Origin of the sequence: Baekduia sp. (genome assembly GCF_035318805.1) — a bacterium.
GTDB lineage: Bacteria > Actinomycetota > Thermoleophilia > Solirubrobacterales > Solirubrobacteraceae > Baekduia.
Genome location: NZ_DATHDY010000041.1, coordinates 1 through 54979, shown reverse-complemented (window position 1 = coordinate 54979; position 54979 = coordinate 1). Strand labels below are relative to the sequence as shown.

At 73.4% G+C, this 54979-nt stretch carries 62 protein-coding genes (1 of these 62 cut by a window edge); 41 read left to right on the top strand and 21 right to left on the bottom strand.

Annotated elements, in window-relative coordinates; translation table 11 throughout:
* The 5 genes from VK501_RS09675 to ileS form a co-directional block, all read left to right on the top strand.
* Window positions 1–118: the end of a MerR family transcriptional regulator gene (locus VK501_RS09675; protein WP_324337048.1), read on the top strand. The gene continues 791 nt to the left of window position 1, outside the view; 118 of the gene's 909 nt are visible here — the last part of the coding sequence; the start codon falls outside the window, past its left edge; the stop codon is at window positions 116–118.
* Window positions 119–136: 18 nt separating this feature from the next.
* Window positions 137–622, top strand: a complete 486-nt coding sequence (locus VK501_RS09670) for a hypothetical protein (RefSeq protein WP_324337046.1) — start codon at window positions 137–139, stop codon at window positions 620–622.
* A gap of 120 nt (window positions 623–742) precedes the next feature.
* Window positions 743–1630, top strand: coding sequence for a MerR family transcriptional regulator (locus VK501_RS09665; RefSeq protein ID WP_324337044.1), 888 nt, complete (start codon window positions 743–745; stop codon window positions 1628–1630).
* A gap of 47 nt (window positions 1631–1677) precedes the next feature.
* Entirely contained in the window at window positions 1678–2112 is a 435-nt protein-coding gene (locus tag VK501_RS09660; RefSeq protein ID WP_324337042.1) for a MarR family winged helix-turn-helix transcriptional regulator, read from the top strand.
* A gap of 44 nt (window positions 2113–2156) precedes the next feature.
* Window positions 2157–5285 carry an isoleucine--tRNA ligase gene (ileS, locus tag VK501_RS09655; protein ID WP_324337040.1) on the top strand — a complete coding sequence of 1043 codons (3129 nt, stop codon included), beginning with the start codon at window positions 2157–2159 and terminating at the stop codon, window positions 5283–5285.
* 423 nt (window positions 5286–5708) lie between these two features.
* On the opposite strand, the gene VK501_RS09650 is transcribed toward ileS, so the two are convergent.
* Window positions 5709–5906 carry a hypothetical protein gene (locus tag VK501_RS09650; protein WP_324337038.1) on the bottom strand — a complete coding sequence of 66 codons (198 nt, stop codon included), beginning with the start codon at window positions 5904–5906 and terminating at the stop codon, window positions 5709–5711.
* On the opposite strand from VK501_RS09650, the gene VK501_RS09645 reads away from it, so the two are divergent.
* Entirely contained in the window at window positions 5899–6162 is a 264-nt protein-coding gene (locus VK501_RS09645; protein ID WP_324337036.1) for a hypothetical protein, read from the top strand. The two genes, VK501_RS09650 and VK501_RS09645, sit on opposite strands and share 8 nt — an antisense overlap.
* Here the strand turns inward: VK501_RS09645 and VK501_RS09640 are convergent.
* The gene (locus VK501_RS09640) at window positions 6159–6494 is read right to left on the bottom strand and encodes a hypothetical protein (protein WP_324337034.1); all 336 of its coding nucleotides are present in this window, start codon (window positions 6492–6494) and stop codon (window positions 6159–6161) included. The genes VK501_RS09645 and VK501_RS09640 overlap by 4 nt on opposite strands.
* Before the next feature lie 137 nt (window positions 6495–6631).
* Window positions 6632–7462 carry a hypothetical protein gene (locus tag VK501_RS09635; protein WP_324337032.1) on the bottom strand — a complete coding sequence of 277 codons (831 nt, stop codon included), beginning with the start codon at window positions 7460–7462 and terminating at the stop codon, window positions 6632–6634.
* A gap of 249 nt (window positions 7463–7711) precedes the next feature.
* On the opposite strand from VK501_RS09635, the gene VK501_RS09630 reads away from it, so the two are divergent.
* Complete coding sequence (locus VK501_RS09630; RefSeq protein WP_324337031.1) at window positions 7712–8047, top strand: MGMT family protein; 336 nt, start codon at window positions 7712–7714, stop codon at window positions 8045–8047.
* On the opposite strand, the gene trxA is transcribed toward VK501_RS09630, so the two are convergent.
* From trxA to VK501_RS09615, 3 genes are all read right to left on the bottom strand, one after another.
* Window positions 8044–8373, bottom strand: coding sequence for a thioredoxin (gene trxA / locus VK501_RS09625; RefSeq protein ID WP_324337029.1), 330 nt, complete (start codon window positions 8371–8373; stop codon window positions 8044–8046). The genes VK501_RS09630 and trxA overlap by 4 nt on opposite strands.
* A gap of 105 nt (window positions 8374–8478) precedes the next feature.
* Window positions 8479–9171 (bottom strand): stage II sporulation protein M, encoded by a 693-nt coding sequence (locus VK501_RS09620; protein WP_324337028.1) that lies wholly within the window; start codon window positions 9169–9171, stop codon window positions 8479–8481.
* A gap of 63 nt (window positions 9172–9234) precedes the next feature.
* Entirely contained in the window at window positions 9235–9963 is a 729-nt protein-coding gene (locus VK501_RS09615) for a polyprenol monophosphomannose synthase (RefSeq protein WP_324337026.1), read from the bottom strand.
* Between the two features lie 38 nt (window positions 9964–10001).
* Between VK501_RS09615 and polX the strand changes: the two genes are divergently transcribed.
* Entirely contained in the window at window positions 10002–11771 is a 1770-nt protein-coding gene (gene polX, locus VK501_RS09610; RefSeq protein WP_324337024.1) for a DNA polymerase/3'-5' exonuclease PolX, read from the top strand.
* 99 nt (window positions 11772–11870) lie between these two features.
* Here the strand turns inward: polX and VK501_RS09605 are convergent, their stop codons facing one another.
* Window positions 11871–12848, bottom strand: coding sequence for a glycosyltransferase (locus VK501_RS09605; RefSeq protein ID WP_324337022.1), 978 nt, complete (start codon window positions 12846–12848; stop codon window positions 11871–11873).
* A 23-nt stretch (window positions 12849–12871) separates the two neighbouring features.
* On the opposite strand from VK501_RS09605, the gene VK501_RS09600 reads away from it, so the two are divergent.
* Window positions 12872–13579, top strand: a complete 708-nt coding sequence (locus VK501_RS09600) for a DUF554 domain-containing protein (protein WP_324337020.1) — start codon at window positions 12872–12874, stop codon at window positions 13577–13579.
* 65 nt (window positions 13580–13644) lie between these two features.
* On the opposite strand, the gene VK501_RS09595 is transcribed toward VK501_RS09600, so the two are convergent.
* Window positions 13645–14172: a hypothetical protein gene (locus VK501_RS09595; RefSeq protein WP_324337018.1), complete on the bottom strand. Its 528-nt coding sequence runs from the start codon at window positions 14170–14172 to the stop codon at window positions 13645–13647.
* On the bottom strand, window positions 14173–14985 hold the full coding sequence (gene otsB / locus VK501_RS09590; RefSeq protein WP_324337016.1) for a trehalose-phosphatase: 813 nt from the start codon (window positions 14983–14985) through the stop codon (window positions 14173–14175).
* A 17-nt stretch (window positions 14986–15002) separates the two neighbouring features.
* Between otsB and VK501_RS09585 the strand changes: the two genes are divergently transcribed.
* The 10 genes from VK501_RS09585 (at window position 15003) to VK501_RS09540 (ending at window position 24298) form a co-directional block, all read left to right on the top strand.
* A complete protein-coding gene (locus VK501_RS09585; RefSeq protein WP_324337014.1) occupies window positions 15003–15392 on the top strand; it encodes a sulfite exporter TauE/SafE family protein in 390 nt (129 codons plus the stop codon).
* Window positions 15389–15763 (top strand): sulfite exporter TauE/SafE family protein, encoded by a 375-nt coding sequence (locus VK501_RS09580; RefSeq protein WP_324337012.1) that lies wholly within the window; start codon window positions 15389–15391, stop codon window positions 15761–15763. Before VK501_RS09585 ends, VK501_RS09580 begins: the two co-directional genes overlap by 4 nt.
* Window positions 15760–17133 (top strand): sensor histidine kinase, encoded by a 1374-nt coding sequence (locus VK501_RS09575; RefSeq protein WP_324337010.1) that lies wholly within the window; start codon window positions 15760–15762, stop codon window positions 17131–17133. The genes VK501_RS09580 and VK501_RS09575 overlap by 4 nt, the downstream gene beginning before the upstream one ends.
* Window positions 17134–17147: 14 nt before the next feature.
* A complete protein-coding gene (locus tag VK501_RS09570) occupies window positions 17148–17837 on the top strand; it encodes a response regulator transcription factor (protein WP_324337009.1) in 690 nt (229 codons plus the stop codon).
* A 224-nt stretch (window positions 17838–18061) separates the two neighbouring features.
* Window positions 18062–18151: a potassium-transporting ATPase subunit F gene (locus VK501_RS09565; protein ID WP_324337007.1), complete on the top strand. Its 90-nt coding sequence runs from the start codon at window positions 18062–18064 to the stop codon at window positions 18149–18151.
* Window positions 18152–18154: 3 nt separating this feature from the next.
* Window positions 18155–19861, top strand: coding sequence for a potassium-transporting ATPase subunit KdpA (kdpA, locus tag VK501_RS09560; RefSeq protein WP_324337005.1), 1707 nt, complete (start codon window positions 18155–18157; stop codon window positions 19859–19861).
* Window positions 19862–19876: 15 nt separating this feature from the next.
* Complete coding sequence (locus VK501_RS09555; protein WP_324337003.1) at window positions 19877–20524, top strand: potassium-transporting ATPase subunit C; 648 nt, start codon at window positions 19877–19879, stop codon at window positions 20522–20524.
* A complete protein-coding gene (kdpB, locus tag VK501_RS09550) occupies window positions 20521–22581 on the top strand; it encodes a potassium-transporting ATPase subunit KdpB (protein ID WP_324337001.1) in 2061 nt (686 codons plus the stop codon). The genes VK501_RS09555 and kdpB overlap by 4 nt, the downstream gene beginning before the upstream one ends.
* Window positions 22581–23714, top strand: a complete 1134-nt coding sequence (locus VK501_RS09545) for a histidine kinase (RefSeq protein ID WP_324336999.1) — start codon at window positions 22581–22583, stop codon at window positions 23712–23714. Before kdpB ends, VK501_RS09545 begins: the two co-directional genes overlap by 1 nt.
* On the top strand, window positions 23711–24298 hold the full coding sequence (locus VK501_RS09540) for a universal stress protein (RefSeq protein WP_324336998.1): 588 nt from the start codon (window positions 23711–23713) through the stop codon (window positions 24296–24298). The genes VK501_RS09545 and VK501_RS09540 overlap by 4 nt, the downstream gene beginning before the upstream one ends.
* On the opposite strand, the gene VK501_RS09535 is transcribed toward VK501_RS09540, so the two are convergent.
* Window positions 24295–25206 carry an HDIG domain-containing metalloprotein gene (locus VK501_RS09535; RefSeq protein ID WP_324336996.1) on the bottom strand — a complete coding sequence of 304 codons (912 nt, stop codon included), beginning with the start codon at window positions 25204–25206 and terminating at the stop codon, window positions 24295–24297. The two genes, VK501_RS09540 and VK501_RS09535, sit on opposite strands and share 4 nt — an antisense overlap.
* A gap of 46 nt (window positions 25207–25252) precedes the next feature.
* Between VK501_RS09535 and VK501_RS09530 the strand changes: the two genes are divergently transcribed.
* A complete protein-coding gene (locus tag VK501_RS09530; protein WP_324336994.1) occupies window positions 25253–26146 on the top strand; it encodes a PAC2 family protein in 894 nt (297 codons plus the stop codon).
* 2 nt (window positions 26147–26148) lie between these two features.
* On the opposite strand, the gene VK501_RS09525 is transcribed toward VK501_RS09530, so the two are convergent.
* The 3 genes from VK501_RS09525 to VK501_RS09515 all read right to left on the bottom strand — a co-directional run bounded on the left by VK501_RS09525 (window position 26149) and on the right by VK501_RS09515 (window position 27869).
* Window positions 26149–26595 carry a hypothetical protein gene (locus VK501_RS09525; protein WP_324336992.1) on the bottom strand — a complete coding sequence of 149 codons (447 nt, stop codon included), beginning with the start codon at window positions 26593–26595 and terminating at the stop codon, window positions 26149–26151.
* A complete protein-coding gene (locus VK501_RS09520) occupies window positions 26592–27287 on the bottom strand; it encodes a GNAT family protein (RefSeq protein WP_324336990.1) in 696 nt (231 codons plus the stop codon). The genes VK501_RS09525 and VK501_RS09520 overlap by 4 nt, the downstream gene beginning before the upstream one ends.
* 81 nt (window positions 27288–27368) lie before the next feature.
* Window positions 27369–27869: an Lrp/AsnC family transcriptional regulator gene (locus VK501_RS09515; protein ID WP_349260992.1), complete on the bottom strand. Its 501-nt coding sequence runs from the start codon at window positions 27867–27869 to the stop codon at window positions 27369–27371.
* A gap of 99 nt (window positions 27870–27968) precedes the next feature.
* On the opposite strand from VK501_RS09515, the gene VK501_RS09510 reads away from it, so the two are divergent.
* The 4 genes from VK501_RS09510 (at window position 27969) to VK501_RS09495 (ending at window position 32269) form a co-directional block, all read left to right on the top strand.
* Entirely contained in the window at window positions 27969–29375 is a 1407-nt protein-coding gene (locus VK501_RS09510; RefSeq protein WP_324336986.1) for a cystathionine beta-synthase, read from the top strand.
* 46 nt (window positions 29376–29421) lie between these two features.
* Window positions 29422–30492 carry a PLP-dependent transferase gene (locus tag VK501_RS09505; RefSeq protein ID WP_324336984.1) on the top strand — a complete coding sequence of 357 codons (1071 nt, stop codon included), beginning with the start codon at window positions 29422–29424 and terminating at the stop codon, window positions 30490–30492.
* Window positions 30493–30554: 62 nt separating this feature from the next.
* On the top strand, window positions 30555–31217 hold the full coding sequence (locus VK501_RS09500; protein ID WP_324336982.1) for a hypothetical protein: 663 nt from the start codon (window positions 30555–30557) through the stop codon (window positions 31215–31217).
* Window positions 31214–32269, top strand: a complete 1056-nt coding sequence (locus VK501_RS09495) for a hypothetical protein (protein ID WP_324336980.1) — start codon at window positions 31214–31216, stop codon at window positions 32267–32269. The genes VK501_RS09500 and VK501_RS09495 overlap by 4 nt, the downstream gene beginning before the upstream one ends.
* Window positions 32270–32352: 83 nt before the next feature.
* On the opposite strand, the gene VK501_RS09490 is transcribed toward VK501_RS09495, so the two are convergent.
* Window positions 32353–35622: an ATP-dependent DNA helicase gene (locus tag VK501_RS09490; protein WP_324336978.1), complete on the bottom strand. Its 3270-nt coding sequence runs from the start codon at window positions 35620–35622 to the stop codon at window positions 32353–32355.
* Between the two features lie 20 nt (window positions 35623–35642).
* Between VK501_RS09490 and VK501_RS09485 the strand changes: the two genes are divergently transcribed.
* From VK501_RS09485 to VK501_RS09470, 4 genes are all read left to right on the top strand, one after another.
* Window positions 35643–36491 carry an inositol monophosphatase family protein gene (locus tag VK501_RS09485; RefSeq protein WP_324336976.1) on the top strand — a complete coding sequence of 283 codons (849 nt, stop codon included), beginning with the start codon at window positions 35643–35645 and terminating at the stop codon, window positions 36489–36491.
* Between the two features lie 3 nt (window positions 36492–36494).
* Window positions 36495–37523 carry a zinc-dependent metalloprotease gene (locus tag VK501_RS09480; RefSeq protein ID WP_324336974.1) on the top strand — a complete coding sequence of 343 codons (1029 nt, stop codon included), beginning with the start codon at window positions 36495–36497 and terminating at the stop codon, window positions 37521–37523.
* Window positions 37524–37741: 218 nt separating this feature from the next.
* Entirely contained in the window at window positions 37742–38326 is a 585-nt protein-coding gene (locus tag VK501_RS09475) for a hypothetical protein (protein ID WP_324336972.1), read from the top strand.
* A gap of 130 nt (window positions 38327–38456) precedes the next feature.
* Entirely contained in the window at window positions 38457–39617 is a 1161-nt protein-coding gene (locus tag VK501_RS09470) for an Mrp/NBP35 family ATP-binding protein (protein WP_324336969.1), read from the top strand.
* 39 nt (window positions 39618–39656) lie between these two features.
* On the opposite strand, the gene VK501_RS09465 is transcribed toward VK501_RS09470, so the two are convergent.
* Together VK501_RS09465 and VK501_RS09460 are read right to left on the bottom strand one after the other, a co-directional pair.
* Entirely contained in the window at window positions 39657–40049 is a 393-nt protein-coding gene (locus tag VK501_RS09465; RefSeq protein WP_324336967.1) for a carbonic anhydrase, read from the bottom strand.
* Between the two features lie 108 nt (window positions 40050–40157).
* On the bottom strand, window positions 40158–40424 hold the full coding sequence (locus VK501_RS09460) for a ferredoxin family protein (RefSeq protein WP_324336965.1): 267 nt from the start codon (window positions 40422–40424) through the stop codon (window positions 40158–40160).
* Window positions 40425–40648: 224 nt separating this feature from the next.
* Here VK501_RS09460 and VK501_RS09455 point away from each other — a divergent pair, with 224 nt between their 5' ends.
* From VK501_RS09455 to VK501_RS09445, 3 genes are read left to right on the top strand one after another with little or no spacing between them, the layout of a single operon-like run.
* Window positions 40649–40804 (top strand): hypothetical protein, encoded by a 156-nt coding sequence (locus tag VK501_RS09455; RefSeq protein WP_324336963.1) that lies wholly within the window; start codon window positions 40649–40651, stop codon window positions 40802–40804.
* 33 nt (window positions 40805–40837) lie between these two features.
* The gene (locus VK501_RS09450) at window positions 40838–41734 is read left to right on the top strand and encodes an NAD(P)H-binding protein (RefSeq protein ID WP_324336961.1); all 897 of its coding nucleotides are present in this window, start codon (window positions 40838–40840) and stop codon (window positions 41732–41734) included.
* A 5-nt stretch (window positions 41735–41739) separates the two neighbouring features.
* On the top strand, window positions 41740–42216 hold the full coding sequence (locus tag VK501_RS09445) for a hypothetical protein (protein ID WP_324336959.1): 477 nt from the start codon (window positions 41740–41742) through the stop codon (window positions 42214–42216).
* A 92-nt stretch (window positions 42217–42308) separates the two neighbouring features.
* Here the strand turns inward: VK501_RS09445 and VK501_RS09440 are convergent, their stop codons facing one another.
* Window positions 42309–43745 carry an amidase gene (locus tag VK501_RS09440; RefSeq protein ID WP_324336957.1) on the bottom strand — a complete coding sequence of 479 codons (1437 nt, stop codon included), beginning with the start codon at window positions 43743–43745 and terminating at the stop codon, window positions 42309–42311.
* 67 nt (window positions 43746–43812) lie between these two features.
* Here VK501_RS09440 and VK501_RS09435 point away from each other — a divergent pair, with 67 nt between their 5' ends.
* From VK501_RS09435 to VK501_RS09415, 5 genes are all read left to right on the top strand, one after another.
* Window positions 43813–44439 carry a CGNR zinc finger domain-containing protein gene (locus VK501_RS09435; protein ID WP_324336955.1) on the top strand — a complete coding sequence of 209 codons (627 nt, stop codon included), beginning with the start codon at window positions 43813–43815 and terminating at the stop codon, window positions 44437–44439.
* Window positions 44440–44455: 16 nt separating this feature from the next.
* Window positions 44456–45553 (top strand): citrate synthase 2, encoded by a 1098-nt coding sequence (locus VK501_RS09430; protein WP_324336953.1) that lies wholly within the window; start codon window positions 44456–44458, stop codon window positions 45551–45553.
* A 212-nt stretch (window positions 45554–45765) separates the two neighbouring features.
* Complete coding sequence (locus VK501_RS09425; protein WP_324336951.1) at window positions 45766–46086, top strand: winged helix-turn-helix domain-containing protein; 321 nt, start codon at window positions 45766–45768, stop codon at window positions 46084–46086.
* Between the two features lie 80 nt (window positions 46087–46166).
* Window positions 46167–47501, top strand: a complete 1335-nt coding sequence (locus VK501_RS09420; protein WP_324336949.1) for a cytochrome P450 — start codon at window positions 46167–46169, stop codon at window positions 47499–47501.
* On the top strand, window positions 47498–48121 hold the full coding sequence (locus VK501_RS09415) for a TetR/AcrR family transcriptional regulator (protein ID WP_324336947.1): 624 nt from the start codon (window positions 47498–47500) through the stop codon (window positions 48119–48121). The genes VK501_RS09420 and VK501_RS09415 overlap by 4 nt, the downstream gene beginning before the upstream one ends.
* Here the strand turns inward: VK501_RS09415 and VK501_RS09410 are convergent.
* Window positions 48081–48533, bottom strand: a complete 453-nt coding sequence (locus VK501_RS09410; protein ID WP_324336945.1) for a MarR family winged helix-turn-helix transcriptional regulator — start codon at window positions 48531–48533, stop codon at window positions 48081–48083. The two genes, VK501_RS09415 and VK501_RS09410, sit on opposite strands and share 41 nt — an antisense overlap.
* Window positions 48534–48616: 83 nt before the next feature.
* Between VK501_RS09410 and VK501_RS09405 the strand changes: the two genes are divergently transcribed.
* Genes VK501_RS09405 through VK501_RS09395 form a run of 3 tightly spaced genes read left to right on the top strand, consistent with a single transcriptional unit; the run spans window position 48617 to window position 51161 of the window.
* Window positions 48617–49612 (top strand): ATP-binding cassette domain-containing protein, encoded by a 996-nt coding sequence (locus VK501_RS09405; protein ID WP_324336943.1) that lies wholly within the window; start codon window positions 48617–48619, stop codon window positions 49610–49612.
* On the top strand, window positions 49609–50385 hold the full coding sequence (locus VK501_RS09400) for an ABC transporter permease (RefSeq protein WP_324336941.1): 777 nt from the start codon (window positions 49609–49611) through the stop codon (window positions 50383–50385). Before VK501_RS09405 ends, VK501_RS09400 begins: the two co-directional genes overlap by 4 nt.
* A complete protein-coding gene (locus VK501_RS09395) occupies window positions 50382–51161 on the top strand; it encodes an ABC transporter permease (RefSeq protein WP_324336939.1) in 780 nt (259 codons plus the stop codon). The genes VK501_RS09400 and VK501_RS09395 overlap by 4 nt, the downstream gene beginning before the upstream one ends.
* Before the next feature lie 529 nt (window positions 51162–51690).
* Here VK501_RS09395 and VK501_RS09390 read toward each other — a convergent pair.
* Window positions 51691–52410 (bottom strand): MOSC domain-containing protein, encoded by a 720-nt coding sequence (locus VK501_RS09390; protein WP_324336937.1) that lies wholly within the window; start codon window positions 52408–52410, stop codon window positions 51691–51693.
* Window positions 52411–52430: 20 nt separating this feature from the next.
* Between VK501_RS09390 and VK501_RS09385 the strand changes: the two genes are divergently transcribed.
* Complete coding sequence (locus tag VK501_RS09385) at window positions 52431–53282, top strand: SDR family oxidoreductase (protein ID WP_324336935.1); 852 nt, start codon at window positions 52431–52433, stop codon at window positions 53280–53282.
* Between the two features lie 51 nt (window positions 53283–53333).
* Window positions 53334–53783, top strand: a complete 450-nt coding sequence (locus VK501_RS09380) for a hypothetical protein (RefSeq protein WP_324336933.1) — start codon at window positions 53334–53336, stop codon at window positions 53781–53783.
* A 109-nt stretch (window positions 53784–53892) separates the two neighbouring features.
* Here VK501_RS09380 and VK501_RS09375 read toward each other — a convergent pair whose 3' ends face one another.
* Both VK501_RS09375 and VK501_RS09370 read right to left on the bottom strand, forming a co-directional pair.
* Complete coding sequence (locus VK501_RS09375; protein WP_324336931.1) at window positions 53893–54276, bottom strand: cupin domain-containing protein; 384 nt, start codon at window positions 54274–54276, stop codon at window positions 53893–53895.
* A gap of 91 nt (window positions 54277–54367) precedes the next feature.
* Window positions 54368–54979, bottom strand: a 612-nt coding sequence (locus VK501_RS09370) for a TCP-1/cpn60 chaperonin family protein (protein WP_324336930.1), incomplete at its 5' end; no start/stop codon positions are given.

Sequence of the window (54979 nt, the reverse complement as noted above, 5' to 3'; positions counted from 1 at the left end):
CGCGGGGCAGCTGGTCGACCTCGCCGAAGGCGGCGTCCGCCACGCCGCCGCAGAAGAGCCCCTGGAGTTCGACGATGCGGTCCTGCCCACGCCACGCCGGCGCCGGCTGACCGCCTGAGCCTGAGGAGGATCCCGCTTGAGCTTCGCGCGCCCATCGCTGCATCTCGTACCGGATCCGGTCGATCCCACACCGCTGGTCCGCTTCTGCGGGCACTGCGGCCAGGCGCCGCCGACGGCGATGGCCGCCCGCTCGCGGGTCTGCGCCCTCTGCGGCCTGGGCGTCGTGATCACCGCCGCGCAGGACCTCGCGCCGCGCAAGGGCGAGTCCTTCATCATCATCGACCAGCAGCTGAAGCTCTGCGGGCTGTCCCGCGGCGCCGAGCGCGTGCTCGAGGTCGACGAGCCCGACGCGGTCCACCGCCACATCTGCGACTTCCTGGAGCCGGCCGACGCCGAGGCCGGCCAGGGCGACGAGCTGCTGCAGAGCATCATCACCAGCGGGTTCGCCGAGCCGCGCACGCTCGTCGTGCGCCCGGCCGGCGAGTACGGCGTGCGCTACGCCGCCCGCGTCGGCGCCTGCGGCCCGCCCGCCGGTGCGCTGATCGTGCTTTCCACGGTCTGATCCGAGGGCCCCGCGTCGGCGCGCGCGGGGCGCCTCCTCCTGCTGCAACACGGTGCCCGTCCTGCACCGGACCTTGCGCAAGTTGCGCCAACCCTCTCAAAAGGCGAAGACTGTCTGGCAATGGGTGGCTCGATCCGGACAAATGCCGCGGCAGCGATGCTCGGCGTCAGCCCCAACACGCTGCGCTCCTGGGAGCGCCGATTCGGCTACCCCGAGCCCAAGCGCACCGCAGGAGGTCATCGCCAGTTCGACCTCGCGGAGATCGAGGCGCTGCGTGCCGCCTTCGAGGAGACGCAGAACATCTCCTCGGCGGTGTCGGTCGCCCGTGAGCGCGGCACCGGCCCGGCGTCGCCGGCCCGCCTGGAGTCCGCCTTCGGCCGGTTCGACGAGGACGGCGCCGACCGCCTGATCGAGGAGAGCCTCACGGTGCGCTCCGTGGAGCGCACGATCGAGGAGGTGCTCCTGCCGACGGTCGAGTCCCTCGCCCCGGCGCCCGGCGCGCCGCCCACGCCCGAGTACGGCTTCGCCTGGCGCTACGCCACCGGCTGGCTGGCCGCGACCCAGCGCGTCGCGCCGCCCGCGTCCCGCCCCGAGGGCGTCCTGGTCTTCGACGCGTCCCGCGCGCCCGAGGCCGAGGCGCTGCAGGCCCAGGCGCTCGAGCTGATCCTGCGCCGCGGCGGCCTGCGCACGCTGACGCTGACGGCCGACTCGGACCCCAACCGCCTCTCGCACGCCATCACCGCGCTGGACCCACGCGCGGTCGTGCTCACGGGCCGCGGCGCCTCGCTCGACGCGCTCGGCCGCCTGGTCTTCACCGCCCGCCGCGTGGCCGGCGAGGACGTCGCGATCCTCGACTACCGCGGGGCGATCCCGCACGCGGGCAGCAGCACCGTCGAGGTGCTCCCGGACGGCCCGCTGGCCGCTCGCGACGCGATCCTGGCCCGCATCGACGGGCGCGCCGGCACCGGCCGCTTCGTCCGCGGCGAGTCGCGCGCCATCGGGCTGTAGACCAAAGGTTCGGAGCCGTCCGAGCCGCGCGGCATGATGCCCGCGCGATGACGCTTCCCGAGCTTGGCGATCCCCTGGCCCACCGTGCCTTGGACTCTCTGCTGCGCGCGGAGGCGAGCGTCCGGCGCCGCCTCTCGGCCGATCTGGAGCGCGAGCACGTCTCGGCGTCCGGCTTCTCGGTCCTGGTCGTGCTGTCGACCGCAGGTGGCGAGCTGGAGCTGCGGGCCCTGCGCGCCCGGCTGCGGACGTCGAAGGCCAACGCGACCGAGGTCGTGACGACGCTGGAGACGCGCGGGATGGTCCAGCGGTTCCGGCTGGCGCACGACCGCCGTGCCGCGTCCGTGCGCCTCACCGTGCAGGGGCGCGAGCTGATCGACCGGCTGTTCCCCGAGCACACGCGGCGGGTGCAGGATGCGTTCTCGGTGCTCGACGAGGCCGAGAAGCGCATGCTGGCCGACATCTGCCGCAAGCTCGCTGCGTAGCGCTGCGCTACCTGCGGTAGCGCAAGCCATATCCTGGGCCGCTCATGGCCCGCCGTCCCGTCGACTCGAACCAGTCCTTCCCCGCCCTCGAGGAGCAGGTGCTCGCGCGGTGGCGCGAGCGCGACGTCTTCGCCGAGTCGCTGCGCCAGCGCGAGGGCGCCGACCGCTGGGTCTTCTGGGAGGGTCCGCCAACCGCCAACGGACGGCCGGGCGTCCACCACGTCCTGGCCCGCGCGTTCAAGGACATCTACCCGCGCTACAAGACGATGCGCGGGCATCTCGTCGAGCGCAAGGGCGGCTGGGACACCCACGGCCTGCCGGTCGAGATCAACGTCGAGAAGGCGCTCGGGCTCCACAACAAGCACGACATCGAGGCCTACGGGATCGCGGAGTTCAACGCGAAGTGCCGCGAGTCGGTGTTCGAGTACCTCGAGGACTGGAACCGCCTCACCGAGCGGATCGGCTTCTGGGTCGACCTCGACAACGCCTACCGCACGCTCGATCCCTCCTACATCGAGTCGGTCTGGTGGGCGCTGCGCCAGATCGCCGACAAGGACCTGCTCTACGAAGGGCACAAGGTCGTCCCGTACTGCCCGCGCTGCGGCACCGCGCTGTCGTCGCACGAGCTGGCGCTGGGCTACAAGGACGTCGTCGACCCGTCGGTCTACGTGCGCTTCCCGGTGGTCGAGGACGGCGGCCCGGTCCAGGCCGGCGACGAGCTGCTCGTCTGGACCACGACGCCGTGGACGCTGGTCTCCAACGCCGCGGTCGCCGTCGATCCCGAGCTGACCTACGTGCGCGCCAAGACCGGTGCGCTGGAGGCGCCGGTGGTGCTCGCCGAGGCGCTCGTGGCTCGGGTGCTCGACACGGATCCCGAGCATCCCGTCCAGATCCTCGCGCGCTTCCCTGGCGCCGCGCTGGACGGCGTGCGCTACGACCCGCCGTTTCACTACATCAAGGGCGACGAGTACGGCGAGCGCGGCCACACCGTGCTGCTCGGCGACTTCGTCACCGCCGACGACGGCACCGGCCTGGTGCACACCGCGATCGCCTTCGGCGAGGACGACTTCCGCCTCGGGGCGCAGTACGGCCTGAAGGTCGTGAACCCCGTGCGCCTGGACGGCACCTACGACGAGCGCATCAAGGGCTACGAGGGCCGGTTCGTCAAGGACGCCGACGCCGACCTCGTCGAGGACCTGCGCGCCCGCGGGCGCCTGCTGCGCGCGCAGGAGTACGAGCACAGCTACCCGCACTGCTGGCGCTGCGGCACGCCGCTGCTCTACTACGCCAAGCCGTCCTGGTACATCGCGACGTCGAAGCTGCGCGACCGGCTGCTGGACGCCAACGACCACGTCACCTGGCATCCCGACCACGTCAAGACCGGGCGCTTCGGCCGGTGGCTGGAGAACAACGTCGACTGGGCGCTGTCGCGCGAGCGCTACTGGGGCACGCCGCTGCCGGTGTGGCGCAGCGAGGACGGCGAGGAGACCCACGTCATCGGCTCGTTCGCCGAGCTCGAGGAGTTGTCGGGTCAGAAGCTCGAGGATCCGCACCGGCCGTTCGTCGACGAGATCACGTTCACCAGCCCGTCGTCGGGCAAGCTGATGCGGCGCGTCCCCGAGGTCATCGACGTCTGGTTCGACTCCGGCGCGATGCAGTTCGCCCAGTGGCACGCGCCCTTCGAGAACGAGGAGCGCTTCGAGCAGGCGTGGCCCGCGGACTTCGTCTGCGAGGCGCTGGACCAGACGCGCGGATGGTTCTACTCGCTGCTGGCCGTCTCGGTGCTGCTGTTCGACGAGGCGCCCTACCGCGACGTCGTCTGCCTCGGCCTGATCCTCGACGAGGACGGGCAGAAGATGTCGAAGTCCAAGGGCAACGTCGTCGATCCGTTCGAGGTCCTCGACCGCTTCGGCGCCGACGCGCTGCGCTGGTACTTCTTCTCGTCCAAGCAGCCGTGGGACGGCTACCGGTTCTCGGAGGAGACGATCGCCGAGGGCGTCCGGCTGTTCTTCAACACCTTGTGGAACACCTACGGCTTCCTCGTGCTCTACGAGAACGCCGCGGGCGAGGCGGCGACGGCGGATGCGGACGCACCCACCCCTCCGACCGACCTCGACCGCTGGGTGCTCTCGCGCCTGGGCGCGACCGTCGAGGTGGTCACCGAGCGCCTCGACGCGTTCGACGCGACGACGGCCGCGCGCGAGATCGCCGCGTTCGTGGACGACCTCTCCAACTGGTACGTGCGGCGCTCGCGCCGGCGCTTCTGGGAGGGCGATCCGCGCGCGTTCGCGACGCTGCGCGAGTCGCTGCTGACCGTCGCGCAGCTGCTGGCGCCGTTCGCGCCGTTCGTCGCCGACGAGATCTACGACAACCTGGACGGCTCGCAGGGCTCGGTGCACCTCACCGACTGGCCGGTGGCGCCGGAGCGCGACCTCGCGCTCGAGGACGCGATGGCGACCGCGCGCGAGGCCGTGGCGCTCGGCCTACGTGCCCGCGCCGGTGCGAAGGTCGGCCTGCGCCGGCCGCTGCGCGAGGCCGTGGTGGTCGCCGCGGGGCGCGAGCGCGAGTCGCTGGAGGAGCTGGGCGCGATCGTCGGGGACGAGCTCAACGTGAAGTCCCTGCGCTTCGTCGACGAGGCCGACGAGCTGGGCTCCTACGACCTCAAGCCCAACTACCGGACGCTTGGCCCGCGCTTCGGCAAGCTGATGCCGCAGGTGGCGGCGGCGATCGACGCCCTGGACGCCGATCACGTCGCGGTCGCGCTGCGCGAGGGCCGGACGGTGGGCGTCAACGTCGACGGCCACGACCACGAGCTGACCGCGGAGGACCTGTTCGTCGGGCTGCGGCCGCTGGACGGCTTCCAGGTCGAGCGCGAGGGCGGGCACGCCGTGGCGCTGGACCTCGCCATGGACGACGAGCTGCGCCGCGAGGGCTGGGCGCGCGAGGTCGTGCGGGCGATCCAGAACGCGCGCAAGGAGGCGGGCCTCGAGGTCTCGGACCGCATCGCGCTGGCGCTCGGCGGCGACGCCGAGATCCTCGAAGCGGTGCGCGAGCACGAGGAGCTCGTCGCCGGCGAGGTGCTGGCCCTCGAGGTCAGCTACGACGCCGACAGCGCCGGTGCGCAGGCGACGGTCGACGGGCACGCGCTGACGATCGCGGTCGCCAAGGTCTAGGGGTGCCGTAGGCGGCCAGCGAGGCCGAGGCCACGGCGGCCAGCCGTCGCCGCCGGAGGTGGGTCCCCAGTCGCGATAGCGACACGCCTCAGCGGACCGGCTGAGACTCAGCATCTCCCCAGCTTGCTCCAGCATCCTCGGCTCCCGGAGACAGACCAGAAGGAGATCGCAGATGCTAAGTCGGAGAATGAGCAGGCCCCTCGCCATCGGCGCCGCGGTCGTGGTGATCGCAGGCGGCGCCTTTGGGATCGTCAGCGCAACCTCAAGCGGCGGCTCGGCCGGTGCCAGCACCGGACAGACGGCGACGGCGGGATTCGCGGCGAAGGCCGGATCGAACGCGCGGTCTGGACCGGCCGCCGGAGGCGTCGTCGGCACGGTCAGCAGCGTGTCGGGGTCGAGCTTCACCCTGTCGACATCAGGGGGTCAGAAGGTGACCGTCAAGAAGGCGTCCTCCACGACATACCGGAAGGGGACGAGCTCGAGCTCGGCAAGTGCCATCACAAAGGGCGCACCTGTCCTCGTAGTCGGGACGGTCAACGGAACGACCATCACGGCAACGCAGGTCGTCGTGCAACCGGCCAGCGGCGCATCTACGACGTTCACGCCGTCGAAGGTGGTCACCTTCAAGCGCGGAGCACCGAGCACGGCGAAGCAGGACGGCCAGGTCCCGGCGAACTACACCGAGGGCTCTGGGACGATCGTCAGCGGGACGACAGCGAACAAGGCGACTGTCGCGGCGCTGGCCGCCTATCCAGGCGGCGTGGTCGACCGCGTTGTCAAGCTGAGCAACGGCGAGTACGAGGTCCACAACATCGGCGTCAACTGGCCCCACCACATCTTCGTCAACACGAGCTTCAAGGTCGTCGGCGCGAACTAGTCCCGCGCGGTGGTGCCGTCCTCGCCGACGGGGCCAAGCGAGATCGACAGCAGCCGAGCCGCCTCGCGCTCGCCGACGCGGCCGACAAGCCAGTCGCGGGTGGCCACCGACGCCGCGGCTGCGCGCCCACGCAAGTCGGCGTCGGGGTGGCGTTCGGCCGTCAGGTCCGCGCCGAGCATCAGGGCGGCGGCGATCTCGTCATCGGAGCGCCGGTCGCCGCGGGCGCGTGCGAGAGCGAGCATCGCGGACACGTCGACGGCAGCCACCTGCTGGTCGGTCGGCTGCGGCGTGGCGTGGCGCCGGGCGCCGAACACGCGAGACAGGACGCTCACGGGCGCCTCGGGCGATCAGGCGCCGACGGCGATCTGAGGGCGTGGTGCGGGCCGGTGAACATAGCGGTCAGGCTAGCCCCGCGGCGCGCGTGGCCGCGCGGCGCGGGTGGTCGCAACGACGACCGAGCCGGCCGGGCTCACCTCACGGTGATGATCCGGTACATGCCCAGGCGCTCGTGGCCGTCGATGAAGCACAACAGCCCGTAGCGGCCCTTCGTGGGGAACTTGAGCTCCTGGTCGTTGGTGGTGTCGCCCCCGCTCAGGATGTTCTGCGCCATGTACGGCGGCCCGGCGACGAGCTTGTTGAAGGCGCGCTCGCTCGTGACGGCCTTGCCGAGCTTCGCGGTCGTCGTGCCCTTCCGCAGCGGGAAGGCGAGCGCAAAGTGCGCCACGCCGTCGCGGTTCTCGAAGCGCACGGTCCCGGTCTGCTTGAAGGTCGACGCGCCGCGGAAGTGCAGCGCCTGCATGCGCACGGTGGCCGACGGCGCGGGGGCGGTGGCGCCGTTGGCGTCCGTGCCCGACGTGAAGGTCGTGATCGAACGTGTCGTGGGCGCCTTGTCGTTGGGCTGCTCGATGACGAGCACGTAGGTGAGCCCAGGCTTGACGTTGAACGTGACCGCCGCGGAGGACTGGCCCTCCGGGATCAGCGCGCTGGCCTGGATCGACACGAGCCCGATCGACGCTTCGCCCTGGGTCTGCTCCTCGGCGAGGAGCGTCTTCTGGAGCTGGTCGACCGTCACGCCGGGGACGAGCAGGGCCACGTAGGCGTCGAGCTCCTTGGTCACGCCGGCGGGGCGGACGAAGTTCATGCGCGTCGGTCCGGCCGGGACCGGGCCGGCCGGGGCGAGGGTCACCGCCGTCGGGCTGGCGTCCACGGTCACCGTCGGCACCGGTTGCTGGGCGGTGGCCAGCGCCGCCGCGCCCACCATGGCCGCGAGCGTGGCCAGCACCGTCAGATGAAGCCTCATCCCACTCCTCCTCACATCGGCCGTTGCCGGTCTGCGGACGCTATTGCTGCGCGCGCCGTACGACGAGCGCGTCGGTCAGGAGGTCGACCTCGGCGGGATCCGGGTGGCACGGGAACGGCACCGGCTCGTCGCCGAGCCAGGCGCAGTAGGTCGCGCAGGTACGAGAGGGGGTGGAACGTCCACGTCCGCCGGCGGACCGCGCCACGGCCGTACGGGGGCGAGTCTCGGCGCGGCGCGCCCTTGGTGGGCATGAGCGACGCACCTACCACGCAACGACCGACGACGATGGACGCCGAGGCGCTGCGGTCGGTCGTGGAGAGGATCCCGCCCGGGCGCTGGATGAGCTACGGCGACGTGGTGGCGGCTGCGGGTGGCGTGCCGCGCCAGGCGATCGGCGTCAACGGACGGCTGACGCGCCTGGCCTGCGAGGGAGCGCACCGCGTGCTGCGCGCCGACGGGACGGTCGCGGGGACCGCGCTGGGCGACCCTGAGCGGGTGCGCCGGCTGCTGGCCGACGAGGGCCTCGCCTTCGACGGCGGTCGCGCCGACGCGAAGGCGAGGCTGGCCCCCGGAGCGGCGGGTTAGGCCGACAGCACCGGCTCGAGCTCGGCTTCGAGCTTGCGCTTCGGGTAGGCGCCGATGACCTTCTTGGCGACCGCGCCGTTCTTGAAGAGGATCAGCGTCGGGATGCTGAGCACCTCGAAGTTGGCGGCCGTCTGCTGGTTCTCGTCGACGTTCAGCTTCACGATCGTGAGATCGGAGCGCTCGGCGGCGATCTCCTCGAGGATGGGGGCGACGACGCGGCACGGGCCGCACCAGGGCGCCCAGAAGTCGACGAGGACGGGACCGTCGGCCTCGAGGACCTCGGCCTGGAAGTTGGTGTCGGTGACTTCGGAAAGCGTGCCGGCCATGGTCAGGGCTCCTTCAGAGGGGTAAGGGGTCTCACTATACAAAGTGAAGTGCGGTCTCGGTAGCGCCGGCGGGCGTTACGCGCAGCGAGCCTACCCGGGCCGCGCTCAGCGCAGCCAGAGGATGAAGTGGGGCGAGACGTACACCTCGACGAACGCCGCGCCGACGACGAGCGGGATCGCGAGGGCTACGGTGGCGAACGTGGCGGCCAGGAGCTCCTGCCACTGCCCGCGCCGGCTGGAGATCGTCCACGCCGCGAGCGGCAGGAAGAGGCCGATCAGCTCGGGGATCGCGTGGGGCAGCAGGCCGACGATCAGCCGCTCCGACGGCATGCCGCCCTGGGCGGCCAGCGTCGCGGCGGAGTGGCCCAGGACGTAGGCCTGGGTGCACAGCGAGAACGCCGTGGCCGCGAGCACGAACGCGATCGCCAGCGGGCCCGCCTTGTCGTGGACCTTGCGCCACAGGCCGGTGTGGCGCTCGGCCTCCAGCGGCAGCGAGCTGCCGGCGATGAAGCCCGCGACGCAGGCCATCGCGTGCAGCGACAGCACGAGCGAGTTGCGAAAGAGGATGTGGCCGACGGCGTCGAGCGTCGCCGGCTCGTTGAGGCCGGGCTGCAGGAGGCCGCTCGGGTCCGGGGTGGCCAGCTGGGCGACGATCGCCACCGCGACCAGCAGGCCGGCGCACACCGCCGCCGCACCGGCGAACCACGGGCCGACGATCGCCAGCGGCCGCGCGCTCCAGCGCTCCAGCGTGCCGCGCGTGTCGCGCAGGCCTTGGACCAGGACGAGCTCGGGGGCCATCTCCCGGGAGGATCGGCCGCGGGCGGCGCGCGCTTGAACGGCCGGGCGGTCGCGCCGCGGCGCTCAGCGGTCGCGGCGGCGCAGCTGCGGCACGAGGATCATCGCCTCGAGCGCGATCCGCGCCGACATCTTCGACTCGCCGCGCAGGCGGTCGCGGAACGTGATCGGGACCTCGACGACGTCGAAGCCCCGGCGGATCGCGCGGTTGGTCAGCTCGACCTGGAAGGCGTAGCCCTGGGCGCGGATGCTCGGGAGGTCGATGCCCTCCAGCACCTCGGCGCGGAAGCACTTGAAGCCGCCGGTGAGGTCGTGGACCGGCAGCCCGAGGATGATCCGCGCGTACAGCGAGCCCCCGCGGCTCACGAGCCGTCGCACGATGCCCCAGTCGGCCACCGCGCCGCCGGCGACGTAGCGCGAGCCCAGCGCGACGTCGGCGTCGCCGTCGCGGACGGCCGTCAGCAGCCGGGCGAGGTCGGCGGGGTCATGGGAGAAGTCGGAGTCCATCTCGAACACGTAGCCAGCGCCGTGGCGCAGCGCGTGCGCGAACCCGGCGAGGTAGGCGGGCCCGAGGCCGGCGCGCTCGGTCCGGTGCAGCACCTCGACCTCGGGGTGCTCTGCGGCCAGCCGGTCGGCGATGCGGCCCGTGCCGTCCGGGGAGTCGTCGTCCACGACGAGGATGCGGAAGCCCTCCGGCGCCGCCGCGCGCAGCACGCCGAGCGCAGCCTCGACGATCAGCTCGATGTTCTCGGCTTCGTCGAAGGTGGGGAGGATGAGCCACGGGATTCCGGCCATCGAGGCCGCGTAGCCTAGGGACGTAGGCTCCATAGACGATGTCCGACCCCTCCAACGCCGAAGCATTCGCCGGTCTCCGACCCGATCCTTCGAATGCCGCCATCGCCACCGCCTTCGACGAGCTCGGCGACCTCTACGAGCTCGACGGGGCCGTCATCCACCGCGTCGTGGCCTATCGCAACGCCGCCAAGGCCGTGCGCGATGCGCCGATGTCGGTGAGCGCCCTCACCCGCGAGGGGCGCGTGACCTCGCTGCCCGGCATCGGCAAGACGCTCGAGGAGAAGCTCCGCGCGCTGCTGGACACCGGGACGATCCCCGCCGCCGAGAAGCTGCGCGCCAAGTTCCCGCCGGGGCTGGTCGACCTCACCCGCCTCCCGGGGCTCGGGCCCAAGCGCGCCCGCAAGCTCTTCGACGAGCTGGGGATCGACTCGCTCGAGTCGCTACGCGAGGCCGCCGAGCAGGAGCGCCTGCGCGGCGTCAAGGGCTTCGGGCCGAAGTTCGAGGAGTCGGTGCTCGCCGCGTTCGCGGCCGGGGTGTCGGAGAAGGCGGCGCCGCGTCTGCTGCTCAACAAGGCCCAGCAGCTCGGCGAGGCGATCGTCGAGGAGCTGCGCGCGCATCCGGCGGCGGTGCGCGTCGAGCTCGCCGGCGGCGTGCGGCGCCTGGCCGACAGCGTCAAGGACCTCGACATCGTCGCCGCCTCCGAGGATCCGCCCGCGCTGGCCGCGGCGCTCGCCGACCTCGACATCGTCGAGAGCGCGTCGTCGGCCGGCGAGAACGCGGCGCGCGCCCGGACCCACAACGGCGTGTCGATCGACCTGCGCGTCGTGGCGCCCGACCAGTTCGGCAACCTGCTGCAGCACTTCACCGGCTCCAAGCAGCACAACATGCGGATCCGCGAGCGGGCGGTGCGCAAGGGGCTGCACGTCTCCGAGTACGGGATCCTCGACGACGCGACCGGCGACACGCTGCGCTGCGCGACCGAGCACGACGTCTACGCGCGGCTCGGCCTGCCGTGGATCCCGCCGGAGCTGCGCGAGGACCGCGGCGAGCTGGAGCCCGGCTTCGTCGTGCCCGAGCTGATCGAGGTCGCCGACCTCAAGGGCGACCTCCACTGCCACACGATCGCCTCCGACGGGCGCAACACCGCCGAGGAGATGGCACGCGGCGCGCTGGACCGCGGCCTGGAGTACGTCGCGCTCACCGACCACTCGGCGACGCACGGCTTCGGCAACGACGTCAGCCCCGACCAGCTCAAGCGCCAGATCGAGCTGGTCCGCAGGCTCAACGACAAGCTCGACGGCATCGAGGTCCTGATCGGGACCGAGACCAACATCCTGCCCGACGGCTCGCCGGACTACGACGACGACCTGCTCGCGCAGCTCGACTGGGTCGTCGGCTCGGTGCACACGAGCTTCGGGATGTCGCAGGCGGAGATGACGCGGCGGATCGTCACCGCCGTCGAGCACCCCTACATCGACTGCATCGGCCACCTGACCGGGCGCAAGATCGAGTCACGGCTGCCCTACGACGTCGACGTCGACGCGGTCTTCGCCGCCGCGGCCCGCACCGGCACGATGCTCGAGATCAACTCCGCGCCCGACCGCCGCGACCTCAACGACGTCCACGCTCGCGCCGCCCGCGCGGCCGGCGTGCGCATCATCGTCGACACCGATGCCCACGGCGTCTCGACGCAGGGGAACTCCCGGTTCGGCGTGGCGACCGCCCGCCGCGCCGGCTTCACCGCGGCCGACGTGACCAACACGCTGCCCTGGGCCGAGTTCGCGCCGCTGCGCAAGCGCGCGCAGTAGCGCAAGCGGCAGGGGACAAGCGCCAGGGGACAGTCCCCCAACACGCGCCAACAGTGTTAAGCAGCGTTGGGGGACAGTCCCCTTGGCAATCGCGCGGGGTCAGGCGAGCAGGTGGGGCAGCAGCTCGGTCGCCACCACCGCGTCGACCGACGCGCGGCGAAACGGCGCGATCGCCGTCAGCGCGCGGTGGGCGTAGCCGGGGTCCTCGGCGTCCAGCGCCGCGCGCATCGCGGCGCCCAGGGTCGCGGGGTCGGGCTCGGCGACCCAGCCGAGCCCGCCGGTGCGCAGGAGCGGCAGCGCCGCGTAGGGGCCGGGCGCCGGGGTCGTCACGACGCGGCAGCCGTCGGCCAGCGCCTCGAGCTGCGCGATCCCGTAGTCCTCGCGGCGCGGCGCCGTCACATAGACGCGGGCGCGGCGCAGCAGCGCGCGGAACGCGCCGGGCGCCAGCGTTCCCGCGTAGCGCACGCCGTCGTCATCGATGCCCTCGACGCCGGCGACCACCAGCTCCTCGCCGTCGCGGCGCGCGACGCGCCAGGCGGCCAGCACGCGGTCCAGGCCCTTCTTGTAGGGGTTGGTCGCGTAGGTCACGGCGGCGAGGTCGCGCGGCTCGTCGCCGGTCGACGGCTCCACCGGGATCGGCACGACCACCGACGGCGTCGGCGGCGAGCCCGCCTCCACCAACGCGGCCGGATCCTGCGGCACGAGCAGCGGCGCCTGCACCAGCCGCCGGCGCTCGACCGGCCGCTGCCACAGGCCGTGGCGCCCGGGCCGGTTGGCGGCCGCGGGCGCGTCGAAGCGGATCGCGCCCCGCTGGGGCCACAGCAGCGCGGCCGTCGTCGTGGAGTAGACGACCGCGCCGGGCGACGACGCCACGAGCGCCTCGACGGCGGCCCGGCGCGCGGCGCGGGCCCACGCCAGGTCGGTCAGCGCGAGCGTCCGCACCTCGCGCGGCGCGACTGCCCGCGCCAGCAGGACGTCCGCGCCGGCCCGGCGCAGCGCGCCGGCCAGCTCGTCCTCGGCCGCGCGCAGCCCGTGCGTCGACCCGAGGCCGACGAGGAGGACGTCAGGCGAGGGCATCAACTGGCATTGTCCCGCGTCGCGTGACCGGAACCCTCGTCAACGTCGGCGCCATCCTGCTCGGCACCCTGATCGGGGAGCTCGTCGGCGGCCGTCTGACGACCGACCTGCAGACCCGCGTGCTGCACGGGCTCGGCCTCGTGGTGCTCGTCATCGGCATCGACAACGCCCTGGCCTGGCGCGACACGAACTCACTCTTCGTCCTCGGCGGCGTGCTGCTCGGCGGCCTGGCCGGCGAGGCCTTGCACATCGAGGACCGCCTCCAGGCCGTGGGCGACCGCGCCCAGGCACGCCTGCAGCGCGGCGGCGGCGCCGAGGACTCGACGGTCTCCGAGGGCTTCTTCACCGCCAGCCTGGTGTTCTGCGTCGGCGCGCTCGCGGTCGTGGGCCCGATCCAGGAGGGCCTGACCGGCAACCACGACACGCTGTACACCAAGGCGCTGCTGGACGGCTTCGCGTCGGTCGCGCTCGCCGCGAGCCTCGGCTGGGGCGTGGCGCTCTCGGCGATCAGCGTCTTCGTCTACCAGGGGTCGCTCACCCTGGCCGCCGGGCTGTTCGACACCATCTTGGCCGAGGGCAGCGACGCGCTGCTGGCGATGACCTCCGCCGGCGGCGTGCTCATCATCGGGCTCTCGCTGAAGCTGCTCGACATCCAGGACGTCAAGGTCGGCAACTTCCTGCCGGCCCTGCTGTTCGCCCCCGCCATCGCCGGGATAGCGTCGATCTTCTGACCGAGGCCGGTCGGCGACGGCCTCGATAGCGGGCATCGCGTCGATCTTCTGAAGCGGTGCGAGCCCTACGGCCCGACACCGTTGATCGACGGCCGCTCGCGCCGCAGGCCGGGCACGCGCACGAGCTGCATCGGGGCGACGGGTGACGATCGCTCGACGAAGAACGACACGCCGTCGCGCTCCTCGATCGCCTGCACGGCGGACTCCTGGCGCCGCCAGGCCAGCGACCAGATGATGGTGAACCCGGTCGCGATCCCCGGGATCTGCGGGCCGAGGAACGAGAGCGCGCCCGCCGCCACCACCACGAGCAGCAGCGGCCAGAGGCGGTTGGCCATCGTCGCCCCGGGTCGCACCTCGGGCATCATCGTCGCGGCCTTGGCGTCGGCCAGCAGCCTGGCGATCGGCGGGTTGACCTCGTTGCGCCGCCCGATGTACGTCCCGGTCAGCGTCGCCAGCACCCACCAGCCGACGGCGTAGGGGACGACCTGGTCGTTCTGCGTCCCGCCGGCGGCCACGATCGTGAGCACGCCGAGGGTGGTGGCGGCGCCGGCGCTGAGCAGAACGGTCGCGCGCAGGAAGTCGACGAATCGCACCTAGGCGGATCCCGCCAGCACCTCGAGCGCGGCTCGCACGCCGAGCGGTCCGTCGACGAGCACGTCGGCGGACTCCTCCAGCTCCGGCGGCGTCTCGTCGGAGCGCACCCCGACGCAGACGGCCTGGCGCAGCCGCCCGTCGGCGACGGCGCCGCGCAGCGCGCTGAAGGCGTCGAGGTCGGTGCCGTCGTCGCCGGCGAACAGCGCCACGTCGACGTCGCTCTCCTCCAGCAGCCGGTCGACGCCCTTGCCCTTGTGCAGCTCGACCGGCGGCCGGACCTCGAGGATCTTGCGCCCGAAGTGGGTGGCGAACCCGGCGGCCTCGGCGCGCTGAGCCAGCGCGCGCACGGCCAGCTCGGCGGCGTCCTCGTCCGGCGCGCCGCGCCAGTGAAAGCCGAAGATCACGTCCTTGTCCTCGCCGCGGATGCGGAGGCGATGCAGCTCGTCGTCGCGCAGCTGCTCGTCGGCGAAGCGCCGCACGCGCCGGCCCCACTCGGCGACCTCGGGGTCGACCTCGGGCGTCGTCTGGCCACCGCGCAGGATCTCCGCGCCGTGGTTGCCGACGTAGGTGATCGAGCCCAGCGAGACGATCCGGCGCGCGGTCGCGGCGCGGCGGCCGCTGATGCAGGCGACCAGGCCGTAGCGCTTGGCGATCACGATGAGCGGGGCCCGAGTCGGCTCGGGGACGTGCGCGTCGTCGGCATGGCGGACGATGGGCGCGAGCGTTCCGTCGATGTCCAGCAGCACGGCGGCGCGGGCGGGGTCGGCCAGCAGCGGTGCGAGGACGTCGGTCAGGGTCGCGGCAGGAGGCACGCACTTATCATCGCAGCATGCCGCGCCCTGACCCGACGATGGCCGTGGGCGCGCAACGGACGTTGCGCCTGGCGGTGATCGGGACCGCGGCCGGGCTGTTCAGCGGCCTCTTCGGCGTCGGCGGCGGCACGGTGATCGTGCCCCTGCTCGTGCTGTGGCTCGGGTACGGCACGCGGGAGGCGACCGGCACGTCGCTGGCCGCGATCGTCGTCATCGCCGCCGCGGCGATGCTCGCCCAGGGCGCCTACGGCAACGTGCACCTCGGCGACGGCCTGCTGGTCGGCGTCCCCGCGGTCGGCGGCGTGCTCGCCGGCACCGCGCTGCAGCAGCGGGTCGACCCGCGGACCGTGTCGCTGCTCTTCGCGGCGCTCATGGTGGCCACCGCGATCACGATCCTGGTCCCGTGATCGGCGCGATCGTCGTCGGCCTGGCTGCGGGCGTGGTCGCCGGGATGCTCGGCGTGGGGGGCGGCGTGCTGTTCGTCCCCGGCCTGGCGCTGTTCCTCGGCCTCGCACAGGTCGACGCGGAGGCGACATCGCTGCTGGCGATCATCCCGGTGGCGCTGGCCGGCGCCGCCAACCAGCAGCGGTACGGCAACCTGCGGCTGCGCGACGCCGTCGTGCTCGGCGTCCTGGCGATCCCCGCCGCCATCCTCGGCGTGGCGATCGTCAACGCGATCCCGGAGCGGACCGTCGAGGTCCTCTTCGCGCTGTTGATGCTCTTCGTCGCCGGGCAGCTCGTCCGCCGGGCGCTGCGCGCCGAGCCGGAGCGTGCATGAGGTCGGTCGCCCGCCCGCCGCTGGCCGCCGGCGTGGCCGCGTCGATCCTCGGCGTCGCGGCCGCGACCGCGCTGGTGTACGCGCTGCGTCAGCTCGCGCCGGTGCTGTCGCTCGGCGTGGTCTACGTCCTGGTCGTCCTGGTGATCTCGACCTACTGGGGCGTGGTCTTCGGGATCGCCACGGCGCTGCTCAGCGCGCTGGCCTACAACTTCTTCCACATCCCGCCCACGGGCCGCTTCGCCATCGCCGGCAGCGACAACTGGGTCGGCCTGCTGACGTTCCTGGCGGTGGCCGCAGCGGCCAGCGCGGTCGCCGAGCTGGCGCGCGAGCGTGCCGCCGAGGCCCAGCAGCGCCGAGCGGAGGCCGACCTCGCCGCCGGTGCGGCGCGTGTGCTGCTCGGCGGCACGGGCGTGGAGGACGGCCTGGCGCAGACCGCGCAGCGCATCGCCGCCTCGCTGGAGCTGCCGTCGGCCCAGCTCGTGCTCGGCGCCGTGCCGGGCGGCCCCCGGCAGGTGGCCTACCCGCTGATGCGCGACGGCGTGGTGCTGGCGACGCTGCTGGTCCCCGCGGTCCTGCCGGCGGGCACCGACGTCCGCCTGCGCGAGCGGATCGTTCCCGCCCTGGAGGTGATCCTGGCCGGGGCCATCGAGCGCGAGGCGCTGCTCGACGAGGTCGTCGAGACCGCGTCGCTGCGCCGCAGCGACGACCTCAAGACCGCGATCCTGCGCGCCGTCTCGCACGACCTGCGCTCGCCGCTGACCGCCATGATCTCCTCGGGCGAGGCCCTCGGCTCTCCGGCGCTGGACGCCGAGGACCGCGCCGAGCTGAGCCGCGCCGTCGTCGAGGAGGGCGCCCGGCTGGAGCGGCTGATCGGCAAGCTGCTGGACCTCTCGCGGCTGCAGGCCGGCGAGGCCGCTCCGCGCCTGGAGTGGACCGACGTGGGCGAGGTGCTGACCGCGGCGCGCGACGAGCTCGGGCGCCCGGACCTGGTGACCCTGCAGCTGGACCGCGACCTGCCGCCGCTGCGCGCCGACGCCGTCCAGCTCGAGCGCGCCTACGCCAACCTGATGGAGAACGCGCTGGCCCACGGCGGCGGCCAGCCGGTCTCGGTGCGGGCCCGCGCGGTCGGCCACCGCCTCGTCGTGCGCGTGGTCGATCGCGGTCCCGGCGTCCCGCTCGCCGAGCAGCCGCGGATCTTCACGCCGTTCTACCGCGGCACCGGCTCGGCGACGACCGGCTCGGGCCTGGGGCTGGCGATCGTCAAGGGGTTCGTGGAGGCCAACGGCGGCGCCGTGCGGGTCGAGTCGCTCCCCGGCCAGGGCGCGTCGTTCGTCGTCGAGTTCCCCATCGGCGACCCCGACCCCGGCTAGCCTCCCGTGCGCCCATGAGCGACCGCCGCCGCATCCTCGTCTGCGACGACGAGCCGCAGATCCTGCGAGCGCTGAAGGTCATCCTGCGCGAGGCCGGCTTCGAGGCGGTCCTCGCCGAGACGGCCGAGGAGGCGCTGGACCGCGCGGCGGTGCACCCGCCGGACGGGGCGATCATCGACCTCGTCCTGCCCGACGGCGACGGCGTCGAGGTCTGCCGCCAGATCCGCGGCTGGAGCCAGATGCCGATCATCGTGCTCAGCGCCGTCGGCGACGAGGACGCCAAGGTGCGCGCGCTGGAGGCCGGCGCCGACGACTACGTCACCAAGCCGTTCGGCGCGCGCGAGCTCGTCGCCCGGCTCGAGGCGGCGCTGCGGCGCGTGCAGGGCCCCGCCGACGAGCCGCGGATCGCCGCGGAGGGGCTCGAGCTCGACCTCGCCGCGCACACCGTGCGGCGCGACGGCGAGGAGGTGCACCTCACGCCGATCGAGTTCCGGCTGCTGGAGACGCTCGCCCGCAACCGCGGCCGGCTGATGACCCACCGCGCGCTGCTGATCGAGGTCTGGGGCCCGGAGTACGCCGACGACGTGACCGTCCTGCGCGGCCACATCGCCAACCTGAGGCGCAAGATCGAGCCCTCCGCCGGGGCGCGCGGGTTCAGCATCATCTGCACGGACCCGGGCGTCGGGTACCGCTTCGCCGCGTAGGAGACGGTGTCGCTACGGCACCCCTGACGGCCCGTACGAAATCTGTACGCACTGATCGGCAAGCCGTACGAGTCCGGCACGGGCGCGGACGCATGATGCGGGCATGCCTTCCCCAAGGTCCAATGCCGCGCTGGGGCGCCGCTAGCCATGGACGTCGTCGCCATCGCCCTCGTCGTCGCGGTCTTCGCGTCGCTGCTCGGCCTCGCGGAGCTGCTGGACCGCGTATGAGCGCGTCCGACCTCTTCGGGCTCGTGGTCTGCGTCCTGGTCCTGGCCTACCTGCTCTACGCGCTGCTGCGGGGCGAGCGCTTCTAAGTCGTGACCCAGGGCTTCCTCCAGATCGCGGCGTTCTGCGTGATCCTCATCGCCTCCGTGCCGCTGCTCGGCGGCTACATGGCGCGCGTGTTCCGCGACGAGCGCGTCTTCCTCTCGCCGGTGATCGCCCCGGTCGAGCGCGGGCTCTACCGCGTCCTGCGCGTCGATCCTGAGCGCGGCCAGGACTGGAAGGGGTACGCGCGATCGCTGCTCGTCTTCTCCACGCTGTTCGCGGTCGTGCTGTTCGTCATCCTGCGCACGCAGGGCGTCCACCCGTTCAACCCGGGCGATTTCAAGTCCGGGACGTGGGACCTGTCGTTCAACACGGCGTCCTCGTTCTTGACCAACACCAACTGGCAGTTCTACGGCGGCGAGACGACGCTGTCGTACTTCAGCCAGATGGCCGGCCTGGCGGTCCAGAACTTCGTCTCGGCCGCCGTCGGCATCTCCGTGCTCGTGGCGCTCATGCGGGGCATCGCCGCCCGCGGCGGCGACGGGATCCTCGGCAACTTCTACAAGGACGTCACCCGGATCATCCTGTACATCCTGGTGCCGCTCTCGATCGTCGCGACGGTCGTGCTGGTCTCCCAGGGCGTGATCCAGACGCTCGGCGGCACCGTCGGGGGCATGGCACGCGGCCCGGTCGCCTCGCAGGAGGCGATCAAGATGCTCGGGACCAACGGCGGCGGGTTCTTCAACGTCAACTCCGCCTACCCGTTCGAGAACCCGACGGCGTTCTCCAACTTCTTCGAGATGTTCATCATCCTGTGCATCCCGGCGGCGCTCCCGTACACGTACGGGCGCATGGTCGGCAGCCGGCGCCAGGGCTGGACGATCTTCGGCGCGATGTTCGCGCTGTTCGTCGTCAGCGTCGTCGTCGTCTACGCCGCCGAGCAGCACGGCACGCCCGCGGCGCACGCCGCCGGCCTGGTCGGGGCGAACCTGGAGGGCAAGGAGCAGCGCTTCGGCGTCGCGTCCTCGTCGCTCTTCACGGCCATCACCACGGTCGTCTCCTGCGGCGCGGTCAACACCGCCTTCGAGTCGCTCACCGGCCTCGGCGGCCTCGTCCCCATGGCCAACCTCGGCTACAGCGAGTCGGTCTTCGGCGGCGTGGGCACGGGCTTGTACATGATGTTGCTCTTCGTCCTGCTGGCGGTCTTCATCGGCGGCCTGATGGTCGGCCGCACGCCGGAGTACCTCGGCAAGAAGATCGAGCCGCGCGAGGTCAAGCTCGTGACGATCGGGGCGCTGTTCACGGCGCTGGTGGTCCTGGTCTTCACGGCCCTGGCGGTCGGCACGAAATACGGCGGCCCGTCGGTCTTCGCCGAAGGTCCGCAAGGCTTCAGCGAGTCGTTCTACGCCTACCTGTCACAGGCCAACAACAACGGGTCGGCCTTCGCCGGCTACACCGGCTACCTGCAGCCCAACCCGCCCGGCAACGTCGGCGCCCACGGTGTGACCTTCGCCGACCTCATGGGCGGCTTCGCGATGCTCTTCGGCCGCTTCGTGCCGATCCTCGCGGTCCTGGCGGTCGGCGGAGCCATGGCGCGCAAGAAGGTCAGCCCCGCGGGCCTGGGCACGATGCGCACCGACACCCCGACCTTCGGCTTCCTGCTCGTCGGCGTGGTCGTCCTGGTCGGCGCCCTCACGTTCCTGCCCGCGTTCCTGCTGGGGCCGGTCGTCCAATCCCTCACCACCACCCTGTTCTAGGGGCAGGCATCAGCAATGCGCAAGGACCTCCTCCGCTCCTCCCTCGCCGTCGTCGCCTTGACGGTGCTGCTGGGCCTCGTCTACCCGCTGGTCATGACCGGGATCGCCCAGGTGGCGTTCCCGGGCAAGGCCGACGGCTCCCTGATCAAGGTCGGCCGCAAGGTCACCGGCTCGACGCTGCTGGGACAGGCGTGGCAGAAGCCCGTCCTGGACTCGGCCGGCCGGCCCACCAAGGACGCCGACGGCAACGTCGTGACCGAGCCCGACCCGAAGTACTTCCAGCCGCGGCCCTCGGCCACCGGCTACAGCGCCTCGGTCACGTACTTCGGCAACCACGGCCCCAACCAGAACTCGACCCGCGACCTCACCCGCCAGAACCTGGCGGCCTACCTCGCGCTCGAGCAACCCTACGACCCCGGCCTGACCGCGGCGAAGGTGCCCATCGACGCGGCGACGTTCTCCGCCTCGGGCGTCGACCCCGACGTCTCGGAGGCCAACGCGGCCATCCAGGCGCGGCGCATCTCCGCGGTCCGCCACCTGCCACTCGCTCGCGTCCGCCAGCTCATCTCCGAGCACACCGACGGCCGCGGCCTCGGGATCTTCGGCGAGCCGGGCGTCAACACGACGACGCTCAACCACGCTCTCGACCAGGAAGCTCGATGACCCCGCAGCGCTCCTCCCTGTTCAGCCGGGGGATCGTCGCAGCGGCGATCACCGGCTCGCTCCGCAAGCTCGACCCGCGGATCCAGGTTCGCAACCCGGTGATGTTCGTGGTCGAGATCGGCGCGGCGATCACCACCGGCGCGTGGATCATCCAGCTGTTCGGCGGGAACTCGCTCGGCGGGGGGCACGAGCCCGCGTGGTTCACGATCACCGTGGCCATCTGGCTGTGGCTGACCGTCGTGTTCGCCAACCTGGCCGAGTCACTGGCCGAGGGCCGCGGCAAGGCCCAGGCCGACACGCTGCGCGCCATGCGCTCGGACACGGTCGCGCGGATGCGCGACGGCTCCACGCGCCCCGCGGCCGAGTTGCACCGCGGCGACGTCGTGTCGGTGCAGGCCGGCGAGGTCATCCCGGGCGACGGCACCGTCATCGAGGGCATCGCGTCGGTCGACGAGTCGGCGATCACCGGCGAGTCGGCACCGGTGATCCGCGAGTCCGGCGGCGACCGCAGCGCGGTCACCGGCGGCACGCGCGTCCTCAGCGACCACATCCTGGTCGAGATCACCCAGGAGCCCGGGCAGTCCTTCCTGGACCGGATGATCGCCCTGGTCGAGGGCGCCGAGCGGCGCAAGACGCCGAACGAGATCGCGCTGAACATCCTGCTCGCGGGGCTGACGATCGTCTTCCTGATCGTCGTCGCGACGCTGCTGCCGTTCGCGCGCTTCGCCGGCTCCGACATCTCCATGACCACGCTGATCGCGTTGTTGGTGGCGTTGATCCCGACGACCATCGGCGCGCTGCTGAGCGCCATCGGCATCGCCGGCATGGACCGCCTCGTCCGCCGCAACGTCCTCGCCCTGTCGGGCCGCGCGGTGGAGGCGTCCGGCGACGTCGACGTGCTCCTGCTCGACAAGACCGGCACGATCACCCTGGGCAACCGCCAGGCGGCCGAGTTCGTCCCGATGCCCGGCGTGACCGAGGCGTCGCTGGCCGAGACCGCGCAGTTCGCCTCGCTGGCCGACGAGACGCCGGAGGGCCGCTCGATCGTGGTGCTCGCCAAGCAGTACGGCGTGCGCGAGCACGAGCTCGCGCCGCACGATGCTCGGTTCATCCCGTTCACCGCGCAGACGCGCATGAGCGGCGTGGACTACGACGGCACGCGGCTGCGCAAGGGCGCCGCCGACTCGGTCATCGCGTTCGCGCGCGCCGAGGGCGGCCAGGTGCCCGCCGAGCTGGGCGGCGTGGTGGACCGGATCGCCCGCGAGGGCGGCACGCCGCTGGCCGTCGCGCGCGACAGCCAGGTGCTGGGCGTCATCTACCTCAAGGACACCGTCAAGGAGGGCATGGCCGCCCGCTTCGAGCAGCTGCGGGCGATGGGCATCCGCACCGTCATGGTCACCGGCGACAACCGCCTCACCGCGGCGAAGATCGCCGAGGAGGCCGGCGTCGACGACTTCCTCGCGGAGGCGACGCCGGAGCGCAAGATGGAGCTGATCCGGGCCGAGCAGGCCGCGGGGCGGCTCGTGGCGATGACCGGCGACGGGACCAACGACGCCCCGGCGCTCGCGCAGGCCGACGTCGGCGTGGCGATGAACACCGGCACCCAGGCCGCCCGCGAGGCGGGCAACATGGTGGACCTGGACTCCAACCCGACGAAGCTCATCGAGATCGTCGAGGTCGGCAAGCAGCTGCTCATCACGCGCGGCGCGCTGACGACGTTCTCCATCGCCAACGACGTGGCCAAGTACTTCGCCATCCTGCCGGCGATCTTCGCCGCGACCTACGCTGCCCGTGGCGACGCCACCGGGCCGCTGAACGCGTTGAACGTCATGAGCCTCGGTACGCCGCGGTCGGCCATCATCTCGGCCATCGTCTTCAACGCGCTCGTCATCCCGATGCTCATCCCGATCGCGCTGCGCGGCGTCCGCTACCGGGCCGTCGGCGCGACCGCGCTGCTGCGCCGCAACCTGCTCGTCTACGGCCTCGGCGGCCTCATCGCTCCGTTTGCGGGGATCAAGCTCATCGACCTGATCGTGCACAACCTGCTCGGTGCGTGATGGACCTCGCCCCGCCCACGGCCCATGGTCACCTGAAGGTGTTCCTCGGCATGGCCGCCGGTGTGGGCAAGACCGTGCGGATGCTGCAGGAGGGCCAGGCGGAGCTGGAGGCCGGGCGCGACGTCGTGGTCGGCCTGCTCGAGACGCATCGCCGCGCGGACACGCTGGCCGCCGCCGACGGGCTCGAGCGCGTGCCGCGGCGCCGCATCACCTATCGGGGCTCGACGCTGGAGGAGCTCGATCTCCCGGGCGTCCTGCTGCGCGGCCCCGAGCTGTGCCTGATCGACGAGCTGGCGCACACGAACGCCCCGGGGGTCGAGCATCCCAAGCGCTACGAGGACGTCCACGACGTGCTGGAGGCGGGGATCGACGTGTTCTCCACCATGAACGTCCAGCACCTCGAGTCGCTCAACGACGCGATCGCCGAGCTCTCCGGCGTCCGCGTCCGCGAGACCGTCCCCGACTCCGTGCTGCAGAAGGCCGACGAGGTCGTGATCGTCGACCTCACGCCCGAGGCGCTGCTGGAGCGCCTGCGGGCGGGCAAGGTGTACTCCAACGATCGCATCGACGCGGCGCTGCAGGGCTTCTTCAAGATCGAGAACCTCAGCGCGCTGCGCGAGACCGCCCTGCGCCAGGTCGCCCAGGAGGTGGAGACGCGTCGCACGGCGATCGGCGACGCGCCGGGCACCCGGTCAGACCGGGTCGAGGCGGGCCTCCACCAGGCGGCCGTCGGCGAGCGGCTGCTGGCGCTCGTCGAGCCCTATCCCGGCGCGCAGCGGCTGGTGCGCCGCGCGTGGCGGTCGTCCCAGCGGCTCGGGGCCGACCTCGACCTCCTGTGGGTCCGCCATCCGGGCGCCCGGGAGACCGAGGAGCAGGAGCAGGCGCTGCACGCGCTGCGCCAGCTCGGGTCGGTCCTCGGCGCCGAGCTGCTGGTCGAGGAGGGCGACGACGTCGCCGAGACCGCCGCGCGGGTCGCCCAGAGGCGCGGCACGACCTACTTCCTGCTCGGCGCGTCGCGCCCGGCGCGCGGCCTGGCGCGCCTGCGCGAGCCGCTGCCGCAGCGTCTCATCCGCCTCGCTCCGGGCGTCGACGTCCGGATCGTGGCCGACCGCAGCCGGAGGCCGCCGTCATGATCCCCACCTACGCCCTTGTCGTCGCCGTCGCCACGCTGGCCGCCGGGTTCGTCGCCGGCCGCGGGCTGCCGGGCCATCGGCACCGCGCCCGCGCCCTCGCGGCCGCCACCCGTCCGGACACCGTGCGCCGGATCCTGCTGCCGTTCACCGGCGCGTCGATCTCCCGTCGCGCGTTCGACGCGGCCGTGCGCCTGGCCCGTGTCGAGGGCGCGACGCTCATGCCCTGCTACCTCGCGACGGTCCCGCTGAACCTGCCGCTGGACGCGCCGCTCGCGCGCCAGTGCCTCAGCGCGATGACGCTGATGGAGGTCATCGAGCAGCGCGCGGCCGGGCAGGAGGTCGCCGTCGATGCCCGCATCAGCCGCGGCCGGACGTACCGCGACGCGCTGCGCCGCGAGCTGGAGACCGAGTCCTTCGACCGGGTGATCGTGTCGGCCACCAACCACCCCGGGTCGGGCTTCAGCGGCGACGACCTCGTCTGGCTGCTGAACCGCGCCGACGCCGAGGTGCTCATCCTGCGCCCCGCGCCCGAGGACGAGCGCGAGGTCTCGGTCAACGGCAACGGGGTGACCGGGCACTTCTAGGAATCGAGCCCGAGCCCCTGCTCCAGCGCGCCCTTGATCGCGGCGTCGACCGCGTTGAGGCGGTGCAGCGCGAGCGCCTCCGGCGAGCCGAAGCGCCGGTTCGGCGCGCTGTCGGGCCCGTGGTGGGTGAGGACGCAGTGGGCCAGCGCCAGGCGGCGCTCGGCGTCCATCGCGGGGATGCCGGCGGCGCGCTCGTCGAGCAGGCGCAGGCCGAGCTCGACGTGGCCGAGCAGGCGGCCGGCGTCGCTCAGCCCGATCTCGGCGCCGTAGGTGAACTCCTCGGTCTTGCCGAGGTCGTGGACGATCGCCGCGGTGATCAGCAGGTCGGAGTTCAGCCGCACGTGCAGCAGGCACGCCTCCTGGGCGAGCGTCGCGACCGCGACGGTGTGCTCCAGCAGCCCGCCGAGATAGGCGTGGTGGCCGTTGCGCGAGCACGGCGCCGTCCGCCAGGCGCGGCGCAGCGCGTCGTCGGCCAGCAGGGATTCGAGCAGCGCGCGGAAGCCCGGGTCGTGGACCTCGCGGGCGAGGTGCTCGAGGAAGCCGTCGAGCTCGTCGAGGTCGCGGTAGGCGGTCGGCAGGAACGCGGCGGGGTCCGCGTCGCCGGGCGCGGCGGCGGCGATCGCGCGGACGTCGAGCTGCAGCTCCTCGCGGAAGCGCTCCACGCGCCCGGCGACCCGGACGAGGTCGCCGCGCTCGAACCGCGCGGCCGCGACGTCGGCGTCGCGGAAGATGCGCGCGGGGATCGCGCCGGTGCGGTCGCGGAGCTCCAGCGCCAGGTACGGCGTCCCCGCCCGCGACATCAGGCGCTCCTTGCGGGTGCAGGCGAAGACGCCCTGCACGTCGTCGCCGGCGCGTAGGGTCGCGATCTGCTGCACCTCCGGCTCGGAGGTGTCCGGAACGGCGGCCACGGGATCCATTGTGGAGCGTGGATCGGATGCCGCTACCGTCCTCTTGATGCAGCCGCTCATCTGGGAGAGCCGGCCCGACGGCCTTCGTGCCCCGGCGCTGGTCTGCGCGTTCACCGGTTGGAACGACGCCGGGGACGCGGCCTCCGCCGCCCTGCGATTCTTCGGCGCCTCGCTCGGCGCAACCCGCTTCGCCCAGATCGATCCCGAGGAGTTCTTCGACTTCCAGGCCACGCGTCCGCAGGTGCAGATGGTCGACGGGGACACGCGCGAGCTCCAGTGGCCGTCGGTCGAGATCTACGAGGCCCGCGTGCCGCGTGCGCCGCGCGATCTCGTGCTGCTCTCCGGTCCCGAGCCGAGCTTCCGCTGGCGCGGGTTCACGAAGATCATCGTCGACCTCGCCGAGGCGCTCGGCACGCAGATGGTCGTCTCGCTCGGTGCGTTACTGGCCGACGTGCCGCATAGCCGTCCCGTCGGGATCACCGGCATCTCGAGCGACCCGACGCTGATCGAGCACCTCGACATGGCGCCGACCTCCTACGAGGGCCCGACCGGCATCGTCGGCGTGCTGCAGGCCGCCTGCCAGGAGGCCGGCGTGCCGTCGGCGTCGCTGTGGGCCAGCGTTCCGCACTACGTCGCGGCCGCGCCGAACCCGAAGGCGGCACTCGCGCTCGTGCGCAAGCTCGAGTCGCTGGTCGGCGTGACGGTCGACGCCGAGGAGCTCGAGCTGGCCTCGGCCGACTACGAGCGCCAGGTGTCGCTCGCGGTGCAGTCCGACCCCGACGTGCAGGCGTTCGTCGAGCGACTGGAGAAGGCCGCCGCCGAGGAGGAGGACGACGCCGACCCGACCGAGCTGCCGTCGGGCGACGTCATCGCGCGCGAGTTCCAGCGCTTCCTGCGCCAGCGCGGGCCCGAGGGGCCCGACGTGGCGGGCAACCTGTAGGACTACGCCGCCGCAGCGGCCGCCTCACGGCGCCGCACCACTCGGAGGCGCAACGCGGCGCCGGCCACGCTGAGCAGCGTGCCGACCGTCGTCGTCAGCAGCGGGTGCAGGAACGCCGGATCGACGATCGTCGCCACGCGGTCGTCCACGACCGTCGCGTCGGCGACGACCAGCCCCGTCCCGAAGAGCAGGCCGCCGATCGCGCCGCGCCGGGCGGCATCGCGGAGCGTGTCGTGCTCGAAGCCGCCGCCGAGCCCGCCCAGCGTGGCGAGCACGTTGGCGATCGTCCACGCCGCGAGCGAGAGCCCGAGCGTCGCCCCGGCGAGCAGGCCACCCACCGCCGGCGTCACGTAGGTCAGCGTGAGGCGCAGGGCGCGCGGGCGGTCGGAGAGGAGCGGCGGCAGCGGCATGGTCGCGGCGAGCGTCGTCGGGTCGTCGCCGGAAGTCAACCCGCGACCGCGCCGCGCAACCGGGCCAGCGAGGCGCGCTGGCGGCCGTCGGCGTCGAAGTTCGCCGGAGCCAGCCAGGCGGCGAACGCCGCGTCGATCGCGGGCCACTCGCCGTCGACGATCGAGTACCAGGCGGTGTCGCGGTTGCGGCCCTTGACGATCTGGTGCTGGCGGAACGTGCCCTCGTAGGTGAAGCCGAAGCGTTGCGCCGCGGCCTGCGAGCGCCCGTTGGCGGCGTCGCACTTCCACTCCAGCCGGCGATGTCCGAGCGTGTCGAAGGCGTGGCGTGCGAGCAGGTGGACGGCCTCGGTCGCCTGCGGCGTGCGCTGCAGCGGGCCGCCGAACCAGATGTGGCCGATCTCGATCGTGCCGTGGGCGGGGTCGACGCGCAGGAAGCTGACGACGCCCGCGGCGCGGCCGGTCGCGAGGTCGACCACGGCGTAGAACCGCGGGTCCTCGGACCGCTGCTGCGCGGCGAGGTGCGCGCGCAGCGCCGCGACGCCGGCGAACGGTCCGTAGCCGAGGTGGTCCCACAGACGCGGGTCGGCGCCCGGGCCGTGCGCGGCGGCGAAGAGGTCGCCGGCGTGGCGCTCGGCGTCCAGCGGATCCAGTCGGACGCGCGCGCCTACGAGACGCGTGGCGTCGGGACGGCGGGCCGGCGTCCAGCCGGCGAGGTCGGTCGTGGTGCTCATGCGGGCTGGATCGTCGCAGGACTTGGCCTGCGGTCCAGGGCCAAGCGGGTGCGCGAGAACGGGGCCAAGCGGGGCCGTCGCTCAGCGCTGTGCGCCCGGCTCCGCGGCGCCCCAGATGCCCGGGCCGCGGCGGTGCTCGTAGATCAGGGACGTCTCGGCGTGGGCGACGGCCGGATGCGTGGCGAGGTGGTCGACGACGAACTCGCGCAGGCCCTGGGCGTCGGCGGCGGCCAGCCAGACGAGGTAGTCGGTGGCGCCCGCGAGGTGGAAGACCGTCAGCACGCCGGGGAGGTCGCGCACGGCGTTCGTGAACGTGTCGATCTGCTCGCGGTTGTGGACGGCGAGGCGCACGGCGACCATCGCCTGCAGCGGGCGCCCGAGCGCGGCGAGGTCGATCTCCGCGTGAAAGCCGCGCAGCACGCCGGAGCGGCGCAGGGCGCGCACGCGCTGCAGCGCGGTCGACGGCGCGACCCCGACGCGCTCGGCCAGCCGGTTGTTCGGGATGCGCGCGTCCTCGCTGAGCGCCTCGAGGATCGCGCGGTCGACGTCGTCCAGGCGCAGGTCGTTCGGCATGCACGACATCGTCGCACACTGCGACGAAGGATCTTCGGTTCTGCAACAAAATTGCACCGATCGTTCGGAGGTCTGGCGGTCTCACCGCACAGGTGCTTGACTAAACGGATGGAGAACGCTCTGGAGACCCGGACCGACATCCGCGACTCGATCATCGACGCGGTCGGCGGGACGCCCCTCGTCCGGCTCTCGCGGATCGGCGCGGGGCTGGTGCCGCAGCTGGTCGCCAAGGTCGAGGCCGTCAACCCGGGCGGCTCCATCAAGGACCGCGCGGCGATCGCGATGATCGAGGCCGCCGAGCGCGAGGGCCTGCTGCGCCCGGGCGGGACGATCGTCGAGCCGACCTCCGGCAACACCGGCACGGGCCTGGCCATGGCGGCGCGGCTGAAGGGCTACCACGTCATCGCCGTCATGCCGGACAAGATGTCCAAGGAGAAGATCGACCTCCTGCGCGCCTACGGCGCCGAGGTCGTCGTCTGCCCGACGAACGTCGAGCCCGAGTCGCCGGAGTCCTACTACTCGGTGTCGGACCGGCTCGCCGCGGAGATCCCGGGCGCCTTCAAGCCCAACCAGTACTTCAACCCGGCCAACCCGCAGGCCCATTACGACTCGACGGGCCCCGAGCTGTGGGAGCAGTCGGGCGGCCAGATCACGCACCTGGTCGCCGGCGTCGGCACGGGCGGCACGATCAGCGGCATCGGGCGCTACCTCAAGGAGCGCAACCCGGACATCGAGATCATCGGGGCCGATCCGGTGGGCTCGATCTACAGCGCCGCCTCCGACGACGAGGTCAAGGGGTACCTGGTCGAGGGCGTCGGCGAGGACTTCTGGCCGGCCACGTTCGACCGCTCGATCGTCGACCGCTGGGTCGCCGTCAGCGACAAGGACTCGTTCCTGACCACGCGCCGGCTGGCGATGGAGGAGGGCATCCTCGCGGGCGGCTCGTGCGGCACGGCGATGTGGGCGGCCCTGGAGGTCGCGCGCGGGATCGACGATCCGAACGCGATGATCGCCGTCGTCCTGCCCGACGGCGGCCGCAGCTACCTCAGCAAGATCTTCAACGACGCCTGGATGACCCAGTACGGGTTCCTGGAGCGCGTCGGCGACCTGGCGGTGGGCGACGTCCTGCGCCGCAAGGCCGACGGCGCCGGCCCGAACGAGATCCCGTCGCTGGTCACGGTGCAGACGCATCAGCAGGTGCGCGACGCGGTGGCGCTGCTGCACGAGCACGGCGTCTCGCAGCTGCCGGTCGTCAGCGCGCACGACCCGAGCACGGTCGTCGGCTCGGTCGGCGAGCGCGGCCTGCTGGCCCGGGCGGTCGACGACCCGGCGCTGCTGAACGCCGAGATCGTCGCGGTCATGGAGCCGCCGCTGCACGCGGTCTCGGCCGGCGATCCGGTGCGCGAGGCGGTCGAGCTGCTGGTCGGCGAGCGCCAGGCGCTGCTGGTGATCGCCGACGGTCGGCCCGCGGGCATCGTGACGCGCGCGGACCTGCTGGAATCGCTGGCACGATGAGAGAACGTCCTTCGCGCTCGACGCCCGCGGCTCATGGTGGCGCCCGATGAAGTTCGCCACCCGCGTCGTCCACGCCGGCCTCGAGCCGGATCCCACCTATCGCTCCGTCATCCCGGCGATCCACCAGACGTCGACGTTCGCGCAGCCCAGGGTCGGCGAGTTCGTGGAGGACTACGACTACGCGCGCAGCGCCAACCCGACGCGCGCCGCGCTGGAGACGGCGCTCGGCGAGCTCGAGGGCGGGCTGGGCACGTCGTTCTCCTCCGGGATGGCGGCGACGCACGCGCTGATCACCGCCGTGTGCTCGGCGGGCGACCACGTGGTGCTGCCGGCCGACCTGTACGGCGGGACCTTCCGGCTGGTCGACAAGGTGCTGACCCGCTTCGGCATCACCTACGCCATGGTCGACCAGACCGACCTCGACGCGCTCGCCGCCGCCGTGACCGACACCACCAGGTTGATCTGGGTCGAGACGCCGACCAACCCCTTGCTCAACGTCGTCGACGTCGCGGGCGTCATCGAACGATCCGGATCGGCGTTCGTGGCGGTCGACAACACGTTCGCCACGCCGGTCAACCAGCGCCCGCTCGAGCTCGGCGCCGATGCGGCCGTCCACTCGGTCACCAAGTACCTCGGCGGCCACTCCGACACGGTCGGCGGCGCCGTCGTCGTGCGCGATCCCGAGGTCCACGAGCGCGTGCGCTTCGTGCAGAACTCGGTCGGCGCCGTCCCGGGGCCCTTCGACTGCTTCCTCGTGCACCGCGGGCTGCGCACCCTGCATCTGCGGATGGCCGCGCACGCCGCGAGCGCCGAGGCGGTCGTGGCCTTCCTGCGCGAGGCGGACGGCGTCTCCGAGGTGCGCTGGCCGGGCTTCAGCGGCATGGTCAGCTTCCGCCACCCCGACGCGATCGGCATCGCGGAGCGCACGAAGCTCTTCACGCTGGCCGAGTCGCTGGGCGGCGTCGAGTCGCTCGTCGAGGTCCCGCAGGCGATGACGCACGCCTCCGTCGAGGGCTCCGACGCGGCCGTGCCGGCCGACCTGGTGCGGCTCAGCTGCGGCATCGAGGCGCCCGAGGACCTCGTCGCGGACCTCCGCGACGCCCTCGCCGTGGCCTGAACGGGAGCCTGCGTCGGGCCAACCGCGTGTCATCCGGCAGACCACTGGGAAGAGCGAGGAGCATGCCTCGTCGCATCGACCTTGGCCGCGCCGTGCTCTTCATCGGCGCCGCGCTGCTGCTGATCTCCCTCTTCACGGAGTGGTACGACACCGGACCGACCGGCTGGGAGGTGTTCGAGAGCCTGGACCTCGTGCTGGCCGCGCTCGCGCTCGGCGCCATGCTGGCGGCGGTGCGGCCGGACGCCGTCGGGCCGTCGGCGGCGTGGGCGCTGCCCGGCGCCGCGCTGGCGATCGTGATCGTCGAGCTGGTCAACGCGCCGCCCGCCGCCGCGGGCGGCGACCCGACGACGGGCGCGTGGCTGGCCCTCGGCGGGTCGTTCCTCATGGCGGCCGGAGCGGCGCTGTCGCTGGCCGCGATCTCGGTGACGATCCAGGTGCGCGAGCGCGAGGTCCGCCGCCGGGTCGCCGCCGTGGACCGGCGCGCCGACCGCGACGCCGAGGCGGCGGAGGACCTGGACGCCGATGCGGGCGCCGCACCCGGCGACGTGGGCGCCGACGACGACGCGGTCACGCCGCCTCGGCGCCGCCGCAGCCGCCTCGGCCCGCGCGAGACGCCCGCCGCGCGGACCGCGTCGGCGGGCCGCCCCGACCCCGACGCGCTCGAGCGCACGCAGCCGTTGACGAGTCACCCCGACGGCGATCCGGAGGACGCCGAGCGCCCGTGACGCCGGACACGCGCGACCGCGCCCCGTTCGAGCTGCTGCGGTTCATCGCCGCGCCGGTGAGCGCGGACGTGAGCGTGGTCGAGCTCGAGGGGCGCTTCGCCCAGCAGGCGCGCTTCGCCCGCCAGCCGCTCCTCGTGGTCGAGGAGGGCGAGGGCCCGCGCATCGAGCTGTCGCCCGTGCGCGCGGTGCGCGACGGCGAGCGCTGGAGCGCGACCTTCGCGATCCCGCTCAGCGCGCTGGACGGCGCGACCTTCGCGCTCGGCGTCCGCGGAACGCTGCTGGACCTGCCGCCGCCCGACGTGGCCGACGACGGCGACCGCCTGGCGGGCGTCGCTCGCGAGGCCAACGCGCTGCGCCGCCGCCTGGAGGCCGCCGAGGACGAGGTGGCCGCCGCCCGCGCCGAGGCGGCCGCGGCCGCCTCCGAGCTGGCCACCGCCGTGCCCGCCGCCGCCGAGGCCGCGCGCGCCGAGGCGACCGACCGCATCCTCGCCCTGGAGCGCGAGCTGGTTGTGGTGCATCGCCAATCGGCCCAGGACGTCGAGGAGGCTCGGGCCGAGGTCGCCGGCTCCCAGCAGGAGGCCTTCGCCGCGGCCCTCGCCCGCGCCGAGGCGGCCGAGCAGCGGGCGGAGGCCGCCGAGGCCGCCGCCGACGCCCGCGCGATGGCCGACGAGCGCGCCGACGAGCCCGATGCGCGGGCGGATGCCGCCGCGGCGGGCGTCGAGGTGCTGCGGGCCGAGCTCGCGGAGGAGCGCGAGCGGGCTCAGACGACGATCGCCGACCTCCGGGCGCAGCTCGACGAGTCGCGCGCCGGCCTCGGCGACGACCCGACCGCGCTCGTCGAGCCCGATGCCGATCCCGCGACGCACGTGCTCAGCTCGGTCGACGACGCGCCCGCTCCCCGCAAGAACCCCCGACCCCCGGGCGCGCCGCCGCCCACGCGCGAGCCGCTGCACCGGCCGGCCGGACCCGCTCCCAGCCGCTGGGTCGCGGTCGGCGCGCTGGCGCTGTTCCTCTTCGCGCTGCTCGGCCTGCTGCTGGGGTTCCTGCCCTAGCAGCGAGGTCCCTGACCCGCCGCGGGTTTCGCCCCCTGGGCGAAGACCCGCAAGGGAACCTGGCCCTCTGGGCCAATGTTCCCCTAGCGCTCGGCGGCCGGGCAGGCGATCCGGTAGTCGCAGATGGAGCAGGCAGCGTAGGACGGCGTCGGCTCGAAGCCCTGGCCCAAGATGCCGTCGGCCACCTCGCGGACCGTCTCGGCGATCCACTCGGCGTCGTTGGCGTCGTCGGGCAGCGGGACCTTCTGGTCGTCCAACACGTACAGGTAGGACTGCTGCGACGGGCCCTCGAGTCCCCAGGCGCTTGCGGCGGCGACCGCGTACAGCGCGAGCTGCACGTCGTCGCGCAGTTGCGCCGGCGTCTTCGGGCGCCCCGTCTTGTAGTCGATCAGCTCGTAGCGGCCGTCGGCCATCTTGTCGACGCGGTCGACCCGGCCGCGCAGCGTGTGCGGGCCGATCTTGAAGTTGAAGGACTTCTCGAACCACAGCGGCTCGGCGTCGTCGGCCTGGAAGCGCTCGTGGTAGCGCTTCAGCGCGTTCTCGGCCTTGACGTGCAGCTGGCGCTCCTCGTCGGTCGGCCCGAAGCCGCTGCGCCGCCAGCCGGCCTCCAGCAGCCCCAGCAGCTCGTCGACCGACTGGCCGCCCGACTGGTGGTAGCGCTCGAGCACCTGGTGGACGACGATGCCGAACCGCTGGTTGATCGTCGGCTCCTGCGGCACGCGGAAGACCCGCGCGAACTTGTACTTCAACGGGCACGTCCGGTAGGTCTCGATGTCGGACGCCGACAGCGCGAGGCCGTCGCCGCGGCGCGGCAGGAACGGCGCGAGCGACGGCTCGTGGCGGGCGGCGGTCGCGGTGGCGCGCACGCCGGCGTCGCGCTCGGCGCCGAGCAGCACGTCGTCCAGCGACGACGTCTGCAGGATCTCGCGCTGCTGGCCGGTGGCGGCGTGCAGGATCGCGGCGTTGATGCCGGGCAGCGCGTCGGCGACATGCTGGCCGTCGGGCCGCGCATGCAGGGCGGCGAGCTTCAGGAGCTCGAGGTAGCGCGTGACGCCGTGGGCGACGTCGAGGTCGGTGTCGAGCCGCAGCTCGCCCAGCCGGGCGCCGATCTGCTGGACGTCGGACAGCAGCTCGTCGCGCAGCTGGCCGATCGCCGCGTGCAGCGCCTCGTCGGGCCCGAAGAGCTGCTCGTCGAGGTCCTCCCACTCGAAGCCGAGCGCCGCGCGCGCCTCTTCGATGAACGGTGAGGGATGCTGCGGAGCGCCGCGCTCGGAGTGCGCGGCGAAGGACAGCACGAGCCCCTCGCGGGTCCGCGTCATCGCCACGTGCAGCACGCGCCGCATCTCGGCCAGGTGCTCCTCGCGCGACTCGGTGGCGACGCCGAGGTGCAAGTCCTCCAACAAGCCCGCGGGGATCGGCTCGATCAGCTGGCGCCGAGCGCCCGGCATCCGCGACGACTGCAGCCCGCACACGAAGACGTGGTCGAACTCGAGGCCCTTGGCGGCGTGCATCGGCAGCACCGCGACGGCGTCCTCGCGGGGCTGGCTCTCGTCGTCGTCCTCGGCGTCGTGCATGCCGCCGGCCTCGGCGACCGCCGCCAGCCAGCCCGCGAACTCGCGCGGCGTCGCCTGCGGCGCCCGCCGCACGTACGACGCCGCCAGCTCGCCCACGTGCGCCAGCGAGACGAGCCGCTCGACGACGTCGGCCTGCGCGGCGAAGACCTGCTGGCGGCGCAGGCCGAGGCGCTCGATCAGCCGGTGGACGAAGAGGTCTGGCCGCGTCGTGTCCAGCGCCGCGGCGGCCTGGCGGTGCAGCTTGAGGAACGCCAGCACGCGCTCGCGCGCCTCCGGCGGCAGCTGCGGCGACTCGGTGGCGGCGCCGAGCGCCGACACCATGTCGAGCTTGCGGCGGCGCGCGATCTGGATGCAGCGCGCGAGGTCGACGCCGTGCAGCTCGATCGGCGGCCGCGACAGCGCGCGCACCACGGCGCCCGCGTCGCTCGGGTTGACCAGCAGCCGCAGCCACGCCAGCACGTCGCGCACCTCGGCCTGGCCGAAGAACGCCGCGGCGCCGGCGAGCCGGTACGGGACTGCGCGCTCCTCCAGCGCGACGGCCAGCTCCTGGCCCTCGGAGCGCACCGACCGCACGAGCACGCCGATCCGCCCGGGCGGGGTGCCCTCGCGTACGAGCCGCTCGATCGCGGTGGCGACGCCCTGCGCCTGCGCGCGCTCGTTGGCGCAGCGCCAGAGGCGCACGTCGCCGGGCGTGCCCGAGCCGACGAAGTCCGTCCCGACCCAGCCCTCGTCGAGGCGGTCGGCGATCGGCGCGACCACGGCCTCGGCGGCGACGAGCACGCGATCGGGGCAGCGCAGGCTGCGCTCCAGGCGCATGACCTCGACCGGTCGTCCGCCGATCGGCGCGCTCAGCAGCGCTCGCAGCCGCAGCGCGATCGCGCGCGGCTCGCCGACGGCCTGGTCGTCGTCGGCGGTGGCCATGAGGTCGCCGTGGTCGGCGGCCAGCAGCGTGAGCACGCGCGCCTGGGCGGGGGTGGCGTCCTCGAGGTCGTCGACGAGCACGTGGCGCCAGCGGCCGGCGACCCGCGCGCGGACGTGCGGGCGCTGCTCCAGCAGCTCCTGCGTCCGGAGCACGAGCTCGCCGAAGTCGAGCAGCCCGTGGCCGAGCAGCAGGCGGTCGTGGGCCTGGAACAGGCCGGCGAACTCGCGCTCGCGCTCGGCGCGCTCGTCGCCGTCGGGCAGCGCGGCGGCCCATTCGGCGAAGGCGCGGGCGCGCACGCCCGCCTCCTTCAGGCGGTCGATGCGCGCGATCACGCCGCCGAGCACGGCGGCCGGGCGGCCGCGCAGGTCGTGGCGGCGCAGCACGAGGTCGTCGACGCGGTCGAGCAGGAGCGCGAGCCGGTCGGCGGGCGACGCGGTCACCGCGAACGGGTCGATCCCGGCCTCCAGCGCCTCGTCGCGCAGCAGGCGCGCGCACATCGCGTGGATCGGGAGGACCGGCAGCTCCTCGAACGGACGGTCGCCGAGGGCGTCCTCGACCCGGGCGCGCAGCGCGTCGGCCGCGCTCGCCGTGCGCGTCAGCAGCAGGATCGCCTCGGGCGCCGTCCCCTGCGCGACGAGGTGCGCGAAGCGCTCGACCAGCGTCTGCGTCCGGCCGCTGCCGGCGCCGCCGAGCACGAGCAGCGGCCCGCCGCGGTGCGTGACGGCCCGCGCCTGGTCGGGCGTCAGGTCCCCTTCGCGGCCCCGGAGCACCGGTGCGACCGGGCCGCCGGCGGGCAGGGGATCGCGCCCGCTGCGAAGGCGGTCCTCGTGCGTGATCGCACCGGGGGAAGCGGGCACGACCCTAGGATATGGCCCTCATGACGTCCCATCAGGCGCTGGAACACGATTGGCTCGGCGCCTGCCGCCGGGCGGCCGAGGGACTCAGGGCGGTGCTGCGCGATCACCCGACCAGCAGGGAGCGCATCGTCGAGACCGGCGTGACCGGTGAGGGCGGCGATCGCACGCTCGTCATCGACGCCGAGGCGGAGGAGCGCGTCTTCACCGAGCTGGAGCGCCTGCACGACGAGGGCGCCCGGTTCACGGCCGTCTCGGAGGAGCGCGGGACCGTCGACTTCGGCGCGCCGGACGTGCTCGTGGTCATCGATCCCATCGACGGGTCGCTGAACGCCAAGCGCGGCCTGCCGCACCACGCGCTGTCGGTCGCCGTGTCCGCCGGGCCGCGCATGAGCGACGTCGTCTTCGGCTTCGTCTACGACCTCGGGCCGGGCGAGGAGTGGCGGGCGACGCTCGGCGAGGGCGCCCGCCTCAACGACGTCCGGATCACCCACCCGCCGCCGGAGCGCAAGACGTCCGACGGCCGCTTCGAGCTGCTGGCCGTCGAGTCTGCGGACCCTCGCTGGCTGGCGCTGGCCTCCGACGACCTCGTCGCCGCGACGCGCCGGATCCGCGCGATGGGCTCGATCGCCGTCTCGATGTGCCAGGTAGCCGCCACCCGCGTGGACGCCATGGCGTCGCTGGCCCGCACCCGCGCCGTCGACTGCGCGGCGTCGCAGCTGATCGTCCGCGAGTCCGGCGGCCACGTGGCCTTCGCGGGCTGCCCCGACGGACCGCTCGGCGCGCCGCTGGACCTCGAGCCGCACTATCCCGTCCTCGCCGCGCGCACCCCGGAGTCGCTGGAGCGCCTGCTGGCGCTTCCGGCGGTCTGAGCCGTGCAGGTCGACTGGGATCTCGCCGCGCGGATCGCGCGCAGCGCCGCGGGCGAGGCGCCGCCGTCGGTCGCGCCCGCCGGGCTGCCCGAGCGCGCCGAGGCGGCTCGCGAGCAGATCGTCGCCGCGACCGGCCTCGTGCCGACGAGCGCGCTGCCGCCGGCGGAGTGGATCGACCGGGGGGCGTGGATCGACGCGAACCTCGCGACGATGCGCACGACGCTCGCGCCGATCCTCGGCGGGGCGATCGCCTCGGCGGGGCCCGCGGCGCTGCAGGCCGCCGGCGGCGCGGTGGTCGCGGCGGAGCTCGGCGGCATTCTCGGGCTCTTCGCCCGGCGCGTGCTGGGCCAGTACGAGCTGAGCCTCACGGACCCCGAGGCGCCGCCGCGGCTGCTGCTCGTCGGTCCCAACCTCGACCGCGCCGCGACGGAGCTGGGCGCGCCGCGCGAGGAGGTCGTGACCTGGGTGACGCTGCACGAGGTCACCCACGCCGTGCAGTTCGGCTCCGTGCCGTGGCTGCGCCCGCGCCTCGGCGGGGCGCTGCAGGAGCTGCTGGGCGCGCTGGACGCCAAGCCCGACCCGCGCGCGCTGCTGAGCCTCGGTATGGACGATCTCAAGGCGCTGGCCGAGTCGGTGCGCGAGGGCGGGCTGCTCGGCGCGGTGATGGGCGCCGAGCGCAAGGCGCTGCTGGACCAGGTGCAGGGGACGATGGGCCTCGTGGAGGGCCACGCGGAGTGGGCGATGGACCGCGCGGGCTCCGAGGTGCTCGACGACGTCGACGGCCTCCGCGCGGCGATGGACCGCCGGCGCGAGGACCGCGCGCCGCTGCTGCGCATCCTCGACCGCCTGCTCGGCTTCGACCTCAAGCTCAAGCAGTACGCGCAGGGGCGGGCGTTCTGCGACGCCGTCGTGCTCGCCCGCGGCGACGCCGGCCTGCGCGACGCCTGGGCCGCCGCCGAGCTCGCGCCGACGTCGGCCGAGCTGGCGAACCCGCAGGCCTGGCTGCTGCGCACCTCGCCAGCCGCGGCCTGAGCCAACCTAAGGGGACAGTCCCCCACCCGTTCGGGGAGGGGACTGTCCCCTTCGGTGTGCGGCGAGGTGCGTCGTTCGCCCCGAAAGTGTTGCGAACCCGTGTTCGGAATGTAACCGCGTGGGCGGTCGGGTTTACAAACGTGTGTTCGCTGGTACGCTGAAGGCGAACAACGACTTAGATCTAACTTCCTTAGACCGACCGAGGAGCCGAGACCCAGATGGCCACGAACGCCACCACCGCCCGCAAGACCAACGCCACGAAGCGCTCGACCGCCGCCAAGAAGGCCGCGCAGACGCGCTCGGCCAACCAGGCCGCCGAGGCCCGCAGCCGCACGACGGCCGCCCGGAAGGCCGCCGAGACGCGCCGCGAGCTCGCCAAGACGCCCGTCGATCGTGTCCAGGAGTACGCCGAGCGCGCCGCGCTCGTGCAGCTGGGCGCCGCCCTTGTGGCCCGTGACGCCGTCAGCGACGCCGTCGAGGCCGTCCGCGGCACGCTGGGCTCGCGCGACCAGGCCGAGAAGGAGCTCCAGGTCCGCCGCCGTCGCCTCGAGGCCGAGCTGAAGCGCTTCGAGCGCCGTGGCAGCACCGCCCGCACCCGCATCGAGCGCGAGGCCAAGAAGACCCGGACGCGCGTCCAGCGCGACCTCAAGGCCCGCCGCAGCGAGCTGACCAAGCAGACCAAGGGCATCACAACGCAGGCCGACTACGTCACCTCGCGCGTCGAGAACCTCCTGCAGACGGGCATCACGGCCGGCCAGAAGGCCGCCACCACCGTCCAGGAGCGCGTCGCCTCCGTGGTCTAGGACCGCGGGAGCCACCAAGACTCTCCTGTCCCGCGACGGGCCGCCTCCGGGCGGCCCGTCCGTGCGTTCAGGGCCCCGCCGGCCCGCAGACGCCAACGAGGACGCACGCGCGTTTGCGACAATGGAGCACATGGCCATCCCCACCCGCGACGCTCTCCTCCAGTCGCTGACCGCCGTCATCGATCCCGAGCTGCGCGAGAACATCGTCGAGCTCGGCATGGTGCGCTCGATCGAGATCGCCGACGACGGCGCCGTCGCGATCACCGTGTCGCTCACGACGGCGGGCTGCCCGATCCGCAACCACTTCCAGACGGCCGTCGTCAAGGCCGCCCAGGAGGCCGGCGCGACCAAGGTCAGCGTCGCCTTCGACGTCCTCTCCGACAACGAGAAGGGCGCCCTGCAGAAGAAGCTCGGCCGCAGCGGCAACCTGCCCAGCGGTGCGCTCGCCCAGGTCCAGAACGTCGTCTGCGTCGGCTCCGGCAAGGGCGGCGTCGGCAAGTCGACGCTGACCTCCAACCTCGCCGCCGCGCTCGCGGCCGACGGCAAGAAGGTCGGCATCCTCGACGCCGATGTCTGGGGCTATTCGATCCCGCGCATGTTCGGCCTCGGCGGCGACCGCCCGCCGGTCTCGCCCGAGCGCAAGATCCTCCCGCTGGAGGCCCACGGCGTGAAGATCATGTCGATCGGCTTCTTCGTGCAGGAGGACAGCGCCGTCGTGTGGCGCGGCCCGATGCTCCACAAGGCGCTGACGCAGTTCCTCGAGGACGTCGACTGGGGCGAGCTCGACTTCCTGCTCGTCGACCTGCCCCCGGGCACCGGCGACGTGTCGATGACGCTCGCCCAGCTGCTGCCCGACGCGAAGTTCCTGCTCGTCACCACGCCGCAGCCGACCGCTCAGAAGGTCGCGCGCCGCGCCGCTGAGATGGCCCACAAGGTGCAGCTCGAGATCGCCGGCGTCGTGGAGAACATGTCGGTCTTCACCACGCCGTCGGGCGAGCGCTTCCCGATCTTCGGCGAGGGCGGCGGCCAGGAGCTCGCCGACGAGCTCGACGTGCCGCTGCTCGGCAAGGTGCCGCTGACGATGCCGCTGCGCGAGCAGGCCGACGCCGGCGCGCCGCTGGTCGGCACCGACCCCGACGACCCGGCGGCCCAGGCGATCCGCCAGGCCGCCCGCGGCCTGATCGCGCTCATGCCGGTCGAGCTGCCCGTGCTGAGCGCCGCGCCGACGCCGGCCATCGAGGTCATCCCGGCGGCCGCGCCGTCGGGGATGAGCCTCCCCATGGCGGGCTAGGACACCCGCCCCGCCCCCGCCGCGCCCGCCTGCGCGAGGTCAGACGACCTCGCGCAGCCGTCCGGTCTCGACGTCGTAGACGAAGCCGCGCACCGCGTCGCGGTGCGGGAGGAACGGGCTGGAGCGGATGCGCGCGATCGAGCTGCGCACGTCGGCGTCGAGGTCGGTGAACGCCTCGGCGACCCACGCCGGCTTGATGCCGGTCTCCTCCAGCAGCTCGCGGCGGAACTCGTCCTCGGTGAAGGTGAGCATGCCGCAGTCGGTGTGGTGCACGAGCACCACCTCGCGGGTCCCGAGCTTGCGCTGCGAGATCGCCAGCGAGCGGATGACGTCGTCGGTGGCGACGCCGCCCGCGTTGCGGATCAGGTGGGCGTCGCCGGGCGCGAGGCCGAGGATGCCGAAGAGGTCCAGGCGCGCGTCCATGCACGCCACGACCGCGATCTTGCGGGCCGGCCGGGGCGTGTGGAGGGGGTCGGAGAAGGCGGCGGACCACTCCGCCGCCTTCGCGACCAGCGCATCGGTGACCGACTGGGGCGTCGGTCAGCCCTTGTTCTTGAAGTAGTCCGCGTTGATCTGCACGAAGCTGCTCCACTCCTCGGGCACCTGGTCCTCGGCGAAGCACGCGTCGACCGGGCAGGCCTCGACGCAGGCATCGCAGTCGATGCACTCCTCGGGGTCGATGTACAGCATCTCGACCTTGTCGTAGTCGGGCTCGTCTGGGGTCGGGTGGATGCAGTCGACCGGGCAGACCTCGACGCAGGAGTTGTCCTTGGTGCCGATGCAGGGCTCGGTGATCACGTACGCCATAAAGAAACGGGTCCTCGTGCGGGTTCGACGGGAGGTGAGCGCGGCATTCTGCCAAAGCCCGCGTCCCGAGGGTCGCGGGGGCCATCTGCGGCCCTCGTGCACAGCTTCGCAGGTGGTTCCAGGTCGGAAGCGTGGCAGTAGGTCCGTCTGGGGGAGATTTCTCCCCCAATACGTCACACTGCGTCGCGGCTGAGGGTGACGTGACGTTCGACCCTGGAGTGACCATGGCAACAGCGACGACGACGCCCGACATCGAGACGCTCGACCAACCCCGCCGGCGCGGGGTGTCCGGTCGTGCGGTGCGGCGGACCGCGTGGATCGCCCTCGACCTGCTCGCGATCGGCGGGTTCTCGGTCTACGCCCTGCAGGCGCTGACCTGAGCTGACCCCGGCGCGGGCTAGTCTCCGCGCCCGATGCTGCTGCTCACCGGCGCCACCGGCCTCGTCGGCTCAGCGCTGCTGCGCCGCCTGACGGCTGCGCGGATCCCCGTGCGCTGCCTGGTCCGCGACCCGCGGCGCCTGGGCGCCGAGCGCGTCCGCGTCCAGATCGCGCTGGGCGACCTCGCCGATCCGCCGTCGTTTCGCAACGCGCTGCGCGGCGTGACCACCGTCGTGCACCTCGCGGCCGCGATTCGCGACCAGCCGCGCGGCTCGATCGAGGAGCTCAACGGCATCGCGACGTGGCGCATGGTCCAGGCGGCCGAGCGGGCGGGTGTGCAGCGCTTCGTGTTCTTCAGCGCCCTGTCGGCCAGCGCGCACGACCGCACGCGCTTCCTGCGGGCCAAGGCGCTGGCCGAGCAGGCCGTCACGGCCTCCGACCTCGAGCACGTCGTCGTCGCCCCGTCGATCGTCTACGCGCCCGGCGACGCCTTCATGACGCTCCTCGGCCGCCTCGCGCTGCTGCCCGCCGTGCCGGTCAGCGGGCGCGGCCGGGCGACCTACCAGCCGATCTGGGCGCAGGACGTCGCCGAATGCGTGATGGCGCTGCTGGCGCAGGACGGCGCGTCGACGCAGGCGCGCTACGAGCTGGTCGGGCCCGAGACGCTGACCTACACGGAGATCACCGAGCGGCTGCTGCGCGCCGCCGGCCGGCCCCGGCCGCTGGTCCACGTGCCGACCGCGATCGTCTCTCGCGTGCTGCGCGCGACCGAGGCGATCCTGAAGTCCAAGGCGCCGGCGACCTGGGACGAGGCCGAGCTCATGGAGGTCTCCATGGTGACCGCCGCGGGCACCGCCGACGCCCGCCGATTGGGCGTCGATCCGCAGCGGATGGACGCCGTCCTGCGCCGAGCTGCTACCCGTACGGGGTGATGTCGTTGACTTCTTCCCTGTCCACGCCGCGTCTGGCGGCCGTCCTTGCGGTCCTCGCGCTGGGTGCCGGCGGCGGTGCGGCCGCCGGCTGCGGGGGCGGGTCCCAGCCGTCCGGCGACGTGAGCGCGAACACCATCGCCACGGTCGCGCCCGACCCGAGCGCGACCCAGACGGTTCCGACCGACACGGTGCCGACGACGACGTCGACGGTTCCCTCGTCGACCACGCCGCCGGCGACGGCGCCCGCGACGACGCCGCAGACCGGCACGAGCACCGCCACGACGCCGTCGCAGACGACCACGACGCCGCCCGCCACCGGCGGCCACGCGGCACCCGACACCAGCACGACCACCACCGCGACGACGCCAGGCTCCGCCGCCGCGCAGGACCCGGACTGCCGCCCCGGCACGGGCCCCGGGCAGGCCGACCCGCAGTGCGAGCCGACCTCGGGCCCCGACGCGCAGGACGAGGACCCGCGTTAGGGGTGCCGTAGGCGGCCAGCGAGGCCGAGGCCCACGACGGCCGGCCGTCGCCGCCGGAGGTGGGTCCCCAGTCGCGATAGCGACACAGGCTCCTAGAGCGTCGGCCGGCGCTCCGCCCAGGGGTGGGCGGCCTCGAGCTGGGCGGCGAGCGCCAGCAGCGCGCCCTCCTCGGCGGGCTGGCCGATGAGCTGCACGGCGAGCGGCAGGCCGTCCTCGCGCTCGTAGAGCGGCAGCGAGATCGCCGGCTGGCCGCTGATGTTGCAGGGCGGGGTGAACGGGGTGAAGCTCGCCGACCGGGTGAAGGCGCCCATCGGGTCGTCCTCGTCGAGCGGGTTCAGCGTGCCCAGCGGCAGCGGCGCCTCGGCCAGCGTCGGGGTCAGCAGCGCGTCGTACTGCGCGACCCAGGTGACCAGCTGGCGGCCGACGCCGTGCAGCTGGAACTCGGCCAGCTGCGAATCGATCGAGTTGATGGACTTGCACAAGCCGAACAGCGCCCAGCTCAGCGGCTCCATGTCCTCGGCGGTGGCCTCGCGTCCGGCGATCATCTCGGCCAACCGGATCTGGGTGCACACGGCCGGCCCGAACGAGGCCGTGAAGACGCGCGACAGCTCCTCCTGGGCCCACGGCGGATCGGCCTCGACGACCTCGTGGCCGAGCGACTCGAGCAGCGCGGCGGCGTCCTGCACGGCCTGCCGCGAGGCCGGGTCGACGGGCGCCCCCGGCACCGGCGAGAGCGTCGACATCGCGATCCGCAGCCGCTTGGGCCGACGGCCGGCGGCCTCGGCGAACGGCTCGGCCGGCGGCGGCGCCCAGGTCATGTCGCCCAGCGTCGGGCCCGAGAGCAGGTCGAGCACCTCCGCCGTCTCGCGCACTGTCCGCGTGAGGACGCCGTCGGAGACGAGGAACGAATGGCCGACCTCGGGGGCGAGGGAGATCCGGCCGCGCTGCGGCTTGAGCCCGACCAGGCCGCAGCAGGCGGCCGGGATGCGCGTCGAGCCGCCGCCGTCGTTGGCGTGGGCGATCGGGACCATGCCCGCGGCGACCGCCGCGGCCGAGCCGCCGGACGAGCCGCCGGGCGTGCGCGACTGGTCCCAGGGATTGCGCGTCGGGCCGAAGCGGCGCGTCTCGGTCGTCGGCAGGATGCCCCACTCCGGCAGCGTCGTCGTGCCGACGATCACGAAGCCCGCGGCCTTCAGCCGCGCCACCACGTGGTGGTCGTAGGGGGCGATGAAGTCGCCGGCGAGGTCGGAGCCGAACGTCAGCCGGCGGCCCTCCACCGGGCGGTTGTTCTTGATGGCGATCGGCACGCCCGCGAACGGGCGCGGGTCGTCGGGGCCGATCGCGCCGGCCTCGGCGAGCGCGTCCTCGCCGAAGACGTCGACGAACGCGTTGATGGAGGGGTTGAGCTCCGCGATGCGGTCCAGCGACTCGCCGACGAGCTCGCGGGCGGTCAGCTCGCCCGACCGCACCAGCGCGGCGAGCTCGTGGACGGGATGGAACAGCAGATCGGCGCCGGCGGCGGTGGACATCGGCGGAACCTACCCGCCGCGGCCGGCCGGTGCGAGGCGTAACCCCATGGCCCGGTATCATGTGGTTATGCCCGATCGCGACCTCCCGGAGGACCTCGTCCTCCCGCTCGCCACCGGCGAGCCGTGGTGGTACTGGTCGGGCGGACGTCCCGCGGTCGACTTCGTCAACACGCAGCGCGAGCGCTGGCGCCGTGGCGTCGAGACGCTGATCACGCCGGCCGACCTCAGCGCGTGGCTCGTCCAGGCGCACGTCATGGACGAGCCCGCAGCGGTCTCGCAGGCGGTCCTCGCGCAGGCCCGCGACCTGCGGGAGGCGATCGACGCGCTGCTCGTCGCCACGATCGAGGACCGGGCCGCACCGGTCGCCGCCGTGACGCTCGTCGACGACTGGCTGGTCTTCGCCGGCGTGCGCCCGCAGCTCGTGCCCGACGCCGCCGGTGGCGTGCCGCGGCTCACCGAGCGCGCGGCCGCCGACTCGCCGCGCCGCGCGCTGGGCATGATCGCGCTCGACGCGGCGACGATGCTCGGCACCGAGCAGCGCTCGCGCGTCCGCATCTGCGCGTCGGAGACCTGCAGCGGCCGCTTCTTCGACCGGTCGCCCGCCGGCCGGCGCCGCTGGTGCTCGATGCGCACCTGCGGCAACGAGGCCAAGGCGCGGCGGCACCGCCAACGACTTCGCAAGACCTTCCATTGAGACGACAGGAGCGAGCATGACCAACGTGATCGAAGGGGTGCAGTCCGGGCTGGAGGGCGTGGTCGCGTTCGCGACGGAGATCGCCGAGCCCGACAAGGAGGGCGGCGCGCTTCGGTATCGCGGCGTCGACATCGAGGACCTCGTCGGCAGCGTCCCCTACGAGAAGGTCTGGGGCCTGCTCGTCGACGGCAGCTTCGCGCCGGGGCTCGCGCCCGCCGAGCAGCACCCGCTGACGATCCGCTCCGGCGATCCGCGCGTCGACGTCCAGGCCGCGATCGCGGCGCTGGCCCCCGAGTGGGGCCTGCAGCAGCTCATCGACATCTCCGACGAGCAGGCGCGCAACGACCTGGCGCGCGCCTCGGCCATGGCGCTGAGCTTCGTGGCCCAGAGCGCACGCGGGCTCGGCAAGCCCTGGGTGCCGCAGGCCACGATCGACGAGGGCCGCACGCTGGCCGAGCGGTTCCTCATCCGCTGGCGTGGCGAGGCGCACCCCGATCACGCCAAGGCCATCGACGCCTACTGGATCTCCGCCGCCGAGCACGGCATGAACGCCTCGACCTTCACCGCGCGCGTCGTCGCGTCCACCGGCGCCGACGTCGCCGCCGCGCTGTCGAGCGCCGTCGGCGCGCTGAGCGGCCCGCTGCACGGCGGCGCGCCGTCGCGCGTGCTGAAGATGCTCGACGAGGTCGCCGCCCTCGGCGACGCCGACACGTGGGTCAAGGACGCGCTGGACCGCGGCGAGCGCCTGATGGGCTTCGGCCACCGCGTCTACCGCGCCGAGGACCCGCGGGCGCGCGTCCTGCGCCGCACGGCCCGCGACATCGGCTCGGCTCGCTTCGCCGTCGCGGAGGCGCTCGAGCAGGCCGCGCTCGCCGAGCTGAAGGCCCGCCGTCCCGATCGCGTGCTGGCCACGAACGTCGAGTTCTGGTCGGCCGTCGTGCTCGACACCGCCGAGGTTCCGCCGGCGCTCTTCACCTCGATGTTCACCGCGGCGCGCGTGGCCGGATGGTCGGCGCACATCCTGGAGCAGAAGCGCGAGGGACGGCTGATCCGGCCGACCGCCGAGTACGTCGGGCCCAGCCCGCGACCCGTCTCCGACGTGGCCGGCGTCTGAGCCGGAAGGCCCCCTGAACGCACCAACGCCCCGGGGAGGGCCCGGGGCGCTGGGTCATGCGGAAGGTGCGCGTCGATGGTCGCGCACGACGTACCGTAATGGAATACGGTGTCGTGTGCAAATCATCGCGCCTGTGTCTAGGAAACATGGCGCAACGGACTCCGGCGCCGTAATCCCGCCGGGCCCTCCCGGTCCCCTAATGTCGCCCGTTCGTGGACCATCGTCGTGGGGAGCGTTTGGGGTCGCTGCTGGCCGAGATCCGGCATCCAATCCGGCTGCCCATCCTGCTCGCGCTGGCCGACGAGCAGCTCAGCCCGTCCCAGCTGGCCGACCGCCTCGGAGTCCCGCTGGACACCGTGGTCTACGCCGTCCGGGCGCTGCACCGAGCGGGGCTGATCGAGCTCGTGCGGGTCGAGCCGGCGGGCGTCGGCGAGAACACGGTCCGGCGCGTCTACCGCTCGCTGCGGCCCGACTGGCACCGCGTCGCCGAGGTCCTGGACGACTTCGTGCCGCCCGAGCCGCCCGCCGCGTAGCGCCGCGCCGCGCCGCCTAGCGCCGCGCCGCCCCGGCGCGTTGGCATTCCGGTCGGTATCCGGATACCGTCCGGTACGCCATGAGCGCCACCACCGCCCCGCTGCCGCGTCTGGCCCGCCGCGTCCCGCTGCCGCCGGGCCCGCGCATGCCGCGCGTGGTGCAGACGGTCGGCTGGCTGAGCCGCCCGTACCAGTTCGTCGAGCGTGCCCGCGAGCGCTACGGCGACGTGTTCACAATGAAGATCGGGCGCGACACCTTCGTCGTGCTGTCGGACCCGGAGGACATCAAGCAGGTCTTCACCGGCGACCCGGCGATCTTCCACGCCGGGGCGGCGAACGTCATCCTGCTGCCGTTCCTGGGGCACAAGTCGGTCCTGCTGCTCGACGGCGCCGCGCACCTGGGTCAGCGCAAGCTGCTGCTGCCGCCGTTTCACGGTGAGAAGATGCGCCGCCACGTGGGGCTGATGCAGGAGATCGCCGAGCGCGAGGTCGCGACCTGGCCGGTGGACGAGCCGTTCGCCGTCCATCCGCGGATGCAGGACCTCACGCTCGAGGTGATCATGCGGATCGTCTTCGGCGTCGACGAGGGCGACCCGCGGCTGGCGACGCTGCGCCGCCACCTGCGCGGGTTCCTGGACTCGACGGTCGATCCCGCCGAGATGCGCAAGCTCCTGGTCTACGGGCCCGAGCGCGCGGACCGCCGGCGCATCTTCGCCTCCGTCCTGGATCCGGTCGACGCGGTGATCGCCGACGTCATCGCCGACCACCGCCGCCGCGACGACCTCGCCGACCGCGACGACGTGCTGTCGATGCTGCTGCTCGCCCGCCACGAGGACGGCAGCGAGATGGACGGCACGGAGCTGCGCGACGAGCTCGTCACGCTCCTGGTCGCCGGCCACGAGACGACGGCGACGGCCCTGGCCTGGGCGCTGGAGCGGCTCACGCGCCACCCGGCCGCGCTGCAGCGGCTGACCGAGGAGACGCGCGCGGGCGGCGAGGAGTACGTCGACGCCGTGATCCGCGAGACGCTGCGGCTGCGGCCGGTGCTGCCGTTCGTCGGGCGCAAGCTCGCGCAGCCGCAGACGATCGGCGGCTGGGACCTGCCCGCCGGGGCGCGCGTCGCGCCGTCGATCCACCTCGTCCACCGCCGGCCCGACCTCTACCCCGACCCGGCGGCGTTCCGCCCGGAGCGCTGGCTCGGCGTGCGAGCCAACCCGTACACCTACCTGCCGTTCGGCGGCGGGGTGCGCCGCTGCCTGGGCGCGAGCTTCGCCGAGACCGAGATGCGCGCCGTCCTGGGCGCGATCGTCGCCAACGTGTCGCTGCGCCCGGCGCGGCCGGAGTCCGAGCGGGTAGGCCGGCGGGTCATCACGTTGGTTCCGGCCCGCGGCGCTGAGATCATCGCCAGCCGGTGACCGAGCGACTCACGCGCAAGCAGCGCCAGGAGCACACGCGCCACTGCCTCCTCGAGGCGGCCGCGCGCGTCTTCGCGCGCCGCGGCCTGGTCCAGGCCTCGGTCGACGAGGTCGCCGCCGACGCCGGCTACACCAAGGGGGCGGTGTACGCGAACTTCGGCTCCAAGGAGGAGCTGTTCCTGGAGATGCTCGACGCGCGCTTCGCCCGGCGCCTGGCCGACATGGACCGCGCGCTGTCGACCGACGAGCCGCCCGAGGCGCAGGCGCGCGCGGCCGGCCGCGACTTCGTCGACTACCTCAGCGGCGACCCAGAGTGGGCGCGCCTGTTCTTCGAGGCCGCGCTCTACGCCGCGCGCGAGGAGGGGTTCCGCACCGAGCTGCAGTCGCGCTACGCGGCGATGCGGAGCAGGATGGCCGCGGTGCTGCGCGCGCGCAGCGAGGCCGGCGGCTTCGACCCCGGCCTCCCGTTCGACCAGCTCGCGGCGATGATCTTCGCCATGGCCAACGGCGTGGCCTTCGAGCGGTTCGTCGAGCCCGACGCGGTGCCCGACGACCTCTTCGCCTCGATGCTCGAACTGTTCACGCTCGGCGCGGCGAGCCGGCAGCCGCGACCTTCCTGAGCAGGTCGCGCAGGCGCCGCGCCTCGGCCGGCGACAGCGCGGCGAAGCCGTCGGGCGGCTCCTCGAGGCGCTCGCGCACGCGGTCGCGCAGCGCGATCCCCGCGTCGGTGAGCACGAGGTGGCGGATGCGGCGGTCGTGCGGGGCGGGCCGACGCTCGACCAGCCCGCGCGCGGCGAGGCGGTCGATCAGGCCGGTGACGTTGGAGGCGTCGCAGCGCAGGACGCCGGCGAGGTTGCTCATCGGCGCGGGCTCGCCGGGGGTGAGCGCCTGGAGCGCGAACAGCTGCGGCGGGGAGAGCCCGGCCTCGGCGGCGACGGCCACCATGCGCCCGCGCTGGGCCATCGCGAGGGTGCGCATCGCCGTCCAGGCCTCGACGGCCTCGGGCGTGAGGTGTCCCGCGGTCGTGTCCACGCCGCGATGGTACCCGGACCGGCCTCCGGTCATTTGCATGAAAAACGATTGACAAGATCAATCGTCTTTGCCAGGGTCGAAGCATGACCACCGACAACGGGATCGAGGTCCGCGGCCTGGTTCGAGCATTCAAAGGCGGCATCCGCGCGGTCGACGGCATCGACCTCGACGTGCGGCCCGGCGAGATCTACGGCTTCCTCGGGCCCAACGGCGCCGGCAAGTCCACGACCGTCCACGTGCTCACGACGCTCCTGCCGCCGACGGCGGGCACCGCGCGGGTCGCCGGGTTCGACGTCGCGACCGACGGACCGGCCGTGCGCCGCCGCATCGGCGCGGCGCTGCAGGAGGCGGCGCTGGACGCGTTCCTCACGGGTCGTGAGCACTTCGATCTCCAGGGCGGTCTGCACGGGCTGTCGCGGGCCGACCGCGCGGCGCGCGCCGACGAGCTGCTCGCGCGCGTCGGGCTCACCGAGGCGGCCGACCGCAAGGTCGGCGGCTACTCGGGCGGCATGAAGCGCCGGCTCGACCTCGCGCTCGCGCTCGTGCATCGCCCGACGATCCTCTTCCTCGACGAGCCCACCACGGGCCTGGACCCGCAGAGCCGCAGCGCGCTGTGGGAGGAGGTCGGGCGGCTGGCCGCCGACGACGGCGTGACGGTCTTCCTCACGACGCAGTACCTGGAGGAGGCCGACGTCCTGGCCGACCGCGTCGGGATCATCGACCGCGGCAAGCTGGTCGCCGAGGGCACGCCCGAGGCGCTGAAGGGCGAGATCGGCGTCTCGACGGTCGAGGCGACGCCGGCCGACCCGGGCCGGCGCGACGACGCGGCGGCCGTGCTCAGCCGCTTCGGCGAGCCCGCCGCGGCGTCGCCCAAGGGCGTGGCCGTGCGGCTGGCCGGCGGCGCGGAGGCGCTGGCCGAGATCGTCCGCGCGCTGGACGCCGCGGACGTGGTGGTGTCGCACCTCGACCTGCACCAGCCGTCGCTGGACGACGTCTTCCTGGCCAAGACGGGGCGCTCGCTGGAGGGCGCCGGCGCGGCGGCCGACGCCGATCCGGACGCCGAGGCGGTGCCCGCGTGAACGAGCTGCTCACCGAGATCGGCCTGCTCAGCCGGCGCTCCGTGCGCCGCACGCTGCGCCAGCCGGCGCTCATCGTGCCGACGATCGTCTTCCCGCTGTTCCTGCTGGCCGTCAACGCCAGCGGCCTGGACTCCGCGACGAAGATCCCCGGCTTCCCGACCGCCAGCTACCTCGACTTCGCGATCACCGTGCCGTTCATGCAGGGCGCGCTGTTCGCGTCCACCACCGCCGGCACCGAGATCGCCAACGACATCGAGACCGGGTTCCTGAACCGGCTGCAGCTCACCCCGCTGCGCGGCGCGGCGATCCTGATCGGGCAGATGGCGGGCGCGGTGCTGCTCGCGCTGATCGGCGCGGTCATCTACCTCGCGGTGGGGCTGCTGGCCGGCGTCACGATCGCGGCGGGCGTCGGCGGCGCGCTGCTCCTGCTCGTGCTCGCCGTGATCGTCGCGATCGCCTTCGCCTCGATCGGCGCGCTGCTGGCCACGCGGACCGGCTCGTCGCAGGCGGTACAGGGGATGTTCCCGCTCATCTTCGTGCTGTTCTTCCTGTCGTCGATGAGCATGCCGCGCAACCTCATCGGCGTCGACTGGTTCCGGACCGTGGCGACGTGGAACCCGATCTCCTACCTCGTCGAGGGCCTGCGCTCGCTGGTGATCACCGGATGGGACGGCCCGGCCCTGGCCAAGGGCTTCGGCGCCGCGCTGGCGATCACCGTGCTGGCCGGGGCGGCGGCCTCGGCGTCGCTGCGGACGAGGATGGCGCGCACATGACGGCCCTGGCCTCCACGTTGCACGTCGCCGGCGCGATCATGCGGCGCAGCGCCAAGTACACCTTCAAGAACCCCGCGTTGCTGATCCCGTCGCTGCTGTTTCCGCTGATCTTCCTGATCGGGTTCGCGGGCGGCCTGTCGAGCGTCGGCGACGTCCCGGGCTTCGACTTCCCGTCGGGCTACACGGCGTTCCAGTACGTCTTCGTGTTCCTGCAGGCGGCAGCGTTCGGCGGCGTCTTCAGCGGGTTCGGCATCGCGATGGACTTCGAGAGCGGCTTCGCGCGGCGGATCATGATGGCCTCGCCGCACCGCTTCGGGATGATCGTCGGCTACCTGGGCTCGGCGCTGGTGCGCTTCGCCGTGACCGGCGTGGTCGTGACAGTCGCCGCGCTGATCGGCGGGATGCAGGTCGACGGTTCGGGGGTCGACCTCGTCGGCCTCTTCGGGCTGGCGCTGATCGTCAACGTCGCGGCGACGCTGTGGGCCGCCGGGCTGGCGATGCGCGCGCGGACCGTGCAGGCCGGGCCCGCGATGCAGATCCCGATCTTCCTGATCCTGTTCCTGGCGCCGGTGTACGTGCCGCTCGACCTGCTGCAGGGCTGGATCGAGGGCGTCGCGTCCTGGAACCCGGTCACCGCGATCGTCGAGGCCGGGCGCGGCTTCATCTCCGGCGCGCCCGAGCACGTGGCGCTGGCCTTCGCCTGCGCGATCGGCCTGGCCGCCGTCCTGATGGCGTGGGCGCTGACGGGCCTTCGGCGTGCGGAGCGGGAGGTGTAGGGAGCGCTCGGGGCGGCGCGGCGCCCGCGGGCGGAGCGGTGACCTACGACGAGCTCGCGGCCGCGCTCTGAGGGGGGACGGTCGTGGGAGGCGCGTCGGCGTCCGTGGCGTTCAGCTCGGGCGTGGTCGCGGCGCGGGACGTGGTTCGGGGGCGATGACGAGTGAGTACGAGGGACCTCTCCGCGCCCGGGGCCTGCCGCCACAGCCGCTTGGAGGGGTGGGCCTGTCTGGCGCGGTGTGGCCGCGTCGTACGGGCCCACCCCGGCGCGGAGCGCGGCCGTGCCCCGAACCCTGCCGTTCACGCCCGAACGACCCGGCCCCCGGGCGCCCCGCGGCAGACCGACGGCGCCCGGGGCGATACGGACCCCCGTCGTCATCGCCCACCTCCAACGCCGGCGGCGCCCCGAGCGCGCGCGCTGGACGCCACGAGAGACGCCCCCAACGCCCAACGCCCAGCGCCGGCCCGGGGCTCAAGTCGGCGTCGCAGATCCCGCCCCGGCCAGCCCCGCCCGCATCGCCACCACCACGTCTACAACAACTCCACCGCGTCGCCCACCGCCACGCGGCCCGTGGCGCGCATGCGGGCGTTGATGCCGAAGAGGCCGCCGTGCTCGCGTGTCAGCCAGCGCAGGATCTCGGGGTCCTTGGCGGTCGTGTCTGGGTCGCGCGTCGGGATGACGCAGCGCTCGCACGGATGCAGGAGCTGCAGCTCGCAGTCGCCGACGCGCAGGCGCCGGCCCTCCCAGGACTCCTCCGCGTAGGGGTCGGCGTCGAGCTCCAGATGGATGTTGGTGCGGAACCGGCGGAGGTCCAGCGGCCGGCCGAGCGCGGCCGACACCGCGTCGAGCGTCGCCTGGGTGGTGACCAGGACGGAGTTGCCGAGGTCCTGCATCAGGCCGAGGTTGCGCCGCAGCACGATCTCGCGGCCGAGATCGGCCGACAGCGCCTGCGGCAGGCCGGGATCGTCCCACGTGAACGCCGCGCCGTCAGGCGCCACGATGCGCGGCAGCGGGACGTCGTCGGGGTGCAGGGCGTCGCCGGGCAGGCCGTCGTAGCGGGCGGCCCAGCGCAGCATCCCGGGCGCCTGGCGCACGGTGAGCTGCCGGGGCCGGCCCTTGTGCGCGTCGAACAGCGCGTGGGCGCGGTCGCCCGCGACGCCGCGGGGATCGAGGCGCAGCGCGCCGGCCGGCTCCCCGGCGAGGGACTTGACCGGCCAGCGGTGCAGCGAGGCGACGGTTCCGGCAGGCACGGCAATATCGTAGGCCCCGCGTGGTCAAGCTCCTCGTCACCGGCGCCGCCGGCTACCTCGGCCGTGCCGTGGCCGAGCGTGGCGCCGCCGATGGCTGGGAGGTCGTCGGGACCCACCATCGCCACGCGCCCAGCGGGGTGCGCTCGTTCGCCCTCGACGTGCGCGACGCCGGCGCGGTCGCTGCGCTGGTGCTCGCCGAGGCGCCCGCCGCGGTGATCCACACCGCCTACCGGCAGCACGGCGAGGCCGCCCGCGCCGTCAACGTGGACGGCGCCGCGCACGTCGCCGCCGCAGCGCACGCCGCCGGCGCCCGGCTGGTCCACGTCTCCTCCGACGCGATCTTCGCCGGCGTCGCGGGACGTCCGCTGCGCGAGGAGGACCCGCCCGATCCCGTCACGCCGTACGGGGCGACGAAGGCCGACGCCGAGCCCGCCGTGCTCGCCGCCCATCCGGGCGCGGTCCTGGCGCGCACGTCGCTCATCTACGGCGGACCCGGCGTCGAGCCCTCGCCCCACGAGGAGCTCGCGCTCGCGGCGGCTCGCGGCGAGCGCGAGGTCGCGTTCTTCACCGACGAGGTCCGGTCGCCGGTCCAGGTCGGCGACCTGGCGACGGCGCTCGTGGAGCTCGCGGGCATGACGACGGACGCCGGCCCGCTGCACGTCGGCGGCGCCGACCCCGTCAGCCGGCTGGAATTCGCCCGGCTGATCGTCGCCGCCCGCGGCGACGATCAGCACAGGATCGCCCTGGTCGGGGGCCCGGCGCCGCCCGGCCGGCCGCGCCACTGCCCGCTGGACAGCAGCCGGGCGCAGCGCCTCCTGCACGTCCGCCTGCGCGGCGTGCGCGAGGTGCTGCAGCCGCGCTCGCCGGGCTGACACCCGGCGGGGCGGTCGGGTCCGATATCACGTTCTGCGACGATGGAGTCCATGTCCGAGCACGACGAGGGACCGATGACCATCGACGCCGATGCGCTCCTGGGCACACGCGCCGTGGAGGCCGGTGTGCAGGCCTTGGCGGCCCGCAACCAGCACCACCTGTCGAGCATGGCGCCGGAGGAGCAGGCCGAGGCCGCCAACCACTGGCGCGAGCTCGCCGTCGAGGTGCTCAGCGCCACGCGCGAGGCGCTCTCGCCCGCCACCGGCGCCCTCCCCGACGAGGGCACGGGCCGCGCCGTCATCGTCCTGGAGGACTCCGGCGGCGACGAGGTCAACGTGCACGTGACCTTCGCCCCGCAGCTCGAGGAGCTGCCCGACGGCTCGATCGCCGGCACGCCGGCGCAGCTGGCCGCCATGTCGATCCTCGAGTCGATCAGCGGCGAGGAGGACCCGAACGGCCACGGCCACTCGCACGAGCCCGGCCACGGGCACGAGCACTAGGGGTGCCGTAGGCGGCCAGCGAGGCCGAGGCCCACGATGGCCAGCCGTCGCCGCCGGAGGTGGGTCCCCAGTCGCGATAGCGACACAGTCTCCTAGCCCCGGAGGGCGTCTAGCTCCAGAAGTCCTCCTTGAGGATCTCGCCGTCGCTCTCGTGATGGGGGCCGAAGGCGAGGTACTCGAGGCCGGAGTCGCCGGCCTCCAGCGCCCGGGCGACGCCGGGCGCGATCCGGATCGCGTCGAGCGGTCCCACGTCGGCGATCTCGTCGTCGAGCTTGATCCGCCCGGTGCCCGACAGGATCACGTAGATCTCCTCGGCCTGGTCGTGGCGATGGGCGAACGCCGACCGCTGGCCCGGCTTGACCCGCATGAGCGAGAGCCCGGTCTGCTCGGCGTCCAGGTCGCGCCAGCAGAAGCGCGCCTCCTGCACGGCGTCGAAGCCGAACTTGGGCGCCATGTCGGTGCTCTCGCGCAGGTTCTTGATCGTGTGGCTCATGGCGCGAGCGTACCCACCAAGCGCAGAAGGGCCCGGCGCGAACGCCGGGCCCTTCGCACACTGCTGATGTTGCGGAGCGCGTGAGCGCTGGTTACATCATCCCGCTCATGTCGGGCATCCCGCCGCCGCCGCCGGCGTCCTTGTCCGGGATCTCCGCGACGATCGCCTCGGTGGTGAGGATGTTCTTCGCGATCGACGCTGCGTTCTGCAGCGCGGAGCGCGTGACCATCGCCGGGTCGATGACGCCGGCCGAGACGAGGTCGACGATCTCACCGGTGGCGGCGTTCAGGCCGAAGCCCTTCTTCGCCTTGCGGACGTCGGCCACGACGACCGAGCCCTCGAGGCCGGCGTTCTCCGCGATCTGGCGGAGGGGCTCCTCGAGCGAGCGCAGGATGATGCGCGCGCCGGTGCGCTCGTCCTCGTCCTCGATGGCATCGGCGTTGACGCCGCTGGACGCCTGCAGCAGCGCGACGCCGCCGCCGGGCACGATGCCCTCCTCGAGGGCCGCGCGGGTCGCCTGGAGGGCGTCCTCGACGCGGTGCTTCTTCTCCTTCATCTCCGTCTCGGTCGCTGCGCCGACCTTCACGACGGCGACGCCGCCGGAGAGCTTGGCGAGGCGCTCCTGGAGCTTCTCGCGATCGAAGTCGGAGTCGGTGTTCTCGACCTCGGCCTTGATCTGGTTGATGCGGCCCTTGATGGCGTC

Coding starts and splice junctions, on each gene's coding strand:
- VK501_RS09665 (WP_324337044.1), top strand. CDS start 743: ATGGGTGGCTCGATCCGGACAAATGCCGCGGCAGCGATGCTCGGCGTC.
- VK501_RS09660 (WP_324337042.1), top strand. CDS start 1,678: ATGACGCTTCCCGAGCTTGGCGATCCCCTGGCCCACCGTGCCTTGGAC.
- ileS (WP_324337040.1), top strand. CDS start 2,157: ATGGCCCGCCGTCCCGTCGACTCGAACCAGTCCTTCCCCGCCCTCGAG.
- VK501_RS09635 (WP_324337032.1), bottom strand. CDS start 7,462: ATGAGGCTTCATCTGACGGTGCTGGCCACGCTCGCGGCCATGGTGGGC.
- VK501_RS09630 (WP_324337031.1), top strand. CDS start 7,712: ATGAGCGACGCACCTACCACGCAACGACCGACGACGATGGACGCCGAG.
- trxA (WP_324337029.1), bottom strand. CDS start 8,373: ATGGCCGGCACGCTTTCCGAAGTCACCGACACCAACTTCCAGGCCGAG.
- VK501_RS09620 (WP_324337028.1), bottom strand. CDS start 9,171: ATGGCCCCCGAGCTCGTCCTGGTCCAAGGCCTGCGCGACACGCGCGGC.
- VK501_RS09615 (WP_324337026.1), bottom strand. CDS start 9,963: ATGGCCGGAATCCCGTGGCTCATCCTCCCCACCTTCGACGAAGCCGAG.
- polX (WP_324337024.1), top strand. CDS start 10,002: ATGTCCGACCCCTCCAACGCCGAAGCATTCGCCGGTCTCCGACCCGAT.
- VK501_RS09605 (WP_324337022.1), bottom strand. CDS start 12,848: ATGCCCTCGCCTGACGTCCTCCTCGTCGGCCTCGGGTCGACGCACGGG.
- VK501_RS09585 (WP_324337014.1), top strand. CDS start 15,003: ATGCCGCGCCCTGACCCGACGATGGCCGTGGGCGCGCAACGGACGTTG.
- VK501_RS09575 (WP_324337010.1), top strand. CDS start 15,760: ATGAGGTCGGTCGCCCGCCCGCCGCTGGCCGCCGGCGTGGCCGCGTCG.
- VK501_RS09570 (WP_324337009.1), top strand. CDS start 17,148: ATGAGCGACCGCCGCCGCATCCTCGTCTGCGACGACGAGCCGCAGATC.
- VK501_RS09565 (WP_324337007.1), top strand. CDS start 18,062: ATGAGCGCGTCCGACCTCTTCGGGCTCGTGGTCTGCGTCCTGGTCCTG.
- VK501_RS09555 (WP_324337003.1), top strand. CDS start 19,877: ATGCGCAAGGACCTCCTCCGCTCCTCCCTCGCCGTCGTCGCCTTGACG.
- kdpB (WP_324337001.1), top strand. CDS start 20,521: ATGACCCCGCAGCGCTCCTCCCTGTTCAGCCGGGGGATCGTCGCAGCG.
- VK501_RS09545 (WP_324336999.1), top strand. CDS start 22,581: ATGGACCTCGCCCCGCCCACGGCCCATGGTCACCTGAAGGTGTTCCTC.
- VK501_RS09540 (WP_324336998.1), top strand. CDS start 23,711: ATGATCCCCACCTACGCCCTTGTCGTCGCCGTCGCCACGCTGGCCGCC.
- VK501_RS09530 (WP_324336994.1), top strand. CDS start 25,253: ATGCAGCCGCTCATCTGGGAGAGCCGGCCCGACGGCCTTCGTGCCCCG.
- VK501_RS09520 (WP_324336990.1), bottom strand. CDS start 27,287: ATGAGCACCACGACCGACCTCGCCGGCTGGACGCCGGCCCGCCGTCCC.
- VK501_RS09515 (WP_349260992.1), bottom strand. CDS start 27,869: ATGTCGTGCATGCCGAACGACCTGCGCCTGGACGACGTCGACCGCGCG.
- VK501_RS09510 (WP_324336986.1), top strand. CDS start 27,969: ATGGAGAACGCTCTGGAGACCCGGACCGACATCCGCGACTCGATCATC.
- VK501_RS09505 (WP_324336984.1), top strand. CDS start 29,422: ATGAAGTTCGCCACCCGCGTCGTCCACGCCGGCCTCGAGCCGGATCCC.
- VK501_RS09500 (WP_324336982.1), top strand. CDS start 30,555: ATGCCTCGTCGCATCGACCTTGGCCGCGCCGTGCTCTTCATCGGCGCC.
- VK501_RS09485 (WP_324336976.1), top strand. CDS start 35,643: ATGACGTCCCATCAGGCGCTGGAACACGATTGGCTCGGCGCCTGCCGC.
- VK501_RS09475 (WP_324336972.1), top strand. CDS start 37,742: ATGGCCACGAACGCCACCACCGCCCGCAAGACCAACGCCACGAAGCGC.
- VK501_RS09470 (WP_324336969.1), top strand. CDS start 38,457: ATGGCCATCCCCACCCGCGACGCTCTCCTCCAGTCGCTGACCGCCGTC.
- VK501_RS09460 (WP_324336965.1), bottom strand. CDS start 40,424: ATGGCGTACGTGATCACCGAGCCCTGCATCGGCACCAAGGACAACTCC.
- VK501_RS09455 (WP_324336963.1), top strand. CDS start 40,649: ATGGCAACAGCGACGACGACGCCCGACATCGAGACGCTCGACCAACCC.
- VK501_RS09450 (WP_324336961.1), top strand. CDS start 40,838: ATGCTGCTGCTCACCGGCGCCACCGGCCTCGTCGGCTCAGCGCTGCTG.
- VK501_RS09440 (WP_324336957.1), bottom strand. CDS start 43,745: ATGTCCACCGCCGCCGGCGCCGATCTGCTGTTCCATCCCGTCCACGAG.
- VK501_RS09435 (WP_324336955.1), top strand. CDS start 43,813: ATGCCCGATCGCGACCTCCCGGAGGACCTCGTCCTCCCGCTCGCCACC.
- VK501_RS09430 (WP_324336953.1), top strand. CDS start 44,456: ATGACCAACGTGATCGAAGGGGTGCAGTCCGGGCTGGAGGGCGTGGTC.
- VK501_RS09420 (WP_324336949.1), top strand. CDS start 46,167: ATGAGCGCCACCACCGCCCCGCTGCCGCGTCTGGCCCGCCGCGTCCCG.
- VK501_RS09405 (WP_324336943.1), top strand. CDS start 48,617: ATGACCACCGACAACGGGATCGAGGTCCGCGGCCTGGTTCGAGCATTC.
- VK501_RS09395 (WP_324336939.1), top strand. CDS start 50,382: ATGACGGCCCTGGCCTCCACGTTGCACGTCGCCGGCGCGATCATGCGG.
- VK501_RS09380 (WP_324336933.1), top strand. CDS start 53,334: ATGTCCGAGCACGACGAGGGACCGATGACCATCGACGCCGATGCGCTC.
- VK501_RS09375 (WP_324336931.1), bottom strand. CDS start 54,276: ATGAGCCACACGATCAAGAACCTGCGCGAGAGCACCGACATGGCGCCC.